General features: G+C 45.1%; 55 protein-coding genes and 1 pseudogene (1 of these 56 only partly in view). 10 read left to right on the forward strand and 46 right to left on the reverse strand.

Annotated elements, in window-relative coordinates:
- From ureC to trmJ, 30 genes are all read right to left on the reverse strand, one after another.
- Positions 1 to 71 carry the start of an urease subunit alpha gene (ureC, locus tag L1D22_RS02380; RefSeq protein ID WP_239828579.1) on the reverse strand. Its footprint begins 1633 nt before the window's first position, so 71 of the gene's 1704 nt are visible here — the first part of the coding sequence; the start codon lies at positions 69 to 71; the stop codon falls past the left edge of the window.
- A gap of 40 nt (positions 72 to 111) precedes the next feature.
- Positions 112 to 447 carry an urease subunit beta gene (locus L1D22_RS02385; protein ID WP_017069302.1) on the reverse strand — a complete coding sequence of 112 codons (336 nt, stop codon included), beginning with the start codon at positions 445 to 447 and terminating at the stop codon, positions 112 to 114.
- Positions 448 to 458: 11 nt separating this feature from the next.
- On the reverse strand, positions 459 to 761 hold the full coding sequence (gene ureA / locus L1D22_RS02390; RefSeq protein ID WP_004735119.1) for an urease subunit gamma: 303 nt from the start codon (positions 759 to 761) through the stop codon (positions 459 to 461).
- Positions 762 to 894: 133 nt separating this feature from the next.
- Entirely contained in the window at positions 895 to 1842 is a 948-nt protein-coding gene (locus tag L1D22_RS02395; RefSeq protein ID WP_239828580.1) for an urease accessory protein UreD, read from the reverse strand.
- Entirely contained in the window at positions 1839 to 2534 is a 696-nt protein-coding gene (gene urtE, locus L1D22_RS02400; RefSeq protein ID WP_017629849.1) for an urea ABC transporter ATP-binding subunit UrtE, read from the reverse strand. The genes L1D22_RS02395 and urtE overlap by 4 nt, the downstream gene beginning before the upstream one ends.
- Position 2535: 1 nt before the next feature.
- Positions 2536 to 3378 (reverse strand): urea ABC transporter ATP-binding protein UrtD, encoded by an 843-nt coding sequence (urtD, locus tag L1D22_RS02405; RefSeq protein ID WP_239828581.1) that lies wholly within the window; start codon positions 3376 to 3378, stop codon positions 2536 to 2538.
- A complete protein-coding gene (urtC, locus tag L1D22_RS02410) occupies positions 3375 to 4547 on the reverse strand; it encodes an urea ABC transporter permease subunit UrtC (RefSeq protein WP_239828582.1) in 1173 nt (390 codons plus the stop codon). Before urtC ends, urtD begins: the two co-directional genes overlap by 4 nt.
- A 10-nt stretch (positions 4548 to 4557) precedes the next feature.
- On the reverse strand, positions 4558 to 6186 hold the full coding sequence (gene urtB / locus L1D22_RS02415) for an urea ABC transporter permease subunit UrtB (protein WP_239828583.1): 1629 nt from the start codon (positions 6184 to 6186) through the stop codon (positions 4558 to 4560).
- Positions 6187 to 6346: 160 nt separating this feature from the next.
- On the reverse strand, positions 6347 to 7633 hold the full coding sequence (gene urtA, locus L1D22_RS02420; RefSeq protein ID WP_017629853.1) for an urea ABC transporter substrate-binding protein: 1287 nt from the start codon (positions 7631 to 7633) through the stop codon (positions 6347 to 6349).
- A gap of 295 nt (positions 7634 to 7928) precedes the next feature.
- A complete protein-coding gene (locus tag L1D22_RS02425; RefSeq protein WP_239828584.1) occupies positions 7929 to 8156 on the reverse strand; it encodes a zinc ribbon domain-containing protein in 228 nt (75 codons plus the stop codon).
- Between the two features lie 36 nt (positions 8157 to 8192).
- Positions 8193 to 9194, reverse strand: coding sequence for a sensor domain-containing diguanylate cyclase (locus tag L1D22_RS02430; RefSeq protein ID WP_239828585.1), 1002 nt, complete (start codon positions 9192 to 9194; stop codon positions 8193 to 8195).
- A 289-nt stretch (positions 9195 to 9483) separates the two neighbouring features.
- A complete protein-coding gene (locus L1D22_RS02435) occupies positions 9484 to 10386 on the reverse strand; it encodes an alanyl-tRNA editing protein (RefSeq protein ID WP_239828586.1) in 903 nt (300 codons plus the stop codon).
- 131 nt (positions 10387 to 10517) lie between these two features.
- Positions 10518 to 11999: a ribosome biogenesis GTPase Der gene (gene der / locus L1D22_RS02440; protein WP_017629857.1), complete on the reverse strand. Its 1482-nt coding sequence runs from the start codon at positions 11997 to 11999 to the stop codon at positions 10518 to 10520.
- Positions 12000 to 12157: 158 nt separating this feature from the next.
- Positions 12158 to 13318, reverse strand: a complete 1161-nt coding sequence (gene bamB, locus L1D22_RS02445) for an outer membrane protein assembly factor BamB (protein ID WP_239828587.1) — start codon at positions 13316 to 13318, stop codon at positions 12158 to 12160.
- A gap of 10 nt (positions 13319 to 13328) precedes the next feature.
- Entirely contained in the window at positions 13329 to 13943 is a 615-nt protein-coding gene (locus L1D22_RS02450) for a YfgM family protein (RefSeq protein ID WP_239828588.1), read from the reverse strand.
- 80 nt (positions 13944 to 14023) lie between these two features.
- Complete coding sequence (gene hisS / locus L1D22_RS02455) at positions 14024 to 15292, reverse strand: histidine--tRNA ligase (protein WP_017062514.1); 1269 nt, start codon at positions 15290 to 15292, stop codon at positions 14024 to 14026.
- 70 nt (positions 15293 to 15362) lie between these two features.
- On the reverse strand, positions 15363 to 16484 hold the full coding sequence (gene ispG / locus L1D22_RS02460) for a flavodoxin-dependent (E)-4-hydroxy-3-methylbut-2-enyl-diphosphate synthase (RefSeq protein ID WP_017629859.1): 1122 nt from the start codon (positions 16482 to 16484) through the stop codon (positions 15363 to 15365).
- A gap of 7 nt (positions 16485 to 16491) precedes the next feature.
- Positions 16492 to 17442, reverse strand: a complete 951-nt coding sequence (gene rodZ, locus L1D22_RS02465; protein ID WP_239828589.1) for a cytoskeleton protein RodZ — start codon at positions 17440 to 17442, stop codon at positions 16492 to 16494.
- A gap of 440 nt (positions 17443 to 17882) precedes the next feature.
- Positions 17883 to 19025: a bifunctional tRNA (adenosine(37)-C2)-methyltransferase TrmG/ribosomal RNA large subunit methyltransferase RlmN gene (locus L1D22_RS02470; protein ID WP_017629861.1), complete on the reverse strand. Its 1143-nt coding sequence runs from the start codon at positions 19023 to 19025 to the stop codon at positions 17883 to 17885.
- A gap of 290 nt (positions 19026 to 19315) precedes the next feature.
- Entirely contained in the window at positions 19316 to 19750 is a 435-nt protein-coding gene (gene ndk, locus L1D22_RS02475; protein WP_008222758.1) for a nucleoside-diphosphate kinase, read from the reverse strand.
- Between the two features lie 107 nt (positions 19751 to 19857).
- Positions 19858 to 21153, reverse strand: coding sequence for an aminopeptidase PepB (pepB, locus tag L1D22_RS02480; protein WP_017629862.1), 1296 nt, complete (start codon positions 21151 to 21153; stop codon positions 19858 to 19860).
- 206 nt (positions 21154 to 21359) lie between these two features.
- Positions 21360 to 21560 carry a Fe-S cluster assembly protein IscX gene (iscX, locus tag L1D22_RS02485; protein ID WP_004740335.1) on the reverse strand — a complete coding sequence of 67 codons (201 nt, stop codon included), beginning with the start codon at positions 21558 to 21560 and terminating at the stop codon, positions 21360 to 21362.
- A 117-nt stretch (positions 21561 to 21677) separates the two neighbouring features.
- Positions 21678 to 22016 (reverse strand): ISC system 2Fe-2S type ferredoxin, encoded by a 339-nt coding sequence (gene fdx / locus L1D22_RS02490; protein ID WP_017629863.1) that lies wholly within the window; start codon positions 22014 to 22016, stop codon positions 21678 to 21680.
- 20 nt (positions 22017 to 22036) lie between these two features.
- Positions 22037 to 23887, reverse strand: coding sequence for a Fe-S protein assembly chaperone HscA (hscA, locus tag L1D22_RS02495; RefSeq protein WP_239828590.1), 1851 nt, complete (start codon positions 23885 to 23887; stop codon positions 22037 to 22039).
- A 22-nt stretch (positions 23888 to 23909) separates the two neighbouring features.
- Complete coding sequence (gene hscB, locus L1D22_RS02500) at positions 23910 to 24425, reverse strand: co-chaperone HscB (RefSeq protein ID WP_239828591.1); 516 nt, start codon at positions 24423 to 24425, stop codon at positions 23910 to 23912.
- 84 nt (positions 24426 to 24509) lie between these two features.
- Positions 24510 to 24833 carry an iron-sulfur cluster assembly protein IscA gene (gene iscA / locus L1D22_RS02505; RefSeq protein ID WP_010440519.1) on the reverse strand — a complete coding sequence of 108 codons (324 nt, stop codon included), beginning with the start codon at positions 24831 to 24833 and terminating at the stop codon, positions 24510 to 24512.
- A gap of 98 nt (positions 24834 to 24931) precedes the next feature.
- Positions 24932 to 25309, reverse strand: coding sequence for a Fe-S cluster assembly scaffold IscU (gene iscU, locus L1D22_RS02510; protein ID WP_004735094.1), 378 nt, complete (start codon positions 25307 to 25309; stop codon positions 24932 to 24934).
- A gap of 33 nt (positions 25310 to 25342) precedes the next feature.
- Positions 25343 to 26557 carry an IscS subfamily cysteine desulfurase gene (locus L1D22_RS02515; RefSeq protein WP_017629866.1) on the reverse strand — a complete coding sequence of 405 codons (1215 nt, stop codon included), beginning with the start codon at positions 26555 to 26557 and terminating at the stop codon, positions 25343 to 25345.
- Positions 26558 to 26584: 27 nt separating this feature from the next.
- Positions 26585 to 27106: a Fe-S cluster assembly transcriptional regulator IscR gene (gene iscR / locus L1D22_RS02520; protein WP_010440512.1), complete on the reverse strand. Its 522-nt coding sequence runs from the start codon at positions 27104 to 27106 to the stop codon at positions 26585 to 26587.
- Between the two features lie 116 nt (positions 27107 to 27222).
- Positions 27223 to 27951 (reverse strand): tRNA (cytosine(32)/uridine(32)-2'-O)-methyltransferase TrmJ, encoded by a 729-nt coding sequence (trmJ, locus tag L1D22_RS02525; protein WP_123301608.1) that lies wholly within the window; start codon positions 27949 to 27951, stop codon positions 27223 to 27225.
- Positions 27952 to 28132: 181 nt separating this feature from the next.
- Between trmJ and suhB the strand changes: the two genes are divergently transcribed.
- Complete coding sequence (suhB, locus tag L1D22_RS02530) at positions 28133 to 28936, forward strand: inositol-1-monophosphatase (protein ID WP_017062520.1); 804 nt, start codon at positions 28133 to 28135, stop codon at positions 28934 to 28936.
- A gap of 265 nt (positions 28937 to 29201) precedes the next feature.
- Here the strand turns inward: suhB and secF are convergent, their stop codons facing one another.
- From secF to queA, 5 genes are all read right to left on the reverse strand, one after another.
- Positions 29202 to 30149, reverse strand: coding sequence for a protein translocase subunit SecF (gene secF / locus L1D22_RS02535; protein WP_086716169.1), 948 nt, complete (start codon positions 30147 to 30149; stop codon positions 29202 to 29204).
- A 14-nt stretch (positions 30150 to 30163) separates the two neighbouring features.
- Complete coding sequence (gene secD / locus L1D22_RS02540; protein WP_123309911.1) at positions 30164 to 32020, reverse strand: protein translocase subunit SecD; 1857 nt, start codon at positions 32018 to 32020, stop codon at positions 30164 to 30166.
- Between the two features lie 20 nt (positions 32021 to 32040).
- The gene (gene yajC / locus L1D22_RS02545; protein WP_010440492.1) at positions 32041 to 32370 is read right to left on the reverse strand and encodes a preprotein translocase subunit YajC; all 330 of its coding nucleotides are present in this window, start codon (positions 32368 to 32370) and stop codon (positions 32041 to 32043) included.
- Positions 32371 to 32482: 112 nt separating this feature from the next.
- Complete coding sequence (tgt, locus tag L1D22_RS02550) at positions 32483 to 33619, reverse strand: tRNA guanosine(34) transglycosylase Tgt (RefSeq protein ID WP_239828592.1); 1137 nt, start codon at positions 33617 to 33619, stop codon at positions 32483 to 32485.
- 195 nt (positions 33620 to 33814) lie between these two features.
- On the reverse strand, positions 33815 to 34867 hold the full coding sequence (queA, locus tag L1D22_RS02555; protein ID WP_176681929.1) for a tRNA preQ1(34) S-adenosylmethionine ribosyltransferase-isomerase QueA: 1053 nt from the start codon (positions 34865 to 34867) through the stop codon (positions 33815 to 33817).
- A 333-nt stretch (positions 34868 to 35200) separates the two neighbouring features.
- On the opposite strand from queA, the gene L1D22_RS02560 reads away from it, so the two are divergent.
- Complete coding sequence (locus L1D22_RS02560) at positions 35201 to 35647, forward strand: CBS domain-containing protein (RefSeq protein ID WP_239828593.1); 447 nt, start codon at positions 35201 to 35203, stop codon at positions 35645 to 35647.
- Between the two features lie 77 nt (positions 35648 to 35724).
- Here L1D22_RS02560 and L1D22_RS02565 read toward each other — a convergent pair whose 3' ends face one another.
- Positions 35725 to 36630 (reverse strand): hydrogen peroxide-inducible genes activator, encoded by a 906-nt coding sequence (locus L1D22_RS02565; RefSeq protein ID WP_017632986.1) that lies wholly within the window; start codon positions 36628 to 36630, stop codon positions 35725 to 35727.
- 210 nt (positions 36631 to 36840) lie between these two features.
- On the opposite strand from L1D22_RS02565, the gene L1D22_RS02570 reads away from it, so the two are divergent.
- The 3 genes and pseudogenes from L1D22_RS02570 to L1D22_RS02580 all read left to right on the forward strand — a co-directional run.
- On the forward strand, positions 36841 to 37449 hold the full coding sequence (locus L1D22_RS02570; RefSeq protein ID WP_004740353.1) for a peroxiredoxin C: 609 nt from the start codon (positions 36841 to 36843) through the stop codon (positions 37447 to 37449).
- A 315-nt stretch (positions 37450 to 37764) separates the two neighbouring features.
- Entirely contained in the window at positions 37765 to 38508 is a 744-nt protein-coding gene (locus L1D22_RS02575) for a copper homeostasis protein CutC (protein ID WP_239828594.1), read from the forward strand.
- A gap of 37 nt (positions 38509 to 38545) precedes the next feature.
- Positions 38546 to 38749: pseudogene (locus tag L1D22_RS02580) on the forward strand (hypothetical protein); the annotation flags it as partial.
- 26 nt (positions 38750 to 38775) lie between these two features.
- Here the strand turns inward: L1D22_RS02580 and phoU are convergent.
- The 4 genes from phoU to L1D22_RS02600 all read right to left on the reverse strand — a co-directional run bounded on the left by phoU (position 38776) and on the right by L1D22_RS02600 (position 44336).
- On the reverse strand, positions 38776 to 39474 hold the full coding sequence (gene phoU, locus L1D22_RS02585; protein ID WP_239828595.1) for a phosphate signaling complex protein PhoU: 699 nt from the start codon (positions 39472 to 39474) through the stop codon (positions 38776 to 38778).
- 74 nt (positions 39475 to 39548) lie between these two features.
- A complete protein-coding gene (gene pstB / locus L1D22_RS02590) occupies positions 39549 to 40367 on the reverse strand; it encodes a phosphate ABC transporter ATP-binding protein PstB (RefSeq protein WP_239828596.1) in 819 nt (272 codons plus the stop codon).
- 1 nt (position 40368) lies between these two features.
- Positions 40369 to 42063, reverse strand: a complete 1695-nt coding sequence (gene pstA / locus L1D22_RS02595; RefSeq protein ID WP_239828597.1) for a phosphate ABC transporter permease PstA — start codon at positions 42061 to 42063, stop codon at positions 40369 to 40371.
- Between the two features lie 44 nt (positions 42064 to 42107).
- A complete protein-coding gene (locus L1D22_RS02600) occupies positions 42108 to 44336 on the reverse strand; it encodes an ABC transporter permease subunit (RefSeq protein ID WP_239828598.1) in 2229 nt (742 codons plus the stop codon).
- 202 nt (positions 44337 to 44538) lie between these two features.
- Here L1D22_RS02600 and ppk1 point away from each other — a divergent pair, with 202 nt between their 5' ends.
- Both ppk1 and ppx read left to right on the forward strand, forming a co-directional pair.
- The gene (ppk1, locus tag L1D22_RS02605; protein WP_239828599.1) at positions 44539 to 46638 is read left to right on the forward strand and encodes a polyphosphate kinase 1; all 2100 of its coding nucleotides are present in this window, start codon (positions 44539 to 44541) and stop codon (positions 46636 to 46638) included.
- The gene (ppx, locus tag L1D22_RS02610) at positions 46625 to 48208 is read left to right on the forward strand and encodes an exopolyphosphatase (protein ID WP_275664981.1); all 1584 of its coding nucleotides are present in this window, start codon (positions 46625 to 46627) and stop codon (positions 48206 to 48208) included. Before ppk1 ends, ppx begins: the two co-directional genes overlap by 14 nt.
- 15 nt (positions 48209 to 48223) lie before the next feature.
- Here the strand turns inward: ppx and L1D22_RS02615 are convergent, their stop codons facing one another.
- Genes L1D22_RS02615 through phoB form a run of 3 tightly spaced genes read right to left on the reverse strand, consistent with a single transcriptional unit; the run spans position 48224 to position 51219 of the window.
- Entirely contained in the window at positions 48224 to 49180 is a 957-nt protein-coding gene (locus L1D22_RS02615; protein WP_239828615.1) for a phosphate ABC transporter substrate-binding protein PstS family protein, read from the reverse strand.
- A gap of 17 nt (positions 49181 to 49197) precedes the next feature.
- On the reverse strand, positions 49198 to 50496 hold the full coding sequence (gene phoR / locus L1D22_RS02620) for a phosphate regulon sensor histidine kinase PhoR (RefSeq protein ID WP_239828600.1): 1299 nt from the start codon (positions 50494 to 50496) through the stop codon (positions 49198 to 49200).
- A 33-nt stretch (positions 50497 to 50529) separates the two neighbouring features.
- A complete protein-coding gene (gene phoB / locus L1D22_RS02625) occupies positions 50530 to 51219 on the reverse strand; it encodes a phosphate regulon transcriptional regulator PhoB (RefSeq protein ID WP_004735064.1) in 690 nt (229 codons plus the stop codon).
- Between the two features lie 194 nt (positions 51220 to 51413).
- Here phoB and rdgC point away from each other — a divergent pair, with 194 nt between their 5' ends.
- From rdgC to L1D22_RS02640, 3 genes are all read left to right on the forward strand, one after another.
- Positions 51414 to 52328 carry a recombination-associated protein RdgC gene (rdgC, locus tag L1D22_RS02630; RefSeq protein WP_239828601.1) on the forward strand — a complete coding sequence of 305 codons (915 nt, stop codon included), beginning with the start codon at positions 51414 to 51416 and terminating at the stop codon, positions 52326 to 52328.
- A 206-nt stretch (positions 52329 to 52534) separates the two neighbouring features.
- The gene (gene yegQ / locus L1D22_RS02635; RefSeq protein ID WP_048663751.1) at positions 52535 to 53938 is read left to right on the forward strand and encodes a tRNA 5-hydroxyuridine modification protein YegQ; all 1404 of its coding nucleotides are present in this window, start codon (positions 52535 to 52537) and stop codon (positions 53936 to 53938) included.
- A gap of 28 nt (positions 53939 to 53966) precedes the next feature.
- Positions 53967 to 54221, forward strand: a complete 255-nt coding sequence (locus L1D22_RS02640; RefSeq protein WP_004740368.1) for a YfhL family 4Fe-4S dicluster ferredoxin — start codon at positions 53967 to 53969, stop codon at positions 54219 to 54221.
- Between the two features lie 40 nt (positions 54222 to 54261).
- On the opposite strand, the gene L1D22_RS02645 is transcribed toward L1D22_RS02640, so the two are convergent.
- The 3 genes from L1D22_RS02645 to L1D22_RS02655 all read right to left on the reverse strand — a co-directional run.
- Entirely contained in the window at positions 54262 to 54570 is a 309-nt protein-coding gene (locus tag L1D22_RS02645; RefSeq protein ID WP_239828602.1) for a hypothetical protein, read from the reverse strand.
- A 274-nt stretch (positions 54571 to 54844) separates the two neighbouring features.
- A complete protein-coding gene (mepA, locus tag L1D22_RS02650) occupies positions 54845 to 55684 on the reverse strand; it encodes a penicillin-insensitive murein endopeptidase (RefSeq protein WP_239828616.1) in 840 nt (279 codons plus the stop codon).
- A gap of 142 nt (positions 55685 to 55826) precedes the next feature.
- Positions 55827 to 56216: transposase (locus L1D22_RS02655; RefSeq protein ID WP_239828603.1), on the reverse strand; the 390-nt coding region annotated here is incomplete at its 5' end.

Genomic DNA, 56216 nt, shown 5'->3' on the forward strand with positions numbered 1-56216 from the left:
GCAAGACGCACTCGGTCTCCGATTGTTGGCCCAAACATTTCGGCGTAAGCCTGTTTGGATATCTTCGCCATGATCAATCCTTTGTTGTTTTCATTGTTTCCGTGAGAGCGCTTAGAGCTTGCCCATCACTTTCCCTTGGAAGCCGTAGATCTCTAACTTACCGGCATAACGCACCAACTCGACGCTGCGCGACTGACCCGGTTCAAAACGGGTGGCGGTGCCTGCTGGGATATTGAGTCGAAAACCTTTAGTGGCTTCTCGGTCAAAGATCAGCGAAGGGTTTGCTTCGTAGAAGTGGTAATGAGAGCCAATTTGCACGGGACGATCGCCAATGTTCTGTACCTTTACGGACGTCGTATCTCGACCTTCATTAAGAGTGATGTCACCGGGAGCGGTTTCTACTTTTCCGGGAACTAAGCCTGAATATTGTTTGGTGGAGCCAGCCATATTTCTTCTCCCTACACGATAGGTTCATGAACGGTCACCAACTTGGTGCCATCAGGAAAAGTGGCTTCGACTTGTACATCTGGGATCATGGAAGGGATCCCCTCCATAACGTCATCGACAGTAAGCAGTGTGCGTCCAAAATCCATCAATTCCGAAACGGTTTTACCCTCACGGGCCCCCTCAAGAATGGCACTGCTGATCAGCGCAATAGATTCTGGGTAATTGAGTTTTAAGCCTTTTTGTTTGCGCTGCTGTGCCAGCATTCCTGCGCAGAAGATAAGGAGCTTATCTTTTTCTCTTGGTGTTAATTCCATTTAGCCGCCCGCTGTTAGTGTTGTTTTCTTATTGCTCAGAAACGCATGAGCAGTAAGTGGGATTCAATCACAGCAAGCTTGAAAAAATGTACCGAGGGCCGGAAGTCGCCCTCGGTACAAATAGGGCTAATCGCTAAGTCGCCCAAATCCTTGGTAAATCAGGAGTCGTACCACATAAATGAGAGCGAGTTGCTTGCCATATCTGACCAAAGGCCTGGAGGATGTCTTCACTCCAATAACCCAAGGCTCGCACCACAATCAATCCTTCTATCTGCGTCGCACCCAATATTAATGTGGGTTCACTCGACGTTTTTGATGTAACTGATTGCTGTGAAGCTTGCTGTGTAATAGATAAGAGCAAGCTCTGTACCAACTCTAAATCTTGCTTCTCATTTGAGGTGAGATAAAAGGTTCCCATCATTGAAAAATCAAGTAACCCCATATTTATCATCAACTTATCGCCACCATGAAAATTAAAACCTTCAGTCAGAAGCCTTTGATTATCAAGGTAGATTTCCGTCTTCCCAACAAGGTGACCACGCTCAAATCCCTCATTCTGTGCAGGCCGCCCAAAACAGTGCATCTCCCAACCCCAAAACTGTGCACCCTTTTCAAGGCGAATTTCAGTGTCTAAACGAACGTGTGCATTGGGGAAAAAGATGTTCTCTTGTGGCATCCATTCCAAGCGCGCACCTTTCTTCACTCGAAGGGTTTGCTTCTGCTTGGCGTACTTGTTGTTAGAACGATAGAACTTGGTCGCTCCGGGGGTGGTGATCAACGTATGAGCACCACTTTCTACGGTTACCTCAATATTGAGAGTGTCACCACCCACCACTCCGCCGGGGGGATGGAGTAAGTAGGTGTGACATGTTTCCCCATCAGGATACAGGGGGCGTTGCACCGCAAGCGGACCAGACTGCTGACGATTCTTTAATACGGTTTTGTCACCGCGGTCGATAAAAGTGAGATTTAGGCTTGCTTGCCAACCATCTCGAATATCTTGTTCGATAGTCTCATTCAGAGACAAGGCTTCAACTAAAGAAGCGCTCCTTACTTCATTCGGAGAAAAGAGAGAATTCATACGGTTAGGTACTCCTTAATCAAGGACTCATCGAGCCCTGTCATTTCACCTTCAGCCACCTGACGGCCACGGTCGAGAATACAGAAACGGTCACCGACCTTGCGAGCAAACGGCAGCTTCTGTTCCACAAGCAAAACCGTAAGTCCCATCTTCTCGTTGAGCATGCGAATGATGTCGCCAATCTCTTGCACAATATTGGGTTGAATCCCTTCCGTCGGCTCATCCAAGATCAATAGCTTTGGATTAACCACCAGCGCACGACCAATCGCAAGCTGTTGCTGCTGACCACCTGATAAGTCACCACCACGGCGATGCAGCATCTCTTTCAAGACAGGGAAGATATCGAAGATGAATTCGGGGATCTTACGATCGCCCTTCTCACGAATCGGTAGGCCAACCTCTAGGTTTTCTTGAACGGTGAGCATTGGGAATATCTGACGACCTTGCGGTACATAACCGATCCCTTGGCGAGAACGATCCTCGGCATCGGTTTTCAGTAACGACTCGCCCGATAAAGAGATGTCACCACTTTCAACCTTCACCAACCCCATAATGCATTGCAGCAAGGTGGTTTTACCGACACCGTTGCGCCCCATTAACACCGTACATTTACCCTCTGGGATCTGCATATCCAAATCCCATAAGGTGTGGCTCTCACCGTAATATTGATTAACTGATTTAACCTCTAACATCCTATTCTCCGAGATAAACTTGTTTAACTTCAGGGTGAGCCTGCACTTGGTCCATGGTACCTTCAGCCAACACATGACCTTGATGAAGCACGGTGACGTGGCTAGCAATCGAACGTACGAAATCCATATCGTGTTCAACCACAACCACCGAGTGCTTACCTGCCAGTGAGTTGAGTAACTCAGAGGTGCGATCCATCTCTTGGTGAGTCATACCTGCAACAGGTTCATCGACTAGCAGCAGCTTAGGGTTTTGCATCAACAACATACCGATCTCTAACCACTGTTTTTGTCCGTGAGACAGGTTACCCGCTAAATTTGCCGCTTCATCTTTGAGGTGAATAAGCTCTAGTACTGAGGTCAGTTTGTCTTTCTGCTCGCCAGACATCACGGCTGTGAAAGTCGCCCACACCGAGCGATCACCTGCCATGGCTAATTCAAGGTTCTGCCACACGGTTAAACATTCAATCACGGTCGGCTTTTGGAACTTACGCCCAACACCTGCATTAGCAATTTCAGCTTCGTTCATCTTGAGTAGATTGATGTTCGAACCTAGCCACACTTCGCCAGTATCTGGCTTAGTTTTCCCGGTGATGATGTCCATCATGGTCGTTTTGCCTGCGCCATTAGGACCAATGATGCAGCGCAGTTCGCCCTCTTTGATATAAAGGTTGAGGTCGTTTATCGCTTGGAAACCATCGAAGTTTTTATTGACGCCTTCCACGTACAACAACACGTTGTGACGGGTATCGATGGCAGGGTGAACATCGGGTTTAAGGTAATCGAAGACTTCGTCTCGACGAGTGAACGCCTGAACCGATTCCTTTACGCTGTTAAATGTGGTCATGCGATCGCCTCCTTGCCTTTATGTTGGTCATCCTTATCTTGCCCTTCGCCTTTTGAATTCGATGCCTTACGCATCTGTTGCCATTTTTCGCTAACAAAGCCAATCACACCTTGTGGGAAATACATGGTCGAAAGAACGAACAGACCACCGAGGGCGAATAACCACACCTCTGGGAATTCAACGGTAAACCAGCTCTTGGCGTAGTTAATGATCAGCGCACCCACAATGGCCCCAAACAGAGTGGCACGACCGCCTAAGGCAACCCAAACCACAATCTCAATCGAGTTAAGCGGCGCAAACTCTCCCGGGTTGATGATGCCGACTTGAGGAACATACAAAGCACCAGCAATACCCGCGATAACCGCAGACAAAACAAATACCCATAGCTTAATACCATCGACGTCGTAACCCATAAAGCGAGTGCGAGACTCGGTATCACGAATCGCCAGTGCCACACGCCCCAATCGACTGGTCACTACCATACGACACGCGATGTAGCTGAGGATGAGTGAGATGCCCGTCGCGACAAACAAACCAATCTTGACCGCATCACTCTGTAAACTAAGGCCGATGATGTCTTTGAAATCTGTCAGTCCGTTGTTGCCACCAAAGCCCATCTCGTTACGGAAGAACGCCAGCATCAAGGCGTAAGTTAACGCTTGAGTCATGATCGAAAGATACACACCAGACACACGAGAACGGAAAGCCAAATAACCGAACAAATAAGCCAATGCGCCCGGTACCAACACCACCATCAGACAAGCGAACCAGAACTGATCGAAGCCCTGCCAGAACCACGGCAACGCTGACCAATCAAGGAACACCATAAAGTCAGGCAAAACTGGATCACCATAAACCCCACGGTCACCAATCTGACGCATCAGATACATGCCCATCGCATAACCGCCAAGCGCAAAGAAAGCACCGTGACCTAGGCTCAATATGCCAAGATAGCCCCAGACAAGATCAAGTGCCAACGCCAACATTGCGTAGCTCAGGTATTTGCCCATCAGTGAGATAGTGAAGGTCTCAACATGAAGTGGGTGCCCACTTGATAACATGGTGTTAGCCAGTGGGATAAGAATCACGGCCGCAAGAATGGCAAGGATGGTCAGTTGCCCACCTTTATCACCACGCATCGCCGAAAGTACAAATGATTTAGACTGCATGATGTTGTCCTTAACCTTCAGCCGCACGACCACGTTGCGGGAACAATCCGCGTGGGCGTTTTTGAATAAATAGAATGATGAAAACCAGCACTAGAATCTTGGCGAGTACTGCGCCAGCCCAAGGCTCTAAGATCTTATTGAACAAGCCAAGGCTTAAGCCTGCGACTAATGTTCCCCACAAGTTGCCGACTCCACCAAACACCACCACCATGAAAGAGTCAATGATGTACGCTTGCCCCATATTAGGGCCAACGTTCGTCAGTTGAGACAGTGCTACACCTGCGACACCCGCCACGCCAGAACCTAAGCCAAAGGTCATCGCATCAACTCTTTCAGATCGAATACCCATCGCGCGCGCCATACCACGGTTTTGAGAAACCGCACGAACTTGCAAGCCTAACGGTGTCTTTTTCAGAACCATCAACAAGCCCATAAACACCAAACCACAGAACAAGATGATGTATAAGCGGTTGTAGGTCAGAGACAACATTGGATTCAATTGAAGTGCACCAGACATCCATTCAGGTGTGCTTACTGAGCGGTTCAAAGGAGAGAAAATAGAACGAACGGCTTGCTGCAAGATCAAGCTGATACCGAAGGTCGCAAGCAAGGTTTCCAATGGGCGACCGTAAAGGTGACGAATCACACTACGCTCTATCGCAATACCGACCAAACCAGACACAATAAACGCAGCCGGAATAGAGAGAATCAACGCTAAACCGATGTGGTTCGGCATCAACAACTGCAATACGTAGGTGGTGTAAGCGCCAATCATGATCAGCTCGCCATGGGCCATGTTGATTACGCCCATCACACCAAAAGTGATCGCCAAGCCTATGCCTGCCAACACCAATACCGAGCCTAAGCTCAAGCCAAAGAACACAGTCTCAACACCCGAGTACAGTGCTTGGCTCTGTTGATAATCGTCCATCGCACGCTCTGCCGCTGCCAAGACCTTTGGGTCTTGTTCGCTGTTGAGCAATTGATTCAAGGTTTTGAGCACCACTGAATGTTTGAAGTCACCAACTCGGTCAATCGAAGCCACACGCTCATCAATCGTGGCACTCTTATCAAGAGAGGTGAAAATGGCTAACGACAAGTCCATCAACTCAGCGACTTTGCCCTCTGACTCACTGGTTCTCAGCACCGCTAAACGATCGATGATATCTGAATCTTTGCTACCGAGCAGATCCACAACCGCTTTATAACGCACGTCTGGGTTACTGCTGTTCAGTCCAATCGAGGCAATTTCCCCACGCAAGATCCCGCGAAGCTTGTTGTTCACGCGAACCTTTTTAAATTGTCTAGCATTTTCGATACTGAGGCTAGATTCACCCCACACCGACTGAGCTGAGGTTGCCGTTTTAATGCTTTGAATCAGGTAGAGCTGTTTGTACTGCTCGCTTTGTTTGTCATTGAAGTAGTAAAGATTTCCGTTTAACCAGCCGTCCAGAATAGGTTTCGACACGTCTTCCTCTTGTGTCTCAATAACCCAATCGATAGCCAATTCTTTATCCGATGTTTTCTTACCAACTAGCGCCTTGGTAAAGCTAGCTTCATCCGTTATTCCAGCAAAAGCCAACTGAGCACTGACTGCCATAAGCAATAGCGCCTTAAATACGTTCAATACGTTTTTCATCCCTGCTTCCTTAATCCATCGAGCTAGATATTGTTATTTTTGCTCAGTGAACATGTGGAGAATTATTGTCAGTTGAAACGATGAGCCTTCCGTTTGCTTCACCTCTTAAACAGAGACGCTCTTCCCAAACAAGAAGGCTCAATATTCCTAAATTAACGCTCTAGTTACCGCCAGAACACTTCTTGGTTTCGACGTTAAACGCACCACATGAGAATGGCTTAGACCAACTAGAGAACAGCTTCGCTGATTCAGGTAAGTAACTAGACCAAGCATCACCCGCAACAAGGCCTGTGGTTTCCCAAACGATATCGAATTGACCATCGTCTTGGATTTCACCGATCAGGACAGGTTTAGTAATGTGGTGGTTTGGCAGCATGGTGGAGTAGCCGCCAGAAAGGTTAGGAACAGACACGCCAATCAAAGCATCTTGTACAGATTCAGGATCGGTTGTGCCCGCGTTGGTTACCGCTTGCGCCCACATGTTAAAGCCAACATAGTGCGCTTCCATTGGATCGTTGGTGACACGCTTTTCACTCTTGATGAATGACTGCCACGTTTCAACGAACTCTTCATTGGCTTCGGTATCAACACTCATGAAGTAGTTCCAAGCCGCTAGGTGACCAACCAGTGGTTCAGTATCCATACCTGACAGTTCTTCTTCACCAACAGAGAATGCAATTACCGGGATGTCTTCAGATGAAATGCCTTGAGCGCCTAGCTCTTTGTAGAAAGGGACGTTCGCATCGCCGTTCACAGTAGAAACCACTGCGGTTTTCTTACCTGCTTCGCCGAACTTTTTGATGTCTGAAACAATAGACTGCCAATCAGAGTGACCAAATGGCGTGTAGTTGATCATGATGTCTTCTTCTGCGACACCTTTATCTTTTAGGTAGGCTTCAAGGATCTTGTTGGTCGTACGTGGGTAAACGTAATCCGTGCCCGCGAGTACCCAACGTTCAACTTCAAGCTCTTCCATCAAATAATCGACGGCTGGAATCGCTTGTTGGTTTGGCGCAGCGCCGGTGTAGAAAACGTTTTTCGAAGACTCTTCACCTTCATACTGAACTGGGTAAAAAAGGATGCTGTTAAGCTCTTCAAATACTGGCAGCATGGATTTGCGCGATACCGATGTCCAACCACCGAAGACCACATCAACCTTCTCTTTTTCGATCAGCTCACGCGCTTTTTCTGCAAATAGCGGCCAGTTTGATGCTGGGTCAACAACCACAGGCTCTAGCTTTTTCCCCAGCAAGCCGCCCTTTTTGTTCTGCTCTTCGATGAGCATTAGCACGGTATCTTTTAGCGTGGTTTCACTAATCGCCATGGTGCCAGACAGTGAATGTAGAACGCCGACCTTGATGGTCTCGTCAGCCGCAAGCACTGATGCAGAAGAAAATGAAAGTGTTGTACACAGTGCAGCTAGCGATAAATTGAACACCTTGTTCATGATAGTACTCCATAATTGTATTTTTGTTATTCAATTACAGAGTTACAAGAAGAGTGCCAAACTTAAAAATTAACCATTAAAATCATAAGTCATTGTATTATTGGAACTAAAAAACCATTCACATCAATAGCGTGCATAGCAATCATGTAACTATGTTTCATACTGGTGCAGCGACGATAAGAATGAACCAAGATGATACATAACCGCACAATGGATACAAAAAAGGCCCAATACATAGGTATTAGGCCTCTATTAAATTGTATGGATTGCGATACTTAACCTTCTCGCTTTCAAGCTAGTCCGCAGCTTGGAACTCGAATTTTACTCTCGACTTAGATTTAAGCTCGTTACAATCAGCATTACAAAAATAGCTGGCAGCACCACAAGCTTGAAGCTTCTCTAGTTGGCTGTTGCACTCTGGGCAGAACCCAACTTTGGTAAAGTGAGCCTGACAACTTTCACAGTGATATTTACCATCCCAGCCTAGTTCTGACTGGCACTTAGGGCAGATATTTTCACTCATTAGCATTTCCTAATTCACTACTATTTTTACAATCTACTACTGCTGAGACTTAGCTTGCTTGATTTGGTACATGTTCTTATCAGCTTGTGCGATCAAAGCTTCTAACGACTCAGGATCTTTCGCGTAAGAAAGCCCTACACTGACTGCAAATTGAGTGTCGTTGATATAAAGAGCCTGTTCCAAAGTTCTTTCTAAGCTTCGATAAAAGTTAAGCACGCTTTCTTGATCGTCAAAGCAAGAGAACACCACAAACTCATCACCACCATAACGCCCGATCTTGGCACAGGCTGTGGTCGCCTCATCGAGCACTTTGGCAACCGCTAAAAGCACATCATCACCAAAGCTATGACCATAGGTGTCGTTGATTGATTTGAATTTATCGACATCAACAAACAAGCACGCCATCACCTTTTGTCCAAAACAGCGCTTGGTTAACACTTGTTCAGCTTCTCTTAACAAGGCTCGACGATTCAAACTGTGTGTCAGAGAGTCGCGGTTGGCAAAAAAGTTGAGTTGATTCTCCAACTCATACTTCTCGAGGGCGACTGAATACAGAGACGCTAATAGCTCTAGGATCTCTAGTTCAAACTCATGAGGCTCAGAAACATATTGGCTGTATATAGCGAAAGTACCAAGTACGTGCCCGTTTGACGAAAGAATTGGCACAGACCAGCATGCATGAAGATTAGCCTGGGTTGTTAACGCCAAGAAAGGAGCCCAGTTAGGGTGGGTATTGATGTCTGAAACCATCACTGCCTTTTTAAGCGCAGCAGCCTCACCACACGAACCAATTCCTACACCTATACCAACGCCCTCTATCTGTTGATTATAGAAATCAGGCAAATTTGGAGCATATTCGAAGTGCAAAGTCTGAGACTCAGCGTTGAGCAATAAGATTGAAGCCATACGCTGACCAAAAAGCTGCTCAGTAAGCTGAATGATCTTATGGTTTAAGTCCTTGCGATCCATCCCAAGGGCAAGCTTCCGAAGCAAACTATTGACAGCTCGGTGGCCTTCTAATAAAAATTGTTGTTCCATTCACTAAAGCTTTCAATTATGTAATTGGGTACAGCCTGTTCTTATGCAAGCTTGCTATTGGTTAATAATAACACACTAAGTTATTACCACACACAACCGAAGATCATAGGTTGATCTTTCGCTTTATCTATTTTGATCAGCGATCTACCCCAAAAAGAATATTTATATCACCACACACCGAAAGCATAAGTTACATGTGCTGCATTTCAATTTTAAATAGTCATTTATATTAAAAGTGACATATTAATACAAAATAAACAGCACAAGTCATTTCGTTCTGTAACCTAAATCATCGAATTACATGCGTCAGCATTTCAATGTGTTGGTCATCTAACTGGGTTAATTTAACCGATAATGCATTAAGCTCTGAGGTGTTCTCGATGTGAGTACCACCACACGGGATCGACACCAGCGTCTCAGCATCCAGTTGCCATTCCCAGTAACGAGAGTCAGTTAGAGCCTCACCTTCCAGTCTCATTGCGACTGGAGTCGGCTGTGTGAGCCAACCTGAAATCATCTGGTTAATGTCGGCTTCGATACCTTCAAGGTTTGCAAGCATATCTGCAACGTTCAAGCCGCGCTTCTTCAGAGTTTTACCCAAACGATACTTATCAGTACATAGCTCAGGAGTCACAAAGCTGGTCACTTGTGCGTAACTATTAAAGTCGTAACTTCCGAGCGGATCCTTTCTGTCGGCATCTTTGCGCCAGTAGCTTTTAGCCAATATTTTATTCAACGCTAAGAAAGCAATGTGACCCGCACTGTGACCACGACTCAAGCTTGCTTGATACTCTTTATCTACCGACAACACCACTTCGTCGTTAACATTAATCATAGAAGCTGATGCGGGTAGCTGGTGGACAACCACAAACGCCCAACCTTCCGTATCACGCTTAACAGGAATATCTGCTGCGATGTGAAGTTTGCCAGTAGATTGTTCTATTGCACCAACAAGGCACTCTTCCACTGGATATTGAACGTCATCAACAGTCACAAAACCTTGGTCTGCCGGATGATCAGGCCAAATATGACTTACTGGGTGAAAAGGCGTCATATCTGTGATCAGGTAGGTTGTACTGCTGTCGCTTTCTACATACAACGCTTTCGCCGTCAGTTGCCACGCTTGATGACAGAATTGAGTAATAGTTGGTGTGATTGCTTCAGCTTGTGTAATCAAATCGCTCGTGGTCATATTGTTCTTCTTTTGAAATCTAGTCTGATTCGTTAAGCCGTGACGATAAAAACAGATTGTTATGGCTTAACGTGAATTTTGCTTAAAAAAATACCCGAGACAGGCTCGGGTATCAAATCTATTGGAAAGGACTATTTACGACCTTTAACCATGCTCATCATACGCTTACGTTTACGCTCTTGAGAGATTGTCAGCTTGTTTGTCTTAGCTTCAAATGGGTTCTCGCTGTTCTGGAATTGAATGCGAATTGGTGTACCCATAATCTCTAGTGAACGACGGTAGTAGTTCATCAAGAATCGTTTGTATGAATCAGGTAAGTTACGTACTTGGTTACCGTGGATAACGATAATCGGTGGGTTATAGCCACCAGCGTGCGCGTATTTCAGTTTCACACGACGGCCACGAACCATAGGCGGTTGGTGATCATCAGTTGCCATTTTCATGATACGAGTTAGAACAGAAGTACCAACACGAGTCGTCGCTGACTTGTAAGCTTCTTGAACAGACTCAAACAAGTGACCAACACCTGTACCGTGAAGTGCAGAGATAAAGTGAATACGTGCGAAATCAACGAAACCTAAACGACGGTCTAGCTCTTTCTTAACGCGTTCTTTAACGTCGTTATCTAGGCCATCCCACTTGTTTACCGCAATCACGATTGAACGACCTGCGTTCAATGCAAAGCCCAACAAGCTTAGATCTTGATCAGAGATGTTTTCACGAGCATCGATAAGCAGCAATACAACGTTCGCATCTTCAATCGCTTTCAGCGTTTTAACTACTGAGAACTTCTCTACTGTTTCGTTGATGTTCTTACGACGACGAACACCCGCGGTATCGATTAGAACGTATTCACGCTCGTCACGCTGCATTGGGATGTAGATAGAGTCACGCGTCGTACCAGGCATATCGTAAACAACCACACGCTCTTCACCAAGAATACGGTTAGTTAGTGTTGATTTACCTACGTTAGGACGACCAATGATCGCTAGCTTGATAGGTTGATCTTGAAGACGCTTGAATTCTTCTTCAGCTTCTTCTTCTGTAAATTCAACCTGCTCTTCTTCTTCGTCTTCAAACTCAGTTAAATCGCTTACTTCGCCATTTTCCGCTTTTAGTGCTTCTGCGAACGGGTTAAGAGCAAGATCAATCAGCGCTGTTACACCACGACCGTGCGCAGCTGCGATTTGATACATGTCTTCTACGCCTAGTTGCCAGAAGTCAGCACTTGCAGCATCAGGGTCGATACCGTCAACCTTGTTTACTACTAGCATTGAAGGCTTTTCTAGCTGACGAAGGTGCTTAGCAATCGCTACGTCAGATGGTGTTAGACCAGCACGGCCATCTACCATAAATAGAACAACATCAGCTTCATCAATCGCCGCTAGCGACTGTTCAGCCATTTTAGTTTCAACACCTTCTTCAGTACCGTCGATACCACCAGTGTCAATAACAATAAAGTCATGCTCGCTAAAATGAGCATGGCCGTATTTACGGTCACGCGTTAAGCCAGGGAAATCCGCAACCAATGCATCACGAGTTCGAGTCAATCGGTTAAATAACGTAGACTTACCTACGTTCGGACGCCCTACTAGAGCAACAACAGGTACCATAACAACCTCTACAATTTCTTCTCTAAATGTAGTTATAGGTAAGCACTTGTTCGCAAGTTTAAACTCTTACCTATAACCACACGGTTTATTAATTTTTAACAACAAAACGGCTCCTAGCTGTTACCAACCAGGAGCCGACTATGAATTATATCACGCTTTTATTGGCTAATCGTCAGTTTCTTTACATCGCCATTGCGAGTCGTCACTAAGTAGCCTTCAGGTAATTCAATTGGTGCAACCGCAAAGCCGCTATCATCGACTAGCTGCTGAGCAACAAACTCACCCGATGAACGATCTAACCAGTGCAGATAACCTTCGGTGTCACCCACGACTACATAACCATTAATAATAGCAGGTGCTGTCAGTAAGCGGTTTTCTAGCAATGGAGTGCTCCAAAGTTCAGTACCGCTACGCGCATCAACCGCAACCACATGGTCTTTGTCGGTAACAACGAACAAACGACTACCGTCACTTGCTAAATCAATCGCAGACGAGTAGTTGCGCTTCCAAACTGGCTTACCAGAACGAAGATCGATAGCGATAAGCTGACCATTGATACCTACGGTATACAGTGTGCCGCCAAGAACAACTGGTGATGCATCAACATCAACCAAGCGATCAATTTCCGTAGCACCTTTTGGCGTGCCTACTGGCTGTTGCCAAATCAATTGACCACGGTCCACGATAGCAGCGGCTAAACGACCATTTGCCGTGCCCCAGAATACACCACCAGAAACCGCAACAGGTGTGCTGTCGCCACGCAGTGTTAGGCTTGGAACTTCAGTGCTGATTGTCCACTTCTGTTCGCCGCTTTCTTGGTCTAGTGCGATCATCATGCCGCGACTGGTGTGAATCAGTACCATGTTGCTTTCAGTCGCAGGGGATGCAAGCACCTCACCATTCACTGATACACGCCACAGTTCTTCACCGGTCGATTCGTCCATCGCGATCACTTCGCCATTTTCAGAACCAACAAACACTTTGCCGTAAGCAGCGGTTAAGCCGCCAGACAAACGAGCCAGTACTTCTTTCTCAAGATCTACTTTCCACAGCTCTTTACCTGTTTCAGGATCAAGCGCCTTAACGAGACCTTCACGGCTTGCAACAAACACTTTGTCGTAAGCCAATTCAGGCGTTAATTTTGAAAAGTAGTGACCAACACCATCACCAACCGACGTAGACCATTGCTGTTTAGGAGTGAACTCGCTGTTTACTGTTGGTACTGGAGCCATGATTACGGTGTCTTCTTCACCTGCACAGCCAGCTAGTAGGCCAAGAGCAATCGCACATAACGCCGCTTTTGGAAACATCTTCTTCATTCAAAGCGCCTTATTTAGCTAGGTCGTCAAGTTTGATTTGAAGCGTTTGGCTAGCATCAACAGCTTGCTGTGCTTCTGTGTAAGCACTGTATGCTGCGTCAGTGTCACCTTTACGAAGTGAAATATCACCGCGCAGTTCAGCAACACGGCCTTTCCAAGATTCGTCGGTCATTGCCGCAAGGTCAGTCAATGCTGCGTCAAATTCACCTTGTTCAGCTTTGATGCGTGCAACACGGTAAGTAAGTAGTGGCGCAAGTGCCACGTCCTTAGTTGCCGATTTTGCCCACTCTAGCTGTTCAAGTGCCGCCGCTAGATCGCCTGCTTGTACTTGTACTTTTGCTAGTTGCATAGCGGCAAGTACTGAGTACTCAGCGTCTTTGTTTGCGTCGATGAAAGCTTGAATATCAGATTGAGCATCAACACCCTTAACATCAAGAGCTGAAATTACAGAAGTGTAGCTTTCTGAAGCTGCTTCACGTGCTTCAACTACTGAATCTTGGTAATAGCGCCAGCCAAATAGACCACCTAAACCAATAACCGCACCAAAGATTACGGCTTTACCGTTCTCTTTCCACCAATCTTTAATGGCTTCAACCTGTTGCTCTTCGCTATCGTAAAGTTCCACTTCCTGTCCTCTTTAAATTCTTTAAACGCCAGCATAGTGCTGACGTTAGTATTCATTATGAGCGTTTGCTCAAGGGCTAATTAGATTAGCGCAGCAACTTTCTCTGCAACTTCCGTTTGAGACACGGTTTCTTGCTCGCCGCCAACCAAATCTTTTAGCACTACTGTATTGTCAGCAACTTCGTTCTCACCAAGTACAAGCGCTACAACAGCACCTACTTTGTCAGCACGTTTGAATTGCTTCTTGAAGTTACCACCACCGAAGTGGTTCATTACACGCACGCCTTCAACGGTGTCGCGTAATTGATTCGCTAACTGCATGCCCGCGATCATAGTACCTTCGCCAGCAGCCACTACGTAAACATCAACGCTACGGCGAACTTCTGTTAGCTCTAGCGTTTCCATCATCAGAACCAGACGCTCTAGACCCATTGCAAAACCAACCGCATTGGTCGCTTTACCGCCTAGTTGCTCGACAAGACCATCGTAACGGCCACCGCCACATACTGTACCTTGCGCACCAAGGCTGTCAGTGATCCACTCAAATACAGTGCGGTTGTAGTAATCTAGGCCACGTACTAGACGTTCATTAACTTGGTATTCGATACCAACTGCGTCAAGAAGTTCACACAAACCAGCAAAATGTTGCTTCGACTCTTCACCTAAATATTCAGATAGTCGAGGTGCGTCACCTAAGATAGCTTGAACGTCTGGGTTCTTAGTATCGAGTACACGAAGCGGGTTGGTGTGCATACGACGTTTACAGTCTTCATCTAGCACATCGATGTGTTGCTCAAGGAATGCCACTAACGCAGTGCGGTAGCTTACGCGATCTTCTTGAGAACCGATTGAGTTCAGCTCTAGGCGAACGTGCTTATCGATACCTAGCTCACGCCATAAACGTGCTGTCATCATGATAAGTTCTGCGTCTACGTCTGGACCGTCTAGGCCAAACACTTCCACACCACATTGGTGGAATTGACGGTAACGACCTTTTTGAGGACGCTCGTGACGGAACATTGGACCCATGTACCATAGGCGCTGTTCATCACGGTTGATAAGGCTGTTTTGAATACATGAACGTACACAACCTGCTGTGCCTTCTGGACGCAGCGTTAGGCTATCGCCATTACGGTCATCAAAGGTGTACATTTCTTTAGAAACAACGTCAGTTTCTTCACCAACCGCACGGCTAAATAGGTTCGTTTCTTCAACGATTGGCATACGTACTTCGTTGTAACCGTACGCGCTCACCACGTTTTTAACTGCGCTTTCTACTTTCTGCCACAGTGGTGATTGAGTTGGAAGGCAGTCGTTCATGCCTCGAATTGCTTGGATATTTTTAGCCACAGTATTTATTCCGTAATTTCTCACGACCAGGTGTTAGTGCGAATAGACAATCACACCCCATCGCGTTGTATTAATCTTCTAAGTTTTCTACATCAATGCGATTTGCTTTATCAAGCACTGACGCTTTTGCTCGGATCTTCGCTTCAAGCTTGTCGACAAGGTCATCGTTGTCAAAACGCTCTTTCTGACGCTTACCGTCTTCGTAGAAGGCACTCTTACGTGCACTACCCGCTAGACCTAAGTGAGACACTTCAGCTTCACCAGGGCCGTTAACCACACAACCGATGATTGATACATCCATTGGGGTGATAACGTCTTCTAGGCGCTCTTCAAGGGCATTAACGGTGTTGATAACATCGAACTCTTGACGAGAACAGCTCGGGCACGCAATGAAGTTGATGCCACGCGAGCGAATGCGCAAAGATTTAAGAATATCAAAGCCAACTTTGATCTCTTCAACAGGATCAGCGGCTAACGAGATACGTAGCGTATCGCCGATACCTTCAGAAAGAAGCATACCTAAACCAACAGAAGACTTAACGGCACCAGCGCGTGCACCACCCGCTTCAGTAATACCAAGGTGAAGCGGCTGATCAATTTGCTTAGCCAGCAAACGGTAAGAACCGACGGCTAGGAAGACATCAGACGCCTTAACGCTGACTTTAAATTGATCAAAGTTCAGACGGTCTAGGATATCTACGTGACGCATCGCTGATTCAACAAGCGCTTCAGCTGTAGGTTCTGTGTATTTCTCTTGGATCTCTTTCTCAAGAGAACCACCGTTAACACCAATACGAATCGGAATATTCATATCACGTGCACAATCAACAACTGAGCGGATACGGCTTTCGTTACCGATGTTACCTGGGTTGATACGCAGACAGTCAACGCCGTACTCTGCCACTTTAAGAGCAATACGGTAGTCGAAGTGAATGTCAGCCACCAAAGGAACAGAGACCTGCTGCTTGATTAGCTTAAAGGCTTCAGCGGCATCCATAGTCGGTACAGATACGCGAACGATATCAGCGCCAACTTTTTCCAAAGCTCGAATTTGAGCAACGGTCGCGGCTACATCTGTTGTTCTTGTGTTGGTCATGGATTGCACAGCAATTGGTGCACCATCACCGATCGGCACATCACCCACATAAATACGGGTTGATTTGCGACGAATAATAGGAGATTCGTGTTGCATATTAACTCTAAGGTAAGGTTATTCTAGCTACTTTGCCTGAAGTATACCCAGAAAGGTCGACAGGTTCACTTGCAAATGTCATCGATACGCCCTCTGGCGCACCTAGAATCACTTTATATGGCGCAGTTCCTGATAGATTTAATGACTGACCTGCTTTTTTAATGCCAGTCGACAGGGTTTTACCCGTCGCATCTTTTACTTGGATCCAACAATCAGCAGAGAACTGCATCACTAACTCGTTCGCTACAGCTTCAGGAGCAGTGCTTGTTTCAACCACCTCTGGCTCAGCAGCAACTACTGCTGCGGTTTCTGTTGCTGATTGTGCGTTAGTCTCATCAGTTTGCGTTAAAGCCTCTGAAGTGTCTGCCGCGTCACTGATTGCAGTAACGCCTTCAGTGTCTTCAATAACAGAAGCAGCAGCGTCGTTTTGTTCCGCTTCAATCACTTCTAAAGAAGCAAACTCAGGATCAAGTGGCTCTTCTACGGCAAGCTCTTCTGAGCTTTCAGTATTGACTAGGGATTGAGATAGCGTGTCTTGCTGTTGGTTCTGCCACCACCAAAGTGAAGAGATACCAGCAATTACTGCAAAAATGCTCCAAGTCAGGATCATAATGCGGCTGTTGTGCTTCTCGGTTTTTGTTTTACGAGAGAAGCTCAGCATTTCTTGTTCTTGATGTTGAGCATCACCCGCATGGTGAAGTGCGTTCAGTACCACTTTTTCATCAAGATTGACGTATTTCGCGTATGAACGAATGTAGCCACGCATGAACGTTGCGACTTGGTCTGATTCGAATTGGTTTTCTTCAATTTGCTGGATCAACGTAATACGAAGTTTCAGGCGATCTGAAATCTGCTTTTGCGTTAAACCAAGAGATTCGCGCTTGTTCTTAAGCAGCGTTCCCGCTTCCAAAGCAGGAGCAATCGTTTCTTGCGTTTGTGTTTCGTGTTCTGTGTTCATAGAGAGTGAACTTCTAAAGTATTATCGCAGGTTGACGAGAGCGGTTTTTATTGTCGTTTAAGCTCAATCTAACAACCCACTTTATGTGGAATTTTTCCTGTTACCTAAATCATCAACCCTTAAAGACGAACGTCACGCATATTGTTACGGGTGACCTTCTCAGGAAGCTAGTTTATCAAGTAGCCAACCTAAATAGACATATTGATGATCAGTAGCAAGCGAGCACTTAAATTAATTTAAGATTAGTTAATCATAAGCTAATGCCATTACAAGGCAAAAACACTTTAAACAAAATTTACCGTCAGCTCATGGTTTTGTCCAAAATTTGACGAAAAATGTAAGAAAGCGTGGGCAAGAAGTCCAAAAATAGAAAAACTATACCCCAGAAAAGCAACAAGCCAGAAGTAAGACTTCTGGCTTGTTTAGGTTCAATTCGCGTTTTATACCGCTTTTACTTCAATCACACCACCGGCAATCAAATTCGCTTCTGAGGCTGCTTTGATCATTTTGGTACGTTTGGTTCTATCAATCACATCACCAACTAACTGACCACATGCGGCATCAATATCATCACCACGAGTCTTACGAACGGTTACTGTGTAGTTGTATTCCATCAGCGTTTTTTGGAAGCGGTCAATACGAGAGTTGCTTGGCTTCTTGTATGGCGAACCCGGGTAAGGGTTAAATGGAATCAGGTTGATCTTACATGGCGTATCTTTCATCAGCTCAGCAAGTTCACGCGCATGGTCCATATCATCATTCACATGATCCAATAGAACGTACTCAACCGTCACTTTACCGCGGTTAGCATTTGAAGATGCAATGTAACGACGAACAGACGCTAGGAAGTCTTGAATATCCCAACGATCGTTGATCGGCATGATTTGGCTACGAAGTTCATCGTTTGGCGCGTGTAGAGAAATAGCCAGTGCCACATCGATGTTGTCAGTCATTTGGTCAAGGCCAGAAACAACACCAGAAGTTGATACAGTTACACGACGTTTAGACAGTGCGAAGCCTAGGTCATCAAGCATGATTTCTAATGATGGCATTAAGTTTTTCATGTTCAATAGAGGCTCGCCCATCCCCATCATTACGACGTTAGTAATTGGACGACGACCTGTTTCTTTCTCTAGGCCGATTTCACGAGATGCACGCCAGATTTGGCCAACAATCTCTGAAACTTTTAGGTTACGGTTGAAGCCTTGTTGAGCTGTAGAGCAGAACTTACATTCAAGTGCACAACCAACCTGTGAAGATACACACAGCGTCGCACGGTCACCATCTGGGATGTATACCGTTTCAACGTCTTGGTCGCCAACGCTCATTGCCCATTTAATTGTGCCATCTGAAGAGTGTTGAGCTTCAGAAACAACAGGTGCAACAATCTCACAACGACGTTGAAGTTTTTCACGCAGTTTTTTGTTGATGTTGTTCATCTGTTCGAAGTCATCGACACCGAAGTGATAAATCCACTTCATCACTTGCTCTGCTCGAAACGCTTTCTCATTCAGTTCTTCTGTGAAAAATTTACGAAGACCTTTACGATCAAAATCGAGTAGATTGACTTTAGCTGTGGTCATGATGCCTCTCAATGACGGAACAATAATTAAGGGCGCGAATTGTACAGGCTTTACGCAACTTCAACAAGCACTGTAAAACCCTGTGTTTATTAAGACATTAAAAGTTAAGCGATTAAAAATTGAACAACTCTATTTATTGGCCTGATATTACCCAATTTAAAGAAAAGATTCCCGATTACGCTCTCCGTCGCTTTCGGGAATGACGACTAAATTAATTATCGAGAACGCAAAGTCCACTTACAAAAAAGGCCTCACCGAAGTGAAGCCTTTAGAATCATTTGCTGTGCCGATTATTGAGCTGGACGCGGGCAAATTTCAGATTCTGGGAAGAAGAATTCGATTTCGCGAGCTGCAGACTCAGGGCTGTCGCTGCCGTGTACTGAGTTGTAACGCATGCTGATTGCGTAGTCAGCACGGATAGTGCCGCACGCCGCTTCTTCTGGGTTAGTTTTACCCATAAGTTCGCGGTAACGAGCAATTGCGTTTTCGCCTTCAAGCACTTGAACCATGATAGGACCAGAAGTCATGAACTCTTTTAGCGGACCAAAGAATTCTTTACCTTCATGTTCTGCGTAGAAGCCACTCGCTTGCTCTTCAGTAAGACGAACCATCTTAGCAGCAATAATTTCTAGGCCTGCTTTTTCGATACGGTGGTAGATTTCACCAACAAGGTTACGCTTAACTGCATCTGGCTTAACAATTGAGAACGTTCTTTCTAGAGCCATAGGGATTCCTTCACTTCATTTTTTTGTTATTAAATACTGAAATTACTTAGATCTTTCGATCTGAGCTTTAGGAATGAGCGACACCGAAATACCGCTCACTCTTATTATTATTTTGCTTGGTCAACAAGAAGACGAGCGAGTGTGCGAACCCCCATACCCGTTGCACCTGCAGCCCATTTATCACTTGCTGATTTACGGTAAGTACCCGCGCAATCCATGTGAATCCAACCTTTTTTGTAGTCATCTACAAAGTAAGAAAGGAACGCAGCTGCTGTACTTGCACCTGGCGTGTAATCACCCGTGCTGATGTTTGAAAGATCAGCAAAGTTTGAAGGCAACATACCACGGTGGAAATCAGCAAGAGGCAGTGGCCATAGGCCTTCTTTCTCTTGGTTTGCCGCTGTTAGCGCTTGGTGAGAAAGCTCATCGTCGAAACTTAGTAGTGCGTGGTAGTCGTTACCTAGTGCATTTTTAGCCGCGCCCGTTAGCGTTGCACAGTCGATGATAAGCTCAGGGTTTTGTGCACTTGCGTACATCAGACCATCAGCAAGCACCAAGCGGCCTTCCGCATCGGTGTTCATGATCTCAACTGTCTTACCATTTTTGTAAGTAATGATGTCGCCAAGCTTCAATGCGCGACCAGAGATCATGTTCTCTGCACAACATAGGATAAGCTTGATGCGCTTGTTCAGACCGCGTTCAATCGCTAGACCTAAGCCACCAGTGATGGTTGCTGCGCCGCCCATGTCAGCCTTCATAGCTGTCATGAATTGACCTGGCTTGATGCTGTAACCGCCTGAGTCAAAAGTAATACCTTTACCCACTAGACAAGCAAACACCGGTGCGTTTTCGTCACCTGTTGGGTTGAAGTCCAATTGCAGCATTGCTGATGTACGCTCAGAGCCACGGCCTACCGCGTAGATGCCTTCCCAACCTTCAGTTAGGAGATCTTTGTCTTTAACGATTTTTGCTTTTACTGTGCCCGCTGGCGCCACTGATTTGATGTATTCAGCAGCCATTGTCGCTAGTTGACGAGGAGCCACTTCTTCAGCCGTTTTGTTGATAATGTCACGCGTCCAATCAGTAGCACGGATGCGAGCTTCTAGCTCAGCTTGGTCGGCTTCTGAAAGTGCATCCCATTCCAATGCATTCTTTTTCTTTGGTCCACGGTAGCCTTGGTAAAAAGCCCAAACGCTTTCTAGATCCCAACCTTCACCACGAAGTGAAACGAATGCGATACCTTGTCCGTCAAGCGTACGACCAGCACGTTGAACCGCGCCTAGATCGTGGCCTTCACCAATGTGAATTGTCGCTCCCGCTTCTGAGAACGATAAAATAGCTCTTGCTCCCCACTGAGGCTGGGCAGCTTCTTGACTTAAAAATACTGACATCTGTGTAGACATGATTTCTCCTTGTCACGAACCACTTTGAGTGTGTGATTCTGATTATTTTTTATTAGCGCACTGATGTTAGCATTATGTAGGAGGAAAATGTCATTTTGATAAAAAAACGGACCATAAGGTCCGCTTTTTTTGGTAAGAATTGTTAACTTGGCTGCGTTTTATATTGGAGTGATTCCAACCCGCGACCAAATCATTAGATGAGATGATTAATCCATCTCATCCATCCAACACAAAATAATAGCCTCTAAGATTTTTTCATTCGAGTGGTTAGGCTCGTCATCAAACTCTTCAAGGTCTAGCACCCATTGATGCAAATCGGTAAAACGTACCGTTTTAGGATCAGTATCAGGGTACAAATCACATAGCTCAATTGCGATGTCTCGCGAATCAATCCACTTCAAGCTCATAACACTTCCTTATATTTATTAGCGACGCTTGGTCACCTTTATGATCTATATTCTAGGCCAGTTTTGTTAAACCGTTATCTCAGTCATGGCGAAACCACCATGACTGTAGAGAAGTTCTTAGTGATCTTCAGACGCTAGGTTCAATGTGTACTTTGGAATCTCTACTACAAGATCTTCATTAGCCACTTTTGCTTGGCAGCCAAGGCGAGATTCCATCTCTAAGCCCCATGCTTTATCTAGCATGTCGTCTTCTAGGTCGTCACTCTCTTCTAAAGAATCGAAACCTTCACGAATCACAACGTGACATGTTGTACATGCACACGATTTTTCACATGCGTGTTCAATACCAATACCGGCCTTCAATGCAACATCAAGAACCGTCTCACCAGTTTTTGCTTCTAAAACAGCGCCTTCTGGACATAGATCTTCGTGAGGTAAAACAATAATCTTTGGCATGTTTATCTATTCTCTAACTATTAAATATTATCGACTGACTGACCTGACAGTGCAGCACGAATTGATTTATCCATACGACGAGAAGCAAAGTCTTGGCTTGCTTTGTCGGTATTCTTAATTTCTACTTCAATGGCATCAGCGCTGTCGCCATTGCGCACTTCGATGAGTGTTTCAATCGCTTGTAGCAGCTGCTGCTTTTCTTGTTCGTTAAGCAGTTCGTCGCCGTCAGCTTGCATCGCAGCAATAAGGCCTTCGATAACGCGATCCGCTTCTACGCGTTGTTCAGCAAGAGCACGCGCTTGCATGTCTTCTTTGGCGAACGTCATTGAGTCTTTTAGCATGTTCGCAACTTCATCATCGCTTAGGCCGTAAGAAGGCTTAACTTGGATTTCAGCTTGAACACCCGTGCTCTTCTCCATAGCCGTAACTGATAGCAGGCCATCAGCATCAACTTGGTAAGTCACTCGAATATGCGCCGCGCCTGCAGCCATTGGTGGAATGCCTTTTAGAGCAAAACGAGCCAGTGAACGACAGTCGTCAACCATTTCACGTTCGCCTTGCACGGTATGCACTGTCATTGCAGTTTGACCGTCTTTGAACGTGGTAAATTCTTGCGCGCGAGCGACAGGGATCGTGGTATTACGAGGGATGATCTTTTCGACCAAGCCACCCATAGTTTCGATACCGAGCGATAACGGAATAACGTCCAGAAGTAGCATTTCAGAGTCTGGCTTGTTGCCAACTAGGATGTCTGCTTGAATTGAAGCGCCAATCGCAACCACTTCATCAGGGTTAATGCTGGTTAACGGCGTGCGACCGAAGAAGTCACCAACCATTTCACGTACTAGCAATGTACGAGTAGAACCACCCACCATCACGACTTCTAGAACTTCGTCAGCGTCAACGTCTGCATCTTTCAAAGCACGACGGCATGAAAGCAATGTTTTCTTCACAAGTGGCTTGATGATGTTTTCAAACTCTTCGCGAGTTAACGAGCCAGACCAACCTAGCACTTCAACATCAACACTGTCAGATGCTGATAAAGCAATCTTAGCTTCTGTCGCTGCATCAAGAAGAATACGGTTCTGTTCTGCTGTTAGCTCTGATAAGCCCATTTGCTCTTGGAAGTGATCAGCTACTAGATGGTCAAAGTCATCGCCGCCTAGTGCAGAGTCGCCGCCTGTTGCTAGCACTTCAAAAACACCCTTAGATAGGCGTAGGATAGAGATATCAAACGTACCGCCACCTAAGTCGTAAACAGCGATAACACCCTCTTTACCTGAATCCAAGCCGTAAGCAATCGCTGCCGCAGTAGGTTCATTAAGAAGACGTAACACGTGAAGACCAGCAAGTTGCGCCGCGTCTTTCGTACCTGCACGCTGTGCATCATCAAAGTACGCAGGAACGGTAATCACAGCACCAGCTAGATCGCCACCTAATGTTGACTCAGCACGTTGACCTAGCGCTCGCAGAATGTCTGCAGAGACTTGAATAGGGTTCTTGTTACCTTGCTCTGTACGAATCACAGGCAGACCATTATCACTTTCTTCAAACTGATATGGCAGAGACGGGTATCGCTGTTGGATATCTGACAATGAACGACCGATTAATCGCTTCACCGAGATAATGGTATTTTTAGGATCAGTCTGTGCATTTGCACGTGCTTCATCGCCAGTTGTATATGACTCTGACGTATAGTGAACAACGGAAGGCAGAATACTGCGACCTTGTTGATCAACGAGCGTGCTCGCCTCACCACTGCGTACTGCCGCAACCAATGAGTTTGTTGTACCTAAATCAATACCCACTGCAAGCTTGTGCTGGTGAGGAGCGGCGCTTTGCCCTGGTTCTGCAATCTGAAGTAGTGCCATGGATGTGTCCTTGTTATACAAACTAGCCGATCAGACGATCTTCAACTAATTCGATTTCATTCTTTAATTTTGCAATAAACTTAAGCTTTCTTACTCGGTCTGCAGCTTCTAGCCAAGCTTCGCTGTCGAGTTCTTGTTGGATAGCACTTAATTGTTGTTTATACATTTTGCTAACCTTGCCTTCAAATGCAAATAGCGCATCTTCAGGATCAGAACTGTCGGTGATGTCTTCCAGCTCTTCACGTAATTCCATTTGCTCCATCAGGAACATAGGATCTTGCATGGTCTGCTGCTCGCCGCGAATATCCTCACCATGTTGCACTAACAGGTATTCAGCTCGGCTGATTGGATTCTTCAACACCTGGTACGCATCGTTAATTTGCGCAGCTTTTTGCACGGCTAATAGGCGATCACGCTCAGAAGCTGTGGCAAATTTATCAGGGTGGAATTGGCGTTGCAGATCTCTAAACTGAGAAGAAAGAAGGCTACCATCCAGTTGAAACTGAAGTGGTAGCCCAAATAATTCGAAATGATTCATGTAACGGTGGTCCTAAGTTTAGGCTCTTTAAATAGAGCCTAATTTTATTCTTCGCTCACTATAAACGCTCAACGATTGAGGCGTTTATACATTGAAGCTCTCACCACAACCACATTCGCCTTTCGCGTTCGGGTTGTTGAATTCAAAACCTTCGTTTAGGCCTTCTTTTACGTAATCAAGCTCAGTACCGTCTAGGTAAACGAGGCTCTTTGGATCAATGATGACCTTAACACCTGAATGCTCGAACACTTCGTCTTCTTCGTTAAGCTCGTCAACGAATTCCAGTACATACGCCATACCCGAACAGCCAGTAGTTTTTACCGCTAAGCGTAACCCGATACCTTTACCTCGGTTATCTAGGAAAGCTTGAACTCGGCTTGCTGCCGTATCTGTCATGGTAATGGCCATACTACAACCTTGTGTTTTATATAAATTGAGAACTCAGGGGGAGCACAAAGGGTGCTCCCAAATATTACTTTTTTGAAGTGATTACGTTGTAGAAGCGATTAGTGCTTCTTTTTGTAATCCGCAACTGCTGCTTTGATTGCATCTTCAGCAAGAATTGAACAGTGAACTTTCACTGGTGGTAATTCTAGTTCTTCTGCAATTTCAGAGTTTTTGATAGCCGCTGCTTCATCAATGCTTTTACCTTTAACCCACTCAGTTACTAGTGAGCTAGAAGCGATTGCGCTACCGCAACCGTAAGTCTTGAATTTTGCGTCTTCAATAATACCTTCAGCAGATACTTTGATTTGCAGTTTCATTACGTCACCACAAGCCGGTGCGCCAACCATGCCGCTACCTACACTTGGGTCTTCTTTATCAAACGAACCTACGTTACGTGGGTTTTCGTAGTGATCAATTACTTTTTCGCTATATGCCATGATAGTTACCTCGAATCCTCTATTTCCGTGAGATTAGTGATGAGCCCACTCAACAGTGTTCAAATCAATCCCTTCTTTATACATATCCCATAGAGGAGACATGTCGCGTAATTTGTTTACCGCTACACGAATTTGTGCAATCGCGTAGTCGATTTCTTCTTCCGTTGTGAAGCGGCCGAATGAGAAACGTACTGAGCTGTGTGCCAGTTCATCGTTCAAACCAAGAGCACGTAGAACGTATGAAGGCTCAAGGCTTGCTGACGTACATGCAGAACCTGATGATACTGCTAGGTCTTTTAGAGACATAAGCAGAGACTCACCTTCAACGAAAGCGAAGCTCACGTTTAGGTTGTGTGGTACACGTTGGTCTAAGTCACCGTTTACCGTTACCGCTTCTAGATCTTGAACACCTTTCAATAGGCGCTCACGAAGTGCTAGTGCGTGATCGTAATCTTTCTGCATGTCTTGCTTAGCAACAGCACAAGCTTCGCCCATACCCACGATTTGGTGAGTAGCAAGCGTACCTGAACGGAAACCACGCTCATGACCGCCACCGTGCATTTGTGCTTCAAGACGAATACGTGGCTTACGACGAACGTAAAGTGCACCGATACCTTTAGGGCCATACATTTTGTGAGCTGAAAGTGAGATTAGGTCAACTTTCATCTCTTGTACGTCTAGTGGGATTTTACCCGCAGACTGAGCCGCATCAACGTGGAAGATGATCTTGCGTGAACGACATAGTTCGCCGATTGCAGAGATATCTTGGATTACACCAATCTCGTTGTTAACGTGCATGATAGAAACTAGAACAGTGTCTTCACGCATTGCAGCTTGTAGCTTGTCTAGATCGATGATGCCGTTTGCTTCTGGCTCAAGGTAAGTTACCTCAAAACCTTCACGCTCTAGTTGGCGACATGGATCAAGAACCGCTTTATGTTCTGTTTTGCACGTAATTACGTGCTTACCTTTTTTCTCGTAAAAGTGCGCTGCACCTTTAATAGCAAGGTTATCTGACTCTGTAGCACCAGAAGTGAAAACAATTTCACGTGGGTCTGCATTTAGTAGGTCAGCAATTTGCTCACGAGCATTATCTACTGCTTCTTCTGCCTGCCAGCCGTAACGGTGTGAACGAGATGCAGGGTTACCGAAGTTACCGTCCATCGTCATGCACTGAACCATTTTCTCAGCAACTCGTGGATCGACTGGGCATGTAGCTGAATAGTCAAAGTAAATAGGCAGTTTCATTTTCTACTCCAATGTAAAAACTGACCGCTAAGAGCGGGCATTAACACCGTGAGGTGCTGCACTAATCGTTGTAGTGCTCGTATTTTTATGTGCAAAACCATTATTAACCGCAAGATCGATATCTTGACGATCAGAAATTTCTAAAACTTCGTTATCTTTCATTAGCTCACCGAGCGTAATGTCGTTTAAGAAGCTGCTGATTCGGGAGCTTAAATCACGCCATAGAGTGTGAGTTAAACAACGACTACCACCTTGGCAATCTGCTCGACCGTGACACTTAGTCGCATCCACTGATTCGTCTACTGCTGCAATCACAGTTCCGACAGCGATGTCGCTCGCTTCAGCACCTAAACGGTAACCACCACCAGGGCCGCGAACACTAGCAACTAAGCCAGCTTTACGTAACTTAGAAAAAAGTTGCTCTAAGTAAGATAACGAGATGCCTTGTCGCTCTGAAATATCAGCCAGAGGAACTGGGCTTTTTTGCGAATGCAGTGCTACATCTAGCATAGCTGTTACCGCATATCTTCCTTTAGATGTAAGTTTCATATCACACCGTATCCACATTGTTTATGTGGTTGGAATCTTCCCATACCCGACTAAATTGGTCAAGTATTTAGTTGACTATTTTAGTCAGGTATTCACCCTTAACTATTGTATGGGCTTTATTTATCGTTTTTGCTCTTCTCAATCGAAGTCAAAATACCGCGAAGTGTGTTGATTTCTTGGAGTTCTGGACGAGCACGGCTAAATAGACGACGTAGCTTGTTCATCACCTGACCCGGCTTATCCTTAGAGATAAATTGGGTATCGATGATCACTTTTTCAAGGTGTTCGTAGAACATTTCTAGTTCGTCGTGACGTGGGTACTCATCTTGTTGCTGTGGCTGATATTGGCTAGCGACCATATCAAGGTGTGCAACACGTACTTCGTAGCTTAATGTCTGTACAGCCATTGCTAGGTTTAGCGAGCTGTATTCTGGGTTAGCTGGAATACATACATGGTAATGACACTTCTGCAGCTCATCATTAGTTAAGCCAGTACGCTCACGGCCAAAGACTAATGCTACTGGGTGCTTCTGACCTTCAACTGCAAACTTTTCACCACACTCGCGAGGCTCAAGCATTGGCCATTCAAGCGTACGAGAACGAGCACTTGAACCCACAACCAAACCGCAGTCTTTTACTGCTTCTTCAAGAGTAGAAACAATCGTCGCGTTTTCTGCGATGTCACCTGCACCAGCAGCCAGTGCTAAGGTCTGCTCGTCAACTTCACATTGAGGGTCTACAAGAACTAATTGACTCAAACCCATCACTTTCATTGCGCGAGCTGCTGATCCGATATTTCCCGAATGAGACGTACCAACCAGAACGACTTTTACATTGTCTAACATGCTATATGACACCACTTTAAAAATAATCGCGAGATATTAACACATAGCAAAGTAAAATGGTCAGACCCTTCGCGGAATGTGAAACCAAGAGTTCAAAAAATAACCACTTCCCTTTTGGTAAAACTTTGGTATACTCGCCGCCGCTTTAAATTGTTCTTTAACATCTTGTGGGAAAAACCATATGCATCCAATGCTAAACATTGCGATACGCGCTGCGCGTAAAGCTGGCAACCATATTGCTAAATCTCTAGAAACAACTGATAAGATCGAAACGTCTCTAAAAGGTAACAACGATTACGTTACTAACATTGCTCAAGAAGCTGAGTACATGATCATTGAGACAATCAAAGCATCTTACCCAGAGCACAGCATTATTTCTGAAGAGAAAGGCCTGACTGAAGGTAAAGACTCTGACGTACAATGGATCGTTGACCCACTAGATGGCACCAACAACTTTGTAAAAGGTTTCCCTCACTTCTCTGTATCTATCGCTGTTCGCATGAACGGTCGTACAGAAGTTGCTTGTGTTTATGACCCAATGCTAAACGAGCTATTCACAGCTCAACGTGGCGCTGGCGCTCAACTTAACAACGCTCGTATGCGTGTTACTCAACTTAAAGACCTTCAAGGTACTGTTCTAGCGACTGGTTTCCCATTCAAGCAAAAACAACACTCTGAATCTTTCATGAAGATCATCTCTGGTCTATTCATCGACTGTGCTGACTTCCGTCGTACAGGTTCTCCTGCTCTTGACCTATGTTACCTAGCTGCTGGCCGTGTTGATGGTTACCTAGAACTAGGCCTTAAGCCATGGGATCTAGCAGCTGGCGACCTAATCGCTCGTGAAGCTGGTGCTATCATGACTGACTTTGCTGGCGGTACTGATTACATGACGTCTGGTAATGTTGTTGCTTCAAGCGCACGTGGTGTTAAGTCTATTCTTAAGCACGTTCGTGAGAACGCTAACGAAGGTATGCTGAAGTAATTCAGGCCTTACGTTGAAGCTCTCTTATTTAAGAAAGCATAAGAATTTCAAAGCCTCGCAATCGCGAGGTTTTTTTGTATCTGCGATACGAGATACGAGATACGAGATACGAGATACGAGATACGATCAGGACATCTCTTAGTGAACTGAAGTTCAACACACATCAACGCTAAATTGTATTGAGTTTCCCTAGAATACAGACGTAAAAAAACCGCTAGTTGCCTAGCGGTTTTTTTTTGTTTAGCGAAACCTATTAAGCCAAGGCCTAAGGCATTTCGTCAAACTCTTCGCCTTCTTTTTCCACTTGTGGTGGCATTAGGTGCTCACGCGTAATACCCAACTTCATAGCTAGTGCAGATGCAACGTAGATAGAAGAGTAAGTACCAACCGTAATACCTAATAGAAGTGCGGTTGCGAAGCCGTGAATCATAGCGCCGCCCTGAACGAACAGTGCGATAACTACGAACAACGTAGTACCAGAAGTGATCAATGTACGGCTCAATGTTTGTGTAATTGAGCTGTTCAGTACTTCAGGTGCTTCACCTTTACGCATCTTACGGAAGTTCTCACGGATACGGTCGAATACAACGATGGTATCGTTGAGGGAGTAACCGACTACCGTCAGCAAGGCTGCTACGATGGTCAGGTCTACCTCAATTTGCATTAGAGAGAACACACCAAGTGTGATGATAACATCGTGCGCAAGTGCTAATACCGCACCCGCTGCCAAACGCCATTCAAATCGCACTGATACGTAGATCAAGATACAGATAAGAGAAACTAGGATAGCAAGGCCACCCGCTTCTGTTAGTTCGTCACCCACGTTAGGACCAACGAACTCGATACGACGCATTTCAACTTGCTCACCAGTACCGCTCTCAATAGCAGAAAGGATCTGGTTACCAAGTGTCTCGCCCGCTACGCCATCACGTGGACGTAGACGAACCATTACATCACGAGCTGAACCGAAGTTCTGTACCGTTGCATCACCAAAGCCTTCGGCTTCTAGTGCACTTCGGATATCAGGAAGGTGTGCTGGTTGTTCAAAGCCAACTTCAATCAGAGTACCGCCAGTAAAATCTAGACCCCAGTTCAACGATTTCGTTGTTAGGGTGAAGATAGCAGTACCAATCATCAAGATAGAAAAAACAAAGGCAACCTTTGACCAACGCATAAAGTCGATCATTTTGTCTGCTTTTAGAATCTGAAACATATTAATTCCTAGCCTTAGATCGACAGTTTTTTAACGCGTTTGCCGCCATACATCAGGTTCACGATACAACGTGTTCCGACAATAGCTGTAAACATTGAAGTCAAGATACCGATAGACAGCGTTACCGCGAAGCCTTTAATCGCACCAGTACCCACAGCAAATAGAATGATTGCTGTTAGTAGTGTGGTGATGTTGGCATCGGCGATGGTACTGAATGCGTTCGCGTAACCTTGGTGAATCGCTTGTTGTGGACTGCGTCCATCTCGAAGCTCTTCACGTATACGCTCAAAGATCAGAACGTTCGCATCAACCGCCATACCGACAGTTAATACGATACCGGCAATACCTGGCAGGGTCATGGTTGCCCCCGGAATCATCGACATCACACCGATGATCAACACCAAGTTAGCCATTAGTGCAACGTTCGCAATCAGACCAAAGCTACGGTAGTAAAGCAGTGTAAATAGCATTACTGCAGCCATACCCCAAACCATCGCCATGATACCCATATCGATGTTTTGTTGACCCATAGATGGACCAATCGTACGTTCTTCGACAATCGAGATAGGTGCAATTAGAGCACCAGCACGCAGTAGAAGTGCCAAGTTATGAGCTTCAGCCGTTGAGTCGATACCAGTAATACGGAAGTTACGACCAAGTGCAGACTGAATCGTCGCTTGGTTAATCACTTCTTCGTGCTTACTTAAGATCACTCGGCCTTCAGGTGTTTTACGACCGCTGTCTTTGTACTCTGCAAATACCGTTGCCATTAGCTTACCGATATTTTGACGAGAGAACGCAGACATCTTGCTACCACCTTCGCTGTCTAGCGAGATGTTAACTTGAGGACGACCATATTCATCAACACTTGAGCTTGCATCAGTAATACTTGAACCGCCTAGGATAACGCGCTTCTTAAGTACCACAGGGCGACCATCACGATCTTGCTTGATTTCACTACCCGCAGGGGCACGACCAGAAGCGGCAGCGGCTAAATCAGCACTGCTATCTACTTCACGGAACTCAAGTGTCGCCGTCGCACCAAGAATTTCTTTAGCACGAGCCGTGTCTTGAACACCAGGCAATTCCACTACGATACGGCTAGCGCCTTGACGTTGAACCAAAGGCTCAGCAACACCAAGTTCGTTCACACGGTTACGTAGAATGGTAATGTTTTGCTCTACCGCATAGTTGCGGATTTCTTGAAGACGAGTCTCTGTGAAGCTAGCAACCAAAGAGAAACGACCGTTAGATTCAGAATCTACAAACGTCATGTCTTGGTGCTTAGATTGCAGTAGCGATTTCGCTTCAGCAAGCTGCTCTGCATTACGTAGAATCACTTCAACCGCATCTTTACCAGATGGGCGAATTGCACGGTAACGGATTTTCTCTTCACGAAGTTCGCTACGGAACGCTTCTTCTTGTTGGCCAACCAGCTTTTGCATCGCAGCGTCCATATCCACTTCCATCAAGAAGTGAACACCACCACGTAGGTCAAGACCAAGCTTCATTGGTGCAGCACCAATAGATTCAAGCCAATCAGGGGTTGAAGCTGCTAAGTTTAAAGCAACGATTACATCTTCATCTAATGCTTCAGTGATGACATCACGGGCACTAATTTGAGAGTCTGTATCGTTAAAGCGAACAAGAATGGAACCGTTTTCTAGAGCAACGGATTTAGTAGAAAGGTTTTCAGCTTCAAGAGCATTGGTGACAGCATCCAGCGTAGACATATCTACAGAGGCGCCACGCGCCCCTGTAACTTGAACTGCCGGATCTTCACCGTATATATTCGGAAGTGCGTACAACGCAGCGATGGCGATAGTAAACACCACCATCAGGTACTTCCATAACGGGTAACGGTTTAGCACAGCGAGGATCCTCTAGCTGTTTATAGAGATTTCAGAGTACCTTTTGGTAGCACTGCTGTAACGAAGTCTTTCTTGATAACTACTTCGTTGTTTGCATTCAGTTCGATAGCAACGTAGTCGCTGTCTTCTGCAATCTTAGTGATCTTGCCGATTAGGCCGCCGCTTGTAAGAACTTCATCACCTTTGCCCATAGAAGACATAAGGTTCTTGTGCTCTTTAACACGCTTAGCTTGTGGACGGTAGATCATGAAGTAGAAGATCACAGCGAACATACCTAGCATGATAAGCATTTCGAAACCGCCGCCTGCTGGTGCACCTTCTGCTGCTGCGTGAGCTTGAGAAATAAACATTTAAAACATCCTCTATTTATATTTTCGTAATTGTTTGTCTAATTGGGTTGCATCCCTTTATTTTCAAGCCCCATCACTCGGAAGAGAGATAGGGCTCGCAAAAAAAGAAATACTAAGATTCTTTACCTAGTGGTGGCACTTCACGCCCCATTCTTGCGTAGAACTCTGCAACGAACTCTTCAAAGCGGTCTTCATCGATAGACTGACGAATGTCTGACATTACTCGTTGGTAGAAACGCAGGTTATGAATCGTGTTCAGTCGAGCACCTAGGATTTCGTTACAACGATCCAAATGGTGTAAGTACGACTTGCTGTAGTTCTTACAAGTGTAACAGTCACACTCTGAATCTAGTGGTGTTGTATCGGTTTTATGCTTCGCATTACGGATCTTGATCACACCTTCAGTCACAAACAGGTGGCCGTTACGTGCATTTCGCGTTGGCATTACACAGTCAAACATGTCGATACCACGACGAACACCTTCAACTAGGTCTTCTGGTTTGCCTACGCCCATTAGGTAACGTGGCTTATTTTCAGGTAGTTGAGGACATGTGTGTTCAAGAATACGGTGCATGTCTTCTTTTGGTTCGCCTACTGCTAGACCACCAACTGCGTAACCATCAAAACCAATTTCAGTTAGGCCTTTAACAGATACATCACGAAGGTCTTCGTACACACCACCTTGAACGATACCGAATAGTGAGTTCGGGTTTTCAAGTTTGTCGAAGTGGTTACGTGAACGCTCAGCCCAACGAAGAGACATCTCCATTGAGTCTTTTGCTTCTTTGTGTGTCGCTGGGTAAGGCGTACACTCGTCAAAGATCATTACGATGTCTGAACCTAAGTCTTTTTGGATTTCCATAGACTTCTCTGCGTCCATGAAGATCTTGTCACCGTTTACAGGGTTACGGAAGTGAACACCCTCTTCAGTGATCTTACGCATTGCACCTAGGCTGAATACTTGGAAGCCGCCTGAATCAGTCAGGATAGGACCGTGCCAGTTCATGAAATCATGCAAGTCGCCGTGCATCTTCATGATTTCTTGACCAGGACGTAGCCATAGGTGGAATGTGTTACCTAATAGAATTTCAGCGCCTGTGTCTTTCACTTCTTCAGGTGTCATACCTTTTACAGTACCGTAAGTACCTACAGGCATGAATGCTGGGGTTTCAACGGTACCGCGTTCAAACTGAAGTTGACCACGACGTGCGCCGCTATTAGTTTTTTTAAGTTCGTATTTTAATTTCACGAAGCCTCCAATATGCCAGAGAAACAATCTGACTGTTAATTCAGAACCTTAAGCCAAACAAAAGCTCAGTCCAGTGGGTTCTATGAGGAGCGGTCGCGTATTCCTTGCGAGAGATTAGACAGACACCCTGCCCGACTCCTAGCTTACTGCTAGCACCCGTAAATTCTTATGTATACCGCTTATAACTAGCTTAAATTAGCTTGTTTTCTTATTGATGAACATGGCATCACCGTAGCTGAAGAAACGATATTCGCTCTTCACTGCGTGATCATATGCGCCCATCACGTTGTCGTAACCTGCAAATGCACTCACCAACATAATTAGCGTTGATTCTGGTAAGTGGAAATTGGTAATCAAACAATCCACCAACTGGTATTCGTAGCCAGGAAAAATGAAGATTTCAGTATCACCAAAGAACGGCACTAACTCTGTACCTTTCTTCAGGGCATCTTGCGCAGCACTTTCTAATGAGCGAACCGATGTTGTACCAACCGCAATAATGCGTCCGCCACGCGCTTTAGTCGCTGCAACAGCATCAACCACTTCTTGTGGTACTTCAACGTACTCAGCATGCATGTGGTGATCATTGATGTTGTCTACTTTAACGGGCTGGAATGTGCCAGCGCCAACGTGAAGCGTCACGTAAGCAAATTCAACACCTTTCTCTTTCATGTCAGCCATTAGCTTGTCATCAAAATGAAGACCCGCTGTTGGAGCGGCAACCGCACCCGGCTTCTCATTATAGACGGTCTGGTAACGCTCTTTATCTGCGTCTTCATCTGGACGATCAATATAAGGAGGTAGCGGCATATGGCCAACACTGTTCAGAATTTCTAAAACGCTCTGGTCAGATGTGAAATGGATTTCAAATAACGCGTCATGTCGCGCTACCATTTCAGCTTCATACTCATCGTTCTCGCCAAGGAACAACTTAGTGCCCGGCTTAGGTGATTTAGAACAACGAACATGCGCTAGAATACTTTTCTCATCAAGCATACGCTCAACCAGCACTTCAAGCTTACCACCTGATGCCTTGCGACCGAATACACGAGCAGGAATCACGCGCGTATTATTGAAAACAACAAGATCGCCTGGCTCAACCAAGTCTAAAACGTCTTTAAACGAACCATCTGTCAGGTTGCCATTATTGCCGTCTAATTTAAGCAGGCGGCTTGCTGTACGCTCTTCTTGAGGGTAGCGAGCAATAAGTTCATCTGGTAGGTCAAAGTGAAAATCTGAAACTTGCATGTGTCTAGTCTTGTCTTAGTTGATGAGATTTGTGCTGTTGACGAATAATAAATCGTTGTCGCTAATCAATCGTTACAGTAAGTAAACCGTTACCGTAAACAAAGCGCAAACACGACTAAAAATTTCGCAGTGGGCTAGTATAGGCACACGAGCCGCAATAGCAAGGTTTACAGCTATGGATTATTGTAAAGAGGCGTAAATAATGCTACCGATTCACCGCTTCAAGTTAGAGAATTAGTTGCATAAAACTCCCCCAAAAATGCGCCAGCTCTCAGTTATTTTTTGGATAAAAAACTATAGTGATAGCAACAAATAAAAAATAAGGAGGTTCGTATGATCAAGGTTGAAGATATGATGACTCGCAACCCTCATACTCTATTGCGCTCACACTCACTGGCCGATGCAAAGCACATGATGGAAGCGCTTGATATCCGCCATATCCCAGTCGTCGATGCCGACAGAAAGTTGCTTGGTGTGGTTACTCAGCGAGATGTTCTCGCAGCCCAAGAATCCAGCCTACAAAACATCCCACAAGCTCAATCTTTTACCCTTTCAACACCACTTAACGACATCATGCACAAAAGCGTTATGTCGGTAGAACCACGTGCAGGATTAAAAGAATCAGCTATTTATATGCAAAAACACAAAGTGGGCTGTTTACCCGTCGTCGATAACCACGAACTAGTCGGCATTATCACTGACAGCGACTTCGTCACAATCGCGATTAATTTGCTAGAGCTCCAGGAAGAAGTAGAACCGGAAGAAGCTGAAGTGGATTAACCGTTGAGTATGCAAAATAAAGAGCGGCTTACATAGCCGCTCAAAGGTAGATTTTTATCTATTCGTACACTGAGATTTTAAAGCAACTCAGAAACCACATCGGCTAACTGATGAAATGTTTCTCGGCGTGATGAGCTTGGACGCCAAACAAGGCCTATATCTCGATACGCTTGCTGGCCTGGAGGATCGATAACCACCAGGTTTTGATTTTCAAGCAAGCCGTGATCAATCGCCATTTGCGGGATAAAGGTGGTTCCTAACCCATTAGCTACCATTTGCACCAATGTGTGCAAGCTAGTTGCTGTGAACGGGTTAATCTTCTCTTTGTCGGTTAACTTACACGCTGATACTGCGTGTTCGGTTAAACAGTGCTCGTTCTCCAACAAGAATACAGACTCGTCTGGCAGGTCATCGTATTTAATAGGGACACGAATACCGTCAGCTTGATTGCGACTTATAACCATACGGAAAGGGTCTTGCCCAACCACCTTACTCTCCATATTGTCGATATCGACAGGCAAAGCCAAAATCAACACATCTAATTCACCATGGCGCAGTGCTGCGAGTAAGTTCGTTGTGGTGTCTTCGCGTAACAGGAGATTTAGCTGAGGAAAGCGTTGGTTAGCTTCTTGTACTAAATCACACAAAAGAAATGGTGCAATGGTAGGAATACACCCTACTCGCAGCTGACCTTGCATCGCATCCCCATTACATAGGTTTCCAAGTTCAACCAAGTCTTGCCCTTTCGCCAATAACTCTCGGCCATGCTTCACCACCAGCTCTCCCGCTTGAGTAAAAACAAGTGGACTCTTTTTATCTTTCTTCTCATATAGAGGACAACCGATAAGCTCTTCTAGGTTTTGGATACCTTTACTTAGCGTAGATTGGCTAACAAAACAGCGATCAGCGGCGTCGCTAAAGTGGCGTGTTTCGTGAAGAGTAACAAGATAGTGAAGTTGCTTAAGACTTGGCCATTTATTCATGAAATTACTTTGTAATATGAGTAGGATAAGTTACACGAAGGTCACAAGACCTGAGAAAAGGACAAAGAATAAGCTTATCGCTTTTTTCGATGAACTTAATCTATTTAATTCGCTTTTTTCTATAGTACCGATTGTACTATAGTTTGTCGCGTAGAAACGGAGCCCAAACAAAGATGTGTTGGGCCAACTAATTTTTTAGGAGATTCCAAAATGGTACTAGTAGGTCGTCAAGCCCCTGACTTTACTGCAGCAGCTGTTCTAGGTAACGGTGAGATCGTTGATAACTTCAACTTCGCAGAATTCACTAAAGGTAAGAAAGCGGTTGTTTTCTTCTACCCACTAGACTTCACTTTCGTTTGTCCTTCAGAGCTAATCGCTTTCGACAACCGTCTTGAAGATTTCCAAGCTAAAGGCGTTGAAGTAATCGGTGTTTCTATCGATTCTCAATTCTCTCACAACGCATGGCGTAACACTGCTATCGCTGACGGCGGTATCGGTCAAGTTAAATACCCTCTAGTTGCTGACGTTAAGCACGAGATCTGCAAAGCATACGATGTTGAGCACCCAGAAGCAGGCGTTGCTTTCCGTGGTTCTTTCCTAATCGACGCTGACGGTCTTGTACGTCACCAAGTAGTTAACGATCTTCCACTAGGTCGTAACATCGACGAAATGCTACGCATGGTAGACGCACTAAACTTCCACGAGAAGAATGGTGAAGTTTGTCCTGCACAATGGGAAGAAGGTAAATCAGGTATGGACGCATCTCCAAAAGGTGTTGCAGCATTCCTATCTGAGCACGCTGACGACCTAAGCAAGTAATTACATTCTTAAGCCCGCCTCAACACGGGTGAATGGTTGGATGACTCTCTATAAAGAGAAATAAAGCATAAGCTACAGCGCAAAGCGCACCGCCAATCAGTTAAGAAGTAAAGTCTTATTCAAAGCCCGAAGTTAACGCTTCGGGCTTTTTGCATCTATTGCTTCAACAAGGGTTTATTCCTGGCTCATCTCCACTATGAATAGGGGTAACTGCAAAGCGAAACTTTACCTCTATTTTCCTCTATTGCTACCTATTCAGAATCGTCTCAAGATTGCTATGATTTCCAAAGTCTCAATTTGAACGAGTAAAATAGCATGAACATCGAAATTGAAGTTTGTATCGATAACCTAGAATCTCTACACAATGCCCTAGAAGGCGGAGCAAATCGTATTGAGCTCTGCTCTTCACTAGCACTTGGTGGGTTAACTCCCAGCTTCGGAATGATGAAGCAAGCCGCTCGCATCTCATCGGTCCCCGTTTATGCAATGATTCGACCAAGACAAGGCGACTTCATCTTCGATAATGACGACGTGATGTGCATGCTTGATGATATTCAAGCCGCTGCCGATGCTGGTTTAGATGGTGTGGTATTAGGTGTGCTTACCGCTCAAGGTGAAATAGACATGGTTGCTATGAAAGCACTAACCTCAAAAGCCCACCAGCTAAAACTTGGCGTGACCTTTCACCGTGCTATCGACCAACTTAAGGATTACCAAAAAGCTCTAGAACAGATTATCGAACTTGGTTGTGAACGTGTTTTAACTTCAGGCCTAGCGAGCAGCGCAGAGCAAGGTAAAGACACTCTTAAAGAGATGGTAGCACTCAGCCAAGGAAGATTGGATATCATGGCTGGGGCTGGCGTCACCGCTGACAATAGCCGAGAAATCTTTGAGCACACAGGTGTTCAAGCGCTACATCTATCTGGCAAGTCGACAAGACCAAGCCTAATGACACAAGCCTCTCAAGCTCAGATGGGGCACGATAACGTAGACGACTACTCAATCCCAGTAACGAGCACGGCAAAGATTCAAGCTCTGATCGCATCCCTCAGCAAATAGATAAGCACCGAGATCTGAAATAACTGAGATGACTGATTATGATAGTGAGAAGACACGCTCAGGTGTCACTGAAAGGAAAACGGCGACAGGCTTAAGTTTAGGTGGTGCTTACGTGTATCAAGCGAATTCAGTATTAGCCGTGAGAGCTGGCGGAGACATAAATATTTTTGATCACAATAAGACTTTCGTACCTTATAACACCACCATCAATCTCAACCTAGGGGCAATCATACGCTTCTAGATTGATTAGGTTTTAAGATAGGAAAGCTATCGTAAAACGTCATCTAGGCTTTGTTCTCCTAGGTGACGAACATCTTTGCCTTTTACAAAGTAGATGATGTATTCACAAATATTTTGACAACGATCCCCTACACGCTCAATAGCTCGTGCAGACCACATCACTTGTAAGATGTTAGGAATATTCTTCGGATCTTCCATCATATAAGTCATTAACTGGCGAATCACAGCTTCGTATTCAGCATCAAGCTTGTCGTCGAGTTTATGTACCTCAGCCGCCGCATCTACATCCATTCGTGCAAACGCATCCAAAACCTGATGCAGCATGGTGATCGCTTGTCGGCATAAAGGTTCCAAAGACACATGGAACTTTTGTTCTTTAGTCGAAGGGATCTCGATAGCACCTTGCGCTATTTTAGAAGCAACGTCACCAATACGTTCCAGATCAGTAATGGTCTTGATGATCGCCATAATCAAACGCAAATCTTTAGCTGTTGGCTGACGCTTAGCAATAATTCGCGTACACGCCTCATCAATCGACACTTCCATCGCATTTACTTTATGGTCGTCACGAATGACTTTTTTGGCCAACTCTAGATCATCTTTATGAAGCGCTTGCATCGCAAAAGAAAGCTGCTGCTCCACTAACCCGCCCATAGTAAGTACATGAGTACGGATAGACTCTAATTCAACATTGAATTGTCCTGAGATGTGGCGACCAAAATGCATGTCAGCTCCTTAAAGAAATGAATTAAGCCGTTTACATAAGAGTGGCTCAGCTCTATATGGCGCGAACGATCGCGTTAGCCATATCTACCAGTAATGTAGTCTTCCGTTTGATTTTTCAATGGCGACGTGAATATTGAATCCGTATCTGAGTACTCGATCAATTTTCCCATATGAATAAACGCAGTGTGGTCACTTACACGAGCGGCCTGTTGCATGTTATGGGTCACGATCACCACGGTATATTGCGTTTTTAGATCGTTGATCAGCTCTTCAATCGTTAGAGTAGAAATCGGATCCAAGGCTGATGTTGGTTCATCTAGCAAAAGCACTTCCGGCTCAATTGCCACCGCACGAGCGATGACCAAACGCTGTTGCTGACCGCCCGATAAACCAAAAGCATTTTCATGTAAGCGATCTTTCACTTCATCCCATAACGCCGCGGCACGTAATGAACGCTCAACGGCATCATCTAAGTCACGGCTGTTACTCACGCCTTGTAACCTCAACCCATAAACCACATTTTCATAAATCGATTTAGGGAAAGGATTCGGACGTTGGAATACCATGCCAACACGACGTCGTAAGGTCGCGACATCCACCTTAGGATGGTAAACGTTATTACCGTACAGTTTCACCTTGCCAGAGACTCTACAACCTTCGACAAGATCGTTCATACGATTAATACAACGAAGTAGTGTCGATTTGCCACAACCTGAAGGGCCGATAAAAGCCGTCACCTGCCCTTTCGGTATCGCCATTGAGATATCATCAAGCGCCTGAGCTTCTTTATAGTATAGATTCAGGCCCTCAATAGAGATGGCTGTTTGCTCTTCGGTTAGGTTGTGCACATCTAAAGGTGCTTGATAACCCAAGGTTTCATTAATTGAAAACATCTTAATCTTGTCCTAAGGTTCGGTACTTTTCACGCAAGTTATTTCGAATGTTAATTGCCGTTAAGTTCAACCCAACAATCACGGTAACCAACAAAAATGACGTTGCGTACACCAGCGGTCTTGCTGCCTCTATGTTTGATGTTTGGAAGCCCACATCATAGATGTGAAAACCTAAATGCATAAATTTTCGGTCGAGGTGCACATACGGGAACTGCGCATCGACAGGTAAACTCGACGCTAATTTCACTACACCCACCAGCATTAATGGGGCCACTTCTCCCGCAGCACGAGCCACAGCCAAAATAAGCCCAGTAATAATCGCAGGGCTCGCCATAGGTAACACGATTCGCCACAATGTTTCAGATTGGGTTGCGCCCAAAGCTAAAGAACCGTGTCTCACAGAGCTTGGGATTCGAGTTAAGCCTTCTTCGGCGGTCACAATAACGACAGGCAATGTTAACACAGCCAGCGTTAATGCCGACCACAACAGGCCTGGCGTGCCAAACGTCGGAGCAGGTAAACGCTCTGCATAGAATAACGAGTCTATCGAACCACCAATGGTGTAAACAAAAAAGCCTAAGCCAAAGACACCATAAACGATGGATGGCACACCCGCTAAGTTTATGACTGCTATGCGAATCAAGCGAGTTAGCGCATTGTTTTTTGCGTATTCATGTAGATAAATAGCAGCAATGACACCAAGCGGCATCACGACAATCGACATGATAAGCACTAAGAGTACCGTACCGAAAATTGCAGGGAACACGCCACCTTCAGAGTTGGACTCTCTAGGATTTTCAGATAAGAACTTCCAAACTTGCTCGCACCAATGCAGCACTTTCTCTGGGTAGGTCATCTGATTAGGGAACCAGAAATCTAAAATCTCACTCAATGGAATCTCGACGACTTTGCCTGTCATATCTTCAACAATCAGAGCATCAAGGTTGAGCTGCTGCCTTAGAGAGTCTAGTTGATACTCTCCAGAGGCGAGTTCACGCCCTAAAGCCAAACGTTTAGACTCCAGCTCTTGTCGCTCTTGTTCGGATAGGTTGTCATTAAGCTCTTTTTTACGCTTTTCTAAACGTAACTGCTCCAATGACCAACTAGTCGTTCGAACCGTTTGGTTTACGATCTTTTGAATTTCATCACGTAGCGTATCGGCGTGAGTTAAACCTTTAACCAATTCTTTCTCGATGTCATCGGTTAGAACACCGTCTGCACTCCTAAAGCCAATCGGTTTTCCGAAAAAGTAGCCACCGCGGCTGCGCTCGATCACAGCCCACTCTTGTGGCGTCGTCGGTTCTTTCAGGTTCACCTCAAGAATTGACACAAAGTCTGCAGGGTACAATTCACGGTTAGCGATCTTGATACTCAGACGTCGAACTAACCCTTTATCGATAATCTCTTGCGGCAGTTTTTTATCTTGCACATTCGACAGTTGCTCAACCGGAATGTATTTACGTTCGTAAAGTTGGCCAATTAAACGGTTCTTCGCCATCTCTTTATGTTGAAATGGCACATTGGCAAGGCTCTCTGTTTCATTCACTTGCCACTGATAAAGAGGCGCAGGCCAGAAATAGGTCAACCCTTTCCAACCAATAAACAAAATCAGGCCAAGTACCGACAGCATACTAATACTAACGGTACCACCAGTTAGCCATATCCAAGGAGATCCCGATTTAATCCACTTAAACATGAAGAAACTCTCTTACTGGTTGCGATTGACGATTCAGATAAAAATTATAAAGCACGGTATTTATCTCGCAGCCTTTGTCTTACCCATTCCGCAATCGAGTTAACGGCGAAGGTAAAGACGAATAGAAGTAACGCAGCTAAGAACAGCAATCTAAAGTGAGGGCTGCCCACCTCGGATTCAGGAAGCTCAACCGCAATCGTCGCAGATAGTGTTCGCATCCCCTCAAGAATATTCCAATCCATAATAGGCGTATTACCGGTCGCCATTAACACGATCATGGTCTCACCAACCGCTCTACCCAAGCCCATCATTATTGCTGAGAAAATACCGGGACTCGCAGTAAGCAGCACGACATAAATCAGAGTTTGCCAAGGCGTGGCGCCTAGTGCCAAAGAACCGTCCGACAAGTGTTTAGGCACAGAGAAAATAGCATCTTCTGCGATAGTAAAAATGGTCGGTATAACCGCGAAACCCATCGCGAAACCAATCACGAGCGCGTTACGCTGATCAAAATCGATTCCGTGGTGATTTAAGAAAAGTTTGATATCACCAGCAAACAGTAGTGATTCAATTTTCCCACCAAAGTTAAGCACGACCACTGTCGTTACAATCAACACAGGAACCAGAATAAGCGCGTGCCAACCATTAGGGAAGCGGCTCACCCAATCATGTGGTAAGCAATACCAAATTAAACCAACAACCAGAGTACTAAGAGGCAACACCAATAGCAGTGACACAATGGCAGTTAAATGCGTTTCCACGATAGGAGCAAACCATAAGCCCGCAATAAATCCGATGATAACGGTCGGCAATGCTTCCATTAATTCAATCGAAGGTTTTACCACTCGACGCATCTTAGGTGTCATAAAGTAAGCGGTATAAATGGCGCCAAGTACCGCAATAGGCACCGCGAACATCATTGCAAACAGCGCCGCTTTAAGCGTACCAAAAGTTAGAGGAACTAAGCTGAACTTACCTTCAAAATCATCATTCGCAGAAGTGGATTGCCACACATACTGAGGCTCTGGGTAGCTCTCGTACCACACTTTTTTCCATAGCGACGAAAAGGATATCTCTGGGTATGGGTTGTCGACCAATGCAAGACTAATAACGCCATCACTCAGTGTTGCGAGATGAAGCTCATTGGCAGACATAGCCGCAAGTTGTGGCGACTTCTTGTAAGCTTTTTCAAACAGAGATAATTTTTCACTGGTCGTATAATGGCTTTGAATCGTGCCATTTTGGTAGAAGCTGTAAAAGCCTTTGCGATACGTATCAGGCAGTAAGAATTGAACCTCTGAAGGCAGCTTAAAGTCTCGAATGTGAGTCAAGTTACGCTGCTCATTGCTCAATACATCAAACCATTGAGAAACTCGCCCATCAAAATGGCTTACAAGTAGAGAATAAGCACCAGATAACAAGTCTATATTTTTTACGGCATGCTGCTCATCACCTAAACTTAAATCGATCACTTCTCGAACCGAGAATTTGTTCGCTTCCGTGGTGAGAACCGTCAGGTCAGAGGCGTTTCGAAGATACAAAGTATGCCCGTTGGGTGTCATTAAAAGCTGGTCTTGCTGACCAAACTCTTTAGATAACCATTGAGAATTAATCTCTGAGTATTCGCCTATTAGCGATGCTTGATACCATTTCACCAAAATGCGTTTATTGGATAACTGAGCCACCAGCGTCAGGTGATTATTGTCAGTCGCAAATGTTAGCTTCTCAATGCTCAAGCCATCACCCAACGCAATGCCATCTAAAAATTCAAATGGTTGGCTTTTGGGTTGAAGGTAATTAATTCGAGGGCTAGCGGCTTGCCCTTTTACGGCAAGAGGCTTTGAAAATTCCGGTTGAAACAACTGAACTTGGCCTTGGCGGTTAGCAAAAGCAAACCAATTATCTGCTGGCGTACTTCGAGCAAACGCGACCGAGTCTTGAATAATGGATTCAGAAAAGTACGGCGTAGATTGGGAGTTATCGAGAGTCCAATAATCGACAGAACCATCACGGTCGATCACTAACGCATGTTGGCCATACTCATCGATCGTCATTGCGATCGGATCTTGCACGATCACAGGTTGGACTTTTTGATCGGTCTCTAAACTTGAGTCAGCGAAGATCGGAAGAATGACCATCGCTAGATAAATAAAGATCAGAACAAGTGCCGCCAGCACGCTCACACCGCCTAATGTCACTGCAAAACGCATAAGACGGTCTTTCAACCATCTTTTTTTATCTCGTTTTTTCAATGAAAGTTCGGCTGCGGCCATCTATCTATCTACCTTTTTTGAGCTAATATCATAATATTTCGTTTACATGACAATTATATTACAGCTCACATTAAATAACTGAAAATAATAGTAAGTTTTGTTGAAACTGTAGAGTGAAATAATACCGTAACAAAAACAGCATACTCTGCTCATTTTTACAATTTGAGTAATCTCACACTCTTTAAGATGTCTAGGATTGATTATGAAAGCTGAAAAGCTCTACATAGAAAAAGAACTCAGTTGGCTCTCTTTTAACGAAAGAGTCTTACAGGAATCAGCAGACAAAACAGTACCTTTGATCGAAAGAGTACGCTTTCTCGGGATCTTTTCTAACAATCTAGACGAGTTTTACAAGGTTCGATTCTCCGACGTTAAACGTCGAATTTTGATCAACCAAGAGCGTGGGATCCATGACAACTCAAAGCATCTGCTTACCAAAATGCAAACCAAAGCATTTAAGCTAAACCAACGTTTTGATGAACTCTACAATGAACTCATTCTTGAGATGGCTAGACGACGAATCTTCTTGGTCAACGAGACGCAACTGAATGACGCTCAAAAGAAATGGATAAGAAAGTACTTTAAGAAAGAAGTACTTCCACACATCACGCCCCTTTTGATGACTGATGAGATTGATGTGCTACAGTTCTTAAAAGATGAGTATGCTTATCTGGCCGTTGAACTTCAAAAAGATCAGCAATCCAAATACGCCGTCATTGAGATACCGACCGATCACCTCCCACGCTTTATTATGCTTCCAGAGCAGAAGGGAAAACGCCGCAAGACCATCATCTTACTTGATAACATTATCCGATACTGCATCGATGATCTATTTAGAGGCTTTTTCGAATACGACCAGCTCAACTGCCACGCGATGAAAATGACTCGTGATGCTGAATACGACCTTGGCCACGAAGTCGAGCACAGCTTGCTAGAACAGATGTCTGAAGGTGTGGCTCAAAGGCTCAGTGCCCTGCCTGTGCGTTTTGTTTATGAGCACACGATGCCTCAAAATATGTTGGATTTCTTGTGTGGAAAATTAGGTATCTCTAACTACGACAACCTGATTCCTGGTGGTCGTTACCATAACTTTAAAGATTTCATCGGTTTCCCGAACGTAGGTCGTGAATACTTAGAAAACAAACCTTTACCACCAATGTCATGTGCAGACTTTGATGGGTTTGATAACAGCTTTGATGCAATCAAGAATCAAGACATCTTGCTGTACTATCCATATCATACCTTTGACCACATGACAGAGTTGGTTCGTCAGGCTTCATTTGATCCAAAAGTCATCAGTATCAAGATCAACATCTATCGCGTAGCGAAAAACTCTCGATTAATGAATTCGTTGATCGATGCCGTTCACAATGGCAAAAACGTAACAGTAGTGGTTGAACTTCAAGCTCGGTTCGACGAAGAAGCCAATATCGAATGGTCAAAGATCCTAACTGAAGCTGGGGTTCAAGTTATCTTTGGCGCTCCCGGTCTAAAAATCCACTCTAAGTTACTTCTCATCAACCGCCGTGAAGGTGAGCAAATCACTCGCTATGCGCATATCGGTACGGGCAACTTCCACGAAAAGACTGCAAGAATCTACACAGACTTCTCGCTGCTCACCGCCGATCAAGAGCTGACTAACGAGGTGCGTAATGTCTTTGGTTATATTGAGAACCCTTATCGTCCTGTAAAGTTTGACCACTTAATTGTGTCGCCACGTAATTCACGTAAGAAGCTTTATCGTCTTATCGATACAGAAATTGCTAGCGCTAAAGCGGGTAGAAAAGCGCAGATCACCTTGAAAGTGAACAACTTGGTCGATAAAGGGCTTATCAATAAGCTTTATGGTGCGAGTAATGCGGGTGTCAAAATTCGTATGATCATCCGAGGCATGTGCTCACTGGTTCCGGGAGTCGAAGGCGTTAGTGAGAACATCGAGATCATCAGTATCATCGACCGATTCCTAGAGCACCCACGCGTTTTGATTACACACAACGATGGTGACCCAAAAGTATTCATCTCATCGGCAGACTGGATGACGCGAAACATCGATCACCGCATTGAAGTCGCGTCGCCAATCCGTGATGAACGTTTGAAACAACGCATCATCGACATTGTAAATATTCATTTTACCGATACAGTTAAGGCAAGGTGGATAGATAAAGAGATGAGCAACGCTTACGTTCCTCGCGGTAACCGTAAAAAACGCCGCTCTCAAGTCGCCATCTATGATTACCTCAAGCAGGTAGAGAAACAGACTCGAAAAGCTAGGGAACAACAATCTTACGATGAGCCAAGCTAAAGATACCAAGGCCAATACGCCAGAAGATTCCAATAATACCGCCTCACTTGAGGCGGTATCTCCACCTATCAAACACGTTGCTGCCATCGATTTAGGCTCTAATAGCTTTCACATGGTTGTGGCAAAGGTCATCGGGCAAGAATTGCAACTTGTCAGCCGACACAAGCAAAGAGTCAGATTAGGCTCTGGTCTCGATGACCAATCAAACCTCAACAATGCAGCCATCGAGCGTGGTTTAGAGTGTCTCGCGATGTTTGCCGAGCGCTTACAAGGCTTTGAAGTCGAAAACGTTCGTATTGCAGCCACCCACACTCTGCGCCAAGCAAACAACGCTCATATCTTTATCCAGCGCGCACGTGAAGTACTTCCTTTTCCTATCGAAGTGATTCCCGGTGAGGAAGAGGCGCGACTTATCTATTTAGGCGTGGCTCACACACAACCCGAGTCTGACTCCAAGTTAGTTGTCGATATTGGCGGTGGCAGTACCGAGTTGATTATCGGCAAAGGGTTTGAGGCGAAGCTCGTCAACAGTAAACAGATGGGCTGCGTGAGCTTTACACAACGATATTTCTCGAATGGGAAACTCTCTCGCAAGAACTTCTCTAAGGCCATTATTGCGGCTCAACAGCGTCTAGAACCTCTTGCCGCTAAATACAAAAAGAAAGGCTGGGATGCTGCTCTTGGCTCTTCAGGAACCATCAAAGCAATCAAAGAAGTCCTGGTCGGAATGGGCTATGAAGATGCCATTATTACCGAAAAGCGATTAGGCCACTTAATTGATGTATTGTGCGAACACGACACCATTGAAGAGATAAAACTCAAAGGGCTCACTGAGGAGCGCCAACCCGTCTTTGCTGGCGGAGTGGCTATTCTCACTGCGATATTCATGGCTCTTTCAGTCAAAGAGATGCACTTTTCTGACGGCGCGCTTCGTGAAGGATTGCTCTATGAGATGGAAGATCGCTTTCAGCGCTCAGACATTCGTATGCGAACCACTGAGAACCTCGCAACCAAACACACCGTTGATTTCGACCACGCAACTCGCGTAAAAGATCAAGCAAGCGAGTTCTTACATCAGATATGCGATGAACTGTGTATTAAGAAAAAAAGTCAGCTGTTTGAACTGCTTGAATGGAGTGCGCTATTACACGAGGTCGGACTGAGTATCAGCTTCTCTGGCTTCCATAAGCACTCTGCGTATCTTCTTCAGCATACCAATATGCCGGGCTTTAATAGCGAGCAACAGATGGTCATGTCGATTTTAACTCGTTTCCAACGCAAAGCCCTCAAGCTTCAAGATATGCCCGAACTGAATTTGTTTAAGAGTAAGCACTTAATCAGCTTAATTCGCATATTACGTCTCTCCATCATTCTCAATGGTCAACGTAACGACTCCCCACGCCTAAAAACACGTATCGATGTCATCGAGAAAGATCATTGGAAGATATGTGGGGCCGATGGTGATTGGCTTGATGAAAATAAACTATTGGCGGCGGACTTACTCGCTGAACAGGAGTTGTGGAGTAATATTGAATGGCAACTAAGCTTCGATGAGAATCAAAAAGCGTAATTGCCAATCGGGAGATCAAAGCCCTACTTTTGCGAGTTCTTGTTTGGCGTATTCGTGAGGAATAGAAACGTAGCCGTCTTTTTCCACCAACTCTTGACCTTGTTTAGAAAATATAAAGGTTAGGAACTCTTGTTCCACCGGGGAAAGCGGCTTGTTTGGGTGTTTATTCACGTAAACATACAAGAAGCGCGAAAGCGGATAAGCGCCACTTAAGATGTTTTCTCTTGTGGCGTGTACATATTGATCACCCGTCTTAACCACAGGAACCTGTCTTACACCCGCAACACGATAGCCAATGCCTGTGTATCCAATGCCGCTGATCGACAAAGCAACAGATTGAACAACAGAGGCAGAACCCGGCTGCTCATTAACTCGGTTCTTGAAATCACCACCGCACAAAGCATTCTGCTTAAAGTAGCCATAAGTACCGGATACGGAGTTTCGGCCAAACAGTTGGAAACGATGTTTTGCCCAAGGTTGTTTAATGCCTAGTTCTTGCCAGCTCTCGATATTTTTAACACCGCCACAGCGCAACGTTTCAGAAAAGATGCCATCTATCTGACGAAAGTTAAGCCCTTTGATTGGGTTATCTTTGTGTACAAACACGCCAATCGCATCGATCGCGACTCTAAGCGCTGTAGGCTTGTAACCATGCTCTCGTTCGAATGCCTCAATCTCACGTAATCGCATTGGTCGGCTCATTGGCCCCAAATGCGCAGTGCCCTCGGTAAGCGCGGGAGGCGCAGTCGCAGAGCCAGAAGCCTGAACCTGAGCATTCACATTTGGGTAGTAAGATTTAAACTCTTCAACCCACAATGTCGTCATACCTGCCAAGGTATCTGAACCTACCGATAGCAAGCTGCCAGAAATCCCCGGTACCTTAGAGTAATCAGGAAGCGATTCTACAGTCAGCTCTGCATGAACCGGAGAAGCTAACGCACAAGCTAACAACGAACTGATGGGTAAACGCATCCTGCGTATTAAAGTAATCATGATACGGTTAGTCGGTTTGGTAACGTGAAATGGAAACGACTGCCGACACCTAACTCACTCTGGATTTCCAAATGAGAGTCATGGTGAGTCAAAGCATGCTTAACGATAGCCAACCCGAGACCACTGCCGCCAGTATCACGTGAGCGCGCCTTATCAACACGATAGAATCGCTCTGTAAGTCGATGCAGGTGTTGGGGCTCGATACCGTCTCCAGTGTCTGAGACATCCAAACAGGCACCTTGGCTTGTTTGATACCAGCGAACTCTAACTGTAGCGCCCGGTGGTGTATATTTGACGGCGTTGTAAACCAGATTCGATATCGCACTTCGCAACTGATCTTCATCAGCTAATACGCGTAGGCTCTTATCAATATCAAACTCAAGCTTGTGTTCACGATCGCCACTTAAACTCGCCGCTTCTTTCTCAAGAACCTCAAGCATAGCGGGAACGTTCACCACTTCATCCAACTCGAGCATTGGCGCTGCTTCAATTTTAGAAAGCGTGAGCAGTTGATTGACCAGACTGTTCATGCGATTCAGCTGCTCAGTCATTACACCATGAGCCTTGGTCCACATAGGGCCAACGATCATGTCTGGATCTTCCGTCATTTCAAGGTAGCCTTGAAGTACGGTCATTGGAGTTCGGAGTTCGTGAGAAACGTTAGCGAAGAAGTTACGACGCATGCCTTCTAGCTGCTTAAGCTGGGTCACATCACGCACAACCATCAGGTGTTCACCCTCGGTATACGGCACAATACGTAGTTCCAGCATACGCTCCACATTCAGTGGAGAAGGCATCTCTAATGGCTCAGAGAAATCTTGCTTGTTCAGATATTTAATAAAGTCTGGCGTACGAATCAAGTTCGAGATCGGTTGTCCAGAATCGTCGGGCCAACGAAAACCCAGTAAATACTGAGCAAGCTTGTTACACCAAACAATATTGCCTTCACCGCGAAATACCACAACGGCATCGGGAAGCGATTCTGCACCGTTACGGAAACGGCGGATAAGGTTAGTCAGTTCTTTACGTTTGCGACGCTGTCTCTGCTGCATACGATAAATACCGTTGAACAGAGATTCCCAGTTTCCTGAACCTGAAGGTGGTGTTAGACGCTTCTCATCCCACAACCATGCAGATAAACGCATTTGATTGTGTAGATGCCAGCCGAGCTGCAATACCGTAGCAGCCAGCAGTAACCAAGGTAAGTAACCGAATATCCATCCGACTAAAACCCATGGTGCGTAAAAAAAAGCCAGCTCCCAAGCCAGCTTTTTCCAGGTTAACTTTTCAACCATTCAGGACTCCGTAAACTGGGCAGCGAAGCCACATTAAGCCTTTGTAGAAAAACGGTAGCCCGCGCCGCGAACCGTTTGGATTAGCTTATCGTGACCTGCAGATTCAAGCGCTTTACGTAGGCGTCGAATATGTACATCAACGGTGCGGTCTTCAACGTAAACGTTGGTACCCCAAACGTTGTTAAGCAGCTGCTCTCGGCTGTACACACGCTCTTGGTGCGTCATAAAGAAGTGCAGCATTTTAAATTCTGTTGGTCCCATATCAACGGGACCTTCACTCGCGGTAACACGGTGTGATACTGGGTCTAATTTAAGACCTTGTACATCAATCACATCTTCCAGTGCCGTTGGTGTTACTCGGCGAATAACCGCTTTCAGGCGAGCCACTAGCTCTTTTGGCGAAAATGGTTTGGTAATGTAGTCGTCAGCGCCAACTTCTAAACCGCGAACTTTGTCTTCTTCTTCACCACGAGCCGTCAGCATCACCACTGGGATGTTGCGAGTTAACTCTTCACGCTTCATGTGCTTGATAAAGTTTATCCCGCTACCGCCAGGTAGCATCCAATCTAGTAATACTAGATCTGGGAAAGGTTCACATAGCTTGTTTACCGCTGTATCGTAATCTTCAGCCTCTACTGCTTGGTAGCCTTTTTGTTCAAGGACAAAACACAGCATCTCACGAATAGGTGCTTCATCTTCAACGACCAGAATCCTTCTCGACATAATTGAATAGCCTTTGTATTTAATCAACGCATTGCATTATCTGAGTTAATTATGACACTTTTGTGACCTTTGAAAACAAATTTTCATATAACTGTCTCAAACAATTCACTTTATAACTTTTGATACAGAGCTAGGGACAAATCAACTTAGATCTCATATCATGAGGCACTTCTAAAAAGGTATGAGAAAAATTTATGTGGTTTAAAAATTGCCTAGTCTATCGCTTCAACCGTGATATTGATTTCAATGCAGATCAGCTAGAGAAACAACTTGAAGAGTTCCGTTTTACCCCTTGTGGTAGCCAAGACAAACAGAAGTTTGGTTGGGTAAATGCGATGGGTAGACACGGCGATATGATGACGCACGTATCAGAAAACCGCATTCTAATCTGTGCAAAGAAAGAAGAAAAAATGCTTCCTGCTTCTGTGATCAAAGATTCATTAAATGCAAAAGTAGAAACACTTGAAGCGGAGTCTGGTACTCCTCTGAAAAAGAAAGAGAAAGATAGCCTAAAAGAAGACATCATCATCGACCTTCTTCCTCGAGCTTTCAGCCGCAGTAACTTCACTTACGCGCTGATCATGCCGAAAGAAGGCTTTATTGTGGTTGATGCTAGCAGCTACAAAAAAGCTGAAGACGTATTGGCATTACTACGTAAAACTATGGGTAGCCTACCAGTCGTACCAGCTATTCCAGAGCAAGCGATTGAAACGACTCTGACAGAGTGGGTTAAATCAGGTGAGACACCTAAAGGAATCACCATGCTTGATGAAGCTGAACTAAAATCAATCCAAGAAGACGGCGGTATTGTCCGAGTTAAGAAACAAGAACTAGAAACGGATGAGATTAAAAACCACATTGAAGCCAACAAAGTTGTGACTAAGCTTCTTATCAACTGGCAAGATCGCATTGAGTTCATCCTTGCTGAAGATGGCAGCATCAAGCGCCTGAAATTCAGTGATGAACTAAAAGATGAGAACGACGATATTCCTCGTGAAGACCAAGCTGCACGTTTTGATGCTGATTTCTCACTTCTATGCGGTGAGTTCAGTGTTTTCCTTCCGAACTTATTCGAATCACTTGGCGGGTTAACTCAACCAAACGCTTAATCTGTGATATTTAAGGCTCAGATGTCGATGGCGTCTGGGCTTATTCCCTCCCAAACTCCTGCTTATATTTATCTCTCTACTCTCTTCTTAATGTCATTGCTATCTTTAGGGCTATCAACCAAACTCGTTTTAGCGTAAAATTTGCGCCCCTTTGATATCACTTGGTGGTATCAACCTGACTTGAGATCAGATTAGAGAACGAAGCAATGACTACACAAAAACCATTTGTACCTGAACTATTATCACCGGCAGGAAGCCTTAAAAACATGCGTTACGCATTCGCCTACGGCGCAGATGCAGTTTACGCGGGCCAGCCACGTTACAGCCTTCGTGTTCGTAACAACGAGTTCAATCACGAAAACCTACAAATCGGTATCGATGAAGCTCATGCTCAAGGCAAAAAGTTATATGTTGTATGTAACATTCAGCCACACAACTCTAAGTTAAAAACATTCATTCGCGACCTAAAACCAGTTGTCGATATGGGCCCAGATGCTCTTATCATGTCAGACCCTGGTCTTATCATGATGGTTCGTGAAGCATTCCCTGAAATGCCAATCCACCTTTCTGTTCAAGCAAACGCAGTAAACTGGGCGACCGTTAAGTTCTGGTCAACTCAAGGCGTTGAGCGTGTGATCCTATCTCGTGAGCTATCTCTTGAAGAGATCGAAGAGATTCGCGAACACTGCCCTGAAACAGAACTAGAGATCTTTGTTCACGGTGCACTTTGCATGGCGTACTCTGGTCGCTGCCTACTTTCTGGTTACATGAACAAGCGCGATCCAAACCAAGGTACTTGCACTAACGCTTGTCGTTGGGAATACAAAACAGAAGCGGCAAAAGAAGACGAAAACGGTCAGATCGTTGAAGCAAACCCTACTGGTGTTGAGATTCAAGAGGTAGAAGTTCAAGACGAACGTCCAGACAACACACTAGGTCTAGGTAAACCAACCGACGAAGTGGTTCTCCTTTCTGAGTCACACAAGCCAGAAGAGAAAATGGCTGCATTTGAAGATGAGCATGGTACTTACATCATGAACTCGAAAGATCTTCGTGCAATCCAACACGTTGAACGCCTAACGAAGATGGGTGTTCACTCTCTGAAGATTGAAGGTCGTACTAAGTCTTTCTACTACTGTGCACGTACAGCTCAGGTTTACCGTAAAGCTATCGATGACGCTGTAGCAGGCAAGCCATTTGATGAAAGCCTAATGGGTACACTAGAGAGCCTAGCGCACCGTGGTTACACTGAAGGTTTCCTACGCCGCCACACTCATGATACATATCAAAACTACGAGTACGGTTACTCTATCTCTGACACTCAACAGTTTGTTGGTGAATTCACAGGTAAGCGCCGTGGTGACCTAGCGGAAGTAGAAGTGAAGAACAAATTCCTAGTAGGCGATAGCTTAGAAATGATGACACCGAAAGGTAACGTTGTTTTCACACTAGAAATGATGGAAAACCGTAAGTCTGAAGCAGTAGAAGACGCAAAAGGTAACGGTCACTTTGTATTTATTCCTGTACCAGCCGATCTAGACTTAGAGTACGGCTTGCTGATGCGTAACTTGAGCGAAGGCCAAGACACACGCAATGCATCAGGTAAGTAACTTTACTTAGAAAACTGAGAAGTAAGCAATGGCTCTGTTAATCACTGACAAGTGCATCAACTGCGATATGTGTGACCCTGAGTGCCCAAATGGCGCAATCACTATGGGTGACAGCATCTTCGAAATTGACCCAGATTTATGTACTGAATGTAAAGGTCACTATGAGAAGCCAACGTGTCAGTCTGTATGCCCAATTACCAAGTGCATCATCACTGATCCAAACCACATTGAAACTGAAGACGAGCTACTAGAGAAGTTTGTCATCATTCAAGGCTTGACCTAAAAGAGAAAAGGTTCAACTTACTGTAAGTTGAACCTTTTTTTTATCCTGACTTTTCTATTGGATAAATATTGCAGAAGAGCTCTTTTTCAAATTGATATTCGAGTCGCTCTCGCCAATTGATTGCTTGAGCTATAGGAACGAGATAAAAGTTTTCCCTGCTGGTATCAGTCACAAACGCCATTCCATATTGCATCAACTCATAATGGACATCGTTTACAAAACTAGGGTCTAGTCGTTGTCTGCCTGTCAATTGGTTGATGTCATCTCTTGAAATAGAAATACCCGAGTTTTCTGTACTGAACCTATGTCTTAACCATTCTGAAAATTCCTTTGCACAAATCATAGTCATAGTCTTATCCTTGAATTATCTATCTACGGGTATCAGACTCTGATTTCGCATACTGCACATAAGCCGCATCTTTCACCCCAAAAATACTCCATCCCTGACCAAACCTTGTCAAATTCGTCACTGTTCTTGCTGTTGTCGTTATTGGTTTTGTTAATATCAAACGATGTTCTTAATCTCGTGTTTATAAACTCTAGACAAAAGTGTGACATTTCTCAACTTTCAGAGACGAGAAAGCCAGTGGCATTACTACTGTAATTAACCTCGATATATGTGATTACTTATTAGATATCAAGGCTAAACACTGACTTGGCATCACTTTGACTTTCTTCTTTTTCTTACTTTTTGCGACTTTTTTAGGAGGAGGTACCGGTATGGTTTTCGGAGCCCAACTTGCAAGTTCTTCTCCACAACCATCACCTTTAGGAGGGCTAGCTTGAGCAATGCAGTTAGTGCTCCCTTCTGGGCACTTCAAGCGAACATGAAAATGAGAATGATGCCCCCACCAAGGCCTGATTTTTCCGAGCCAAGCTCTATCATCTGCATCAGGGTTTTCTCGGTCACAAAGAGCTTGCTTAATCACGGGATGAACAAAAATTCGCACTACTTTTTCGTCTTTCGCGGCGTAGCGGATCACTTGAAAATGATCATCTGTCCAATTTGATTTGCGCAGCTTGTAGTTAGTAAGATCAACGACACTAACAGGCTTAGGGATGGCAAGTTCGTTCACTGAAAGCCTCTTACTTGTCAGTCTTAACCATATATCGATATCTAGCCCTGTCTGATGGCTTGAATGACCAGATGAAAAGCGCCCGCCACGGGGCAAAGAAATATCTCCTACCAATAAGTTGGTATCGAGTTGCTCACTTGTAGTTATGCCAAGCCTTTCAATGAACTGAATGGCCTCTGTATGACCATAATAACGCCCTCTTTGAGGACGAATAATCTGGTAACCGACGCCATCGATTGGCAAGGCCTGTGCTCCATCAAGGCAACCGTTGGCATAGCTTCCTATTGATGAGGTGGAATTTACCGTGGGGGTCTTCTCTTTCTCCCAAGTGGTTGCAGATGCGAAAAAAGAACAAAAAGTCCCAACGACTATACAAAATAACCTCATACCAATTCCAAGTGAACGATGCATATTATTTATACTAGTCGGCATTAGAGAATAGTTGACGATTATTGGTAATTTTTCGCGAATAAACAGAGAGATATTTGAGATGGAAAAATCGGAAAAGGGGTTATACCAATTCCGTTAATTAACTTATCAAGTTTAACCAATCTCTAAAGCAGAGCGAGATCACTCTGCTTTTATCTTCACAAAACCGATTCCACGCTCTACATAACGTCTCTACGATATCGTCATAGTTTTCGAAGCACCTGTTTGCTACTTCATTTTGACGGAGCCAACTCCATACCTGTTCTATAGGGTTTAGTTCGGGAGAATAAGGTGGGATATGAATTATCGTAAGGTTCTCAAATTCATCTGCAAGATAGCTTTGGTGCCAACTCGCTTGATCCATGATCACAACAGCATGCTTGCCAACTGGTGTAGCTTGAGAAATTAATCTGAGTTGCTCCTTCATTGCTTCCATATTGCTAAGGGGAACCACTATAGCTTCAGCTTCTCCTGTCGTGACACATACAGC

The sequence above is a fragment of the Vibrio sp. Isolate34 genome (assembly GCF_022397915.1).
In the GTDB taxonomy this organism is placed as follows: domain Bacteria; phylum Pseudomonadota; class Gammaproteobacteria; order Enterobacterales; family Vibrionaceae; genus Vibrio.

What these genes read in the sequence shown, in the direction of transcription:
- phoB (WP_004735064.1), bottom strand. Translation starts at nt 51,219, where the DNA reads ATGTCGAGAAGGATTCTGGTCGTTGAAGATGAAGCACCTATTCGTGAG.
- yajC (WP_010440492.1), bottom strand. Translation starts at nt 32,370, where the DNA reads ATGTTTATTTCTCAAGCTCACGCAGCAGCAGAAGGTGCACCAGCAGGC.
- rdgC (WP_239828601.1), top strand. Translation starts at nt 51,414, where the DNA reads ATGTGGTTTAAAAATTGCCTAGTCTATCGCTTCAACCGTGATATTGAT.
- urtC (WP_239828582.1), bottom strand. Translation starts at nt 4,547, where the DNA reads ATGCAGTCTAAATCATTTGTACTTTCGGCGATGCGTGGTGATAAAGGT.
- der (WP_017629857.1), bottom strand. Translation starts at nt 11,999, where the DNA reads ATGGTACCTGTTGTTGCTCTAGTAGGGCGTCCGAACGTAGGTAAGTCT.
- L1D22_RS02640 (WP_004740368.1), top strand. Translation starts at nt 53,967, where the DNA reads ATGGCTCTGTTAATCACTGACAAGTGCATCAACTGCGATATGTGTGAC.
- L1D22_RS02645 (WP_239828602.1), bottom strand. Translation starts at nt 54,570, where the DNA reads ATGACTATGATTTGTGCAAAGGAATTTTCAGAATGGTTAAGACATAGG.
- L1D22_RS02575 (WP_239828594.1), top strand. Translation starts at nt 37,765, where the DNA reads ATGAACATCGAAATTGAAGTTTGTATCGATAACCTAGAATCTCTACAC.
- L1D22_RS02425 (WP_239828584.1), bottom strand. Translation starts at nt 8,156, where the DNA reads ATGAGTGAAAATATCTGCCCTAAGTGCCAGTCAGAACTAGGCTGGGAT.
- iscX (WP_004740335.1), bottom strand. Translation starts at nt 21,560, where the DNA reads ATGAGCTTGAAGTGGATTGATTCGCGAGACATCGCAATTGAGCTATGT.
- iscU (WP_004735094.1), bottom strand. Translation starts at nt 25,309, where the DNA reads ATGGCATATAGCGAAAAAGTAATTGATCACTACGAAAACCCACGTAAC.
- trmJ (WP_123301608.1), bottom strand. Translation starts at nt 27,951, where the DNA reads ATGTTAGACAATGTAAAAGTCGTTCTGGTTGGTACGTCTCATTCGGGA.
- yegQ (WP_048663751.1), top strand. Translation starts at nt 52,535, where the DNA reads ATGACTACACAAAAACCATTTGTACCTGAACTATTATCACCGGCAGGA.
- pstB (WP_239828596.1), bottom strand. Translation starts at nt 40,367, where the DNA reads ATGTTTTCAATTAATGAAACCTTGGGTTATCAAGCACCTTTAGATGTG.
- ppk1 (WP_239828599.1), top strand. Translation starts at nt 44,539, where the DNA reads ATGAAAGCTGAAAAGCTCTACATAGAAAAAGAACTCAGTTGGCTCTCT.
- L1D22_RS02600 (WP_239828598.1), bottom strand. Translation starts at nt 44,336, where the DNA reads ATGGCCGCAGCCGAACTTTCATTGAAAAAACGAGATAAAAAAAGATGG.
- L1D22_RS02515 (WP_017629866.1), bottom strand. Translation starts at nt 26,557, where the DNA reads ATGAAACTGCCTATTTACTTTGACTATTCAGCTACATGCCCAGTCGAT.
- L1D22_RS02430 (WP_239828585.1), bottom strand. Translation starts at nt 9,194, where the DNA reads ATGGAACAACAATTTTTATTAGAAGGCCACCGAGCTGTCAATAGTTTG.
- L1D22_RS02395 (WP_239828580.1), bottom strand. Translation starts at nt 1,842, where the DNA reads ATGAATTCTCTCTTTTCTCCGAATGAAGTAAGGAGCGCTTCTTTAGTT.
- L1D22_RS02435 (WP_239828586.1), bottom strand. Translation starts at nt 10,386, where the DNA reads ATGACCACGAGCGATTTGATTACACAAGCTGAAGCAATCACACCAACT.
- L1D22_RS02565 (WP_017632986.1), bottom strand. Translation starts at nt 36,630, where the DNA reads ATGAATAAATGGCCAAGTCTTAAGCAACTTCACTATCTTGTTACTCTT.
- ppx (WP_275664981.1), top strand. Translation starts at nt 46,625, where the DNA reads ATGAGCCAAGCTAAAGATACCAAGGCCAATACGCCAGAAGATTCCAAT.
- phoU (WP_239828595.1), bottom strand. Translation starts at nt 39,474, where the DNA reads ATGCATTTTGGTCGCCACATCTCAGGACAATTCAATGTTGAATTAGAG.
- urtB (WP_239828583.1), bottom strand. Translation starts at nt 6,186, where the DNA reads ATGAAAAACGTATTGAACGTATTTAAGGCGCTATTGCTTATGGCAGTC.
- phoR (WP_239828600.1), bottom strand. Translation starts at nt 50,496, where the DNA reads ATGGTTGAAAAGTTAACCTGGAAAAAGCTGGCTTGGGAGCTGGCTTTT.
- L1D22_RS02615 (WP_239828615.1), bottom strand. Translation starts at nt 49,180, where the DNA reads ATGCGTTTACCCATCAGTTCGTTGTTAGCTTGTGCGTTAGCTTCTCCG.
- ispG (WP_017629859.1), bottom strand. Translation starts at nt 16,484, where the DNA reads ATGCAACACGAATCTCCTATTATTCGTCGCAAATCAACCCGTATTTAT.
- iscA (WP_010440519.1), bottom strand. Translation starts at nt 24,833, where the DNA reads ATGGCCATTACCATGACAGATACGGCAGCAAGCCGAGTTCAAGCTTTC.
- suhB (WP_017062520.1), top strand. Translation starts at nt 28,133, where the DNA reads ATGCATCCAATGCTAAACATTGCGATACGCGCTGCGCGTAAAGCTGGC.
- pepB (WP_017629862.1), bottom strand. Translation starts at nt 21,153, where the DNA reads ATGTCTACACAGATGTCAGTATTTTTAAGTCAAGAAGCTGCCCAGCCT.
- pstA (WP_239828597.1), bottom strand. Translation starts at nt 42,063, where the DNA reads ATGTTTAAGTGGATTAAATCGGGATCTCCTTGGATATGGCTAACTGGT.
- L1D22_RS02385 (WP_017069302.1), bottom strand. Translation starts at nt 447, where the DNA reads ATGGCTGGCTCCACCAAACAATATTCAGGCTTAGTTCCCGGAAAAGTA.
- hscB (WP_239828591.1), bottom strand. Translation starts at nt 24,425, where the DNA reads ATGAATCATTTCGAATTATTTGGGCTACCACTTCAGTTTCAACTGGAT.
- urtD (WP_239828581.1), bottom strand. Translation starts at nt 3,378, where the DNA reads ATGACCACATTTAACAGCGTAAAGGAATCGGTTCAGGCGTTCACTCGT.
- L1D22_RS02570 (WP_004740353.1), top strand. Translation starts at nt 36,841, where the DNA reads ATGGTACTAGTAGGTCGTCAAGCCCCTGACTTTACTGCAGCAGCTGTT.
- secF (WP_086716169.1), bottom strand. Translation starts at nt 30,149, where the DNA reads ATGTTTCAGATTCTAAAAGCAGACAAAATGATCGACTTTATGCGTTGG.
- iscR (WP_010440512.1), bottom strand. Translation starts at nt 27,106, where the DNA reads ATGAAACTTACATCTAAAGGAAGATATGCGGTAACAGCTATGCTAGAT.
- L1D22_RS02470 (WP_017629861.1), bottom strand. Translation starts at nt 19,025, where the DNA reads ATGACCACAGCTAAAGTCAATCTACTCGATTTTGATCGTAAAGGTCTT.
- mepA (WP_239828616.1), bottom strand. Translation starts at nt 55,684, where the DNA reads ATGAGGTTATTTTGTATAGTCGTTGGGACTTTTTGTTCTTTTTTCGCA.
- urtE (WP_017629849.1), bottom strand. Translation starts at nt 2,534, where the DNA reads ATGTTAGAGGTTAAATCAGTTAATCAATATTACGGTGAGAGCCACACC.
- urtA (WP_017629853.1), bottom strand. Translation starts at nt 7,633, where the DNA reads ATGAACAAGGTGTTCAATTTATCGCTAGCTGCACTGTGTACAACACTT.
- bamB (WP_239828587.1), bottom strand. Translation starts at nt 13,318, where the DNA reads ATGAAGAAGATGTTTCCAAAAGCGGCGTTATGTGCGATTGCTCTTGGC.
- ureA (WP_004735119.1), bottom strand. Translation starts at nt 761, where the DNA reads ATGGAATTAACACCAAGAGAAAAAGATAAGCTCCTTATCTTCTGCGCA.
- rodZ (WP_239828589.1), bottom strand. Translation starts at nt 17,442, where the DNA reads ATGAACACAGAACACGAAACACAAACGCAAGAAACGATTGCTCCTGCT.
- fdx (WP_017629863.1), bottom strand. Translation starts at nt 22,016, where the DNA reads ATGCCAAAGATTATTGTTTTACCTCACGAAGATCTATGTCCAGAAGGC.
- hscA (WP_239828590.1), bottom strand. Translation starts at nt 23,887, where the DNA reads ATGGCACTACTTCAGATTGCAGAACCAGGGCAAAGCGCCGCTCCTCAC.
- queA (WP_176681929.1), bottom strand. Translation starts at nt 34,867, where the DNA reads ATGCAAGTTTCAGATTTTCACTTTGACCTACCAGATGAACTTATTGCT.
- L1D22_RS02560 (WP_239828593.1), top strand. Translation starts at nt 35,201, where the DNA reads ATGATCAAGGTTGAAGATATGATGACTCGCAACCCTCATACTCTATTG.
- ndk (WP_008222758.1), bottom strand. Translation starts at nt 19,750, where the DNA reads ATGGCTCTAGAAAGAACGTTCTCAATTGTTAAGCCAGATGCAGTTAAG.